The organism is Rhizobium sp. FKL33 (assembly GCF_005222915.1).
Lineage (GTDB): Bacteria > Pseudomonadota > Alphaproteobacteria > Rhizobiales > Rhizobiaceae > Rhizobium_E.
The window spans coordinates 1,075-45,127 of the sequence record NZ_STFX01000054.1; the positions used below are offsets into that span (position 1 = coordinate 1,075).

43 protein-coding genes are annotated in these 44,053 nt (G+C 61.8%); 12 read left to right on the forward strand and 31 right to left on the reverse strand.

Annotated elements, in window-relative coordinates; translation table 11 throughout:
- Nucleotides 1-640: GDP-L-fucose synthase (locus tag E8Q41_RS23410; RefSeq protein WP_246660305.1), on the forward strand; the 640-nt coding region annotated here is incomplete at its 5' end.
- A gap of 16 nt (nt 641-656) precedes the next feature.
- Nucleotides 657-1,814, forward strand: coding sequence for an acyltransferase (locus E8Q41_RS23415; RefSeq protein ID WP_137157983.1), 1,158 nt, complete (start codon nt 657-659; stop codon nt 1,812-1,814).
- A gap of 186 nt (nt 1,815-2,000) precedes the next feature.
- On the opposite strand, the gene E8Q41_RS23420 is transcribed toward E8Q41_RS23415, so the two are convergent.
- From E8Q41_RS23420 to E8Q41_RS23535, 24 genes are all read right to left on the reverse strand, one after another.
- Nucleotides 2,001-3,071 (reverse strand): BMP family ABC transporter substrate-binding protein, encoded by a 1,071-nt coding sequence (locus E8Q41_RS23420; protein ID WP_137157984.1) that lies wholly within the window; start codon nt 3,069-3,071, stop codon nt 2,001-2,003.
- A 32-nt stretch (nt 3,072-3,103) separates the two neighbouring features.
- Nucleotides 3,104-4,024, reverse strand: coding sequence for an ABC transporter permease (locus tag E8Q41_RS23425; protein ID WP_137157985.1), 921 nt, complete (start codon nt 4,022-4,024; stop codon nt 3,104-3,106).
- A 1-nt stretch (nt 4,025) separates the two neighbouring features.
- Nucleotides 4,026-5,117: an ABC transporter permease gene (locus tag E8Q41_RS23430; protein ID WP_137157986.1), complete on the reverse strand. Its 1,092-nt coding sequence runs from the start codon at nt 5,115-5,117 to the stop codon at nt 4,026-4,028.
- A complete protein-coding gene (locus E8Q41_RS23435; protein WP_137157987.1) occupies nt 5,107-6,675 on the reverse strand; it encodes an ABC transporter ATP-binding protein in 1,569 nt (522 codons plus the stop codon). The genes E8Q41_RS23430 and E8Q41_RS23435 overlap by 11 nt, the downstream gene beginning before the upstream one ends.
- Before the next feature lie 41 nt (nt 6,676-6,716).
- Nucleotides 6,717-7,700, reverse strand: coding sequence for a quinone oxidoreductase (locus E8Q41_RS23440; RefSeq protein WP_137157988.1), 984 nt, complete (start codon nt 7,698-7,700; stop codon nt 6,717-6,719).
- A gap of 16 nt (nt 7,701-7,716) precedes the next feature.
- Nucleotides 7,717-8,451: a phosphatidylcholine synthase gene (gene pcsA, locus E8Q41_RS23445; protein WP_137157989.1), complete on the reverse strand. Its 735-nt coding sequence runs from the start codon at nt 8,449-8,451 to the stop codon at nt 7,717-7,719.
- Nucleotides 8,452-8,646: 195 nt separating this feature from the next.
- Entirely contained in the window at nt 8,647-8,988 is a 342-nt protein-coding gene (locus tag E8Q41_RS23450) for a hypothetical protein (RefSeq protein WP_137157990.1), read from the reverse strand.
- A gap of 85 nt (nt 8,989-9,073) precedes the next feature.
- On the reverse strand, nt 9,074-11,521 hold the full coding sequence (clpA, locus tag E8Q41_RS23455) for an ATP-dependent Clp protease ATP-binding subunit ClpA (RefSeq protein WP_137157991.1): 2,448 nt from the start codon (nt 11,519-11,521) through the stop codon (nt 9,074-9,076).
- A 10-nt stretch (nt 11,522-11,531) separates the two neighbouring features.
- A complete protein-coding gene (clpS, locus tag E8Q41_RS23460; protein WP_137158255.1) occupies nt 11,532-11,885 on the reverse strand; it encodes an ATP-dependent Clp protease adapter ClpS in 354 nt (117 codons plus the stop codon).
- Between the two features lie 232 nt (nt 11,886-12,117).
- Complete coding sequence (locus E8Q41_RS23465) at nt 12,118-12,501, reverse strand: phasin family protein (protein ID WP_137157992.1); 384 nt, start codon at nt 12,499-12,501, stop codon at nt 12,118-12,120.
- A 116-nt stretch (nt 12,502-12,617) separates the two neighbouring features.
- Nucleotides 12,618-13,787 (reverse strand): lipid-A-disaccharide synthase, encoded by a 1,170-nt coding sequence (gene lpxB, locus E8Q41_RS23470; RefSeq protein ID WP_137157993.1) that lies wholly within the window; start codon nt 13,785-13,787, stop codon nt 12,618-12,620.
- Nucleotides 13,784-14,656: a UDP-2,3-diacylglucosamine diphosphatase LpxI gene (gene lpxI / locus E8Q41_RS23475; protein ID WP_137158256.1), complete on the reverse strand. Its 873-nt coding sequence runs from the start codon at nt 14,654-14,656 to the stop codon at nt 13,784-13,786. The genes lpxB and lpxI overlap by 4 nt, the downstream gene beginning before the upstream one ends.
- Nucleotides 14,657-14,664: 8 nt before the next feature.
- Entirely contained in the window at nt 14,665-15,480 is an 816-nt protein-coding gene (gene lpxA / locus E8Q41_RS23480) for an acyl-ACP--UDP-N-acetylglucosamine O-acyltransferase (protein WP_137157994.1), read from the reverse strand.
- Nucleotides 15,477-15,944, reverse strand: a complete 468-nt coding sequence (gene fabZ / locus E8Q41_RS23485) for a 3-hydroxyacyl-ACP dehydratase FabZ (protein WP_137157995.1) — start codon at nt 15,942-15,944, stop codon at nt 15,477-15,479. The genes lpxA and fabZ overlap by 4 nt, the downstream gene beginning before the upstream one ends.
- The gene (lpxD, locus tag E8Q41_RS23490) at nt 15,941-16,996 is read right to left on the reverse strand and encodes a UDP-3-O-(3-hydroxymyristoyl)glucosamine N-acyltransferase (RefSeq protein ID WP_137157996.1); all 1,056 of its coding nucleotides are present in this window, start codon (nt 16,994-16,996) and stop codon (nt 15,941-15,943) included. The genes fabZ and lpxD overlap by 4 nt, the downstream gene beginning before the upstream one ends.
- A 57-nt stretch (nt 16,997-17,053) precedes the next feature.
- Nucleotides 17,054-19,390 (reverse strand): outer membrane protein assembly factor BamA, encoded by a 2,337-nt coding sequence (gene bamA / locus E8Q41_RS23495; RefSeq protein ID WP_137157997.1) that lies wholly within the window; start codon nt 19,388-19,390, stop codon nt 17,054-17,056.
- Nucleotides 19,391-19,579: 189 nt separating this feature from the next.
- Complete coding sequence (gene rseP, locus E8Q41_RS23500) at nt 19,580-20,713, reverse strand: RIP metalloprotease RseP (RefSeq protein ID WP_137157998.1); 1,134 nt, start codon at nt 20,711-20,713, stop codon at nt 19,580-19,582.
- 44 nt (nt 20,714-20,757) lie between these two features.
- Nucleotides 20,758-21,588 carry a phosphatidate cytidylyltransferase gene (locus E8Q41_RS23505; protein ID WP_137157999.1) on the reverse strand — a complete coding sequence of 277 codons (831 nt, stop codon included), beginning with the start codon at nt 21,586-21,588 and terminating at the stop codon, nt 20,758-20,760.
- Nucleotides 21,585-22,325, reverse strand: a complete 741-nt coding sequence (locus E8Q41_RS23510) for an isoprenyl transferase (RefSeq protein WP_137158000.1) — start codon at nt 22,323-22,325, stop codon at nt 21,585-21,587. The genes E8Q41_RS23505 and E8Q41_RS23510 overlap by 4 nt, the downstream gene beginning before the upstream one ends.
- Before the next feature lie 44 nt (nt 22,326-22,369).
- Entirely contained in the window at nt 22,370-22,930 is a 561-nt protein-coding gene (gene frr / locus E8Q41_RS23515) for a ribosome recycling factor (protein ID WP_137158001.1), read from the reverse strand.
- Nucleotides 22,931-22,990: 60 nt separating this feature from the next.
- The gene (gene pyrH / locus E8Q41_RS23520; RefSeq protein WP_137158002.1) at nt 22,991-23,713 is read right to left on the reverse strand and encodes a UMP kinase; all 723 of its coding nucleotides are present in this window, start codon (nt 23,711-23,713) and stop codon (nt 22,991-22,993) included.
- Between the two features lie 212 nt (nt 23,714-23,925).
- The gene (gene tsf / locus E8Q41_RS23525; RefSeq protein WP_137158003.1) at nt 23,926-24,852 is read right to left on the reverse strand and encodes a translation elongation factor Ts; all 927 of its coding nucleotides are present in this window, start codon (nt 24,850-24,852) and stop codon (nt 23,926-23,928) included.
- 240 nt (nt 24,853-25,092) lie between these two features.
- The gene (gene rpsB, locus E8Q41_RS23530) at nt 25,093-25,851 is read right to left on the reverse strand and encodes a 30S ribosomal protein S2 (RefSeq protein WP_137158004.1); all 759 of its coding nucleotides are present in this window, start codon (nt 25,849-25,851) and stop codon (nt 25,093-25,095) included.
- A gap of 192 nt (nt 25,852-26,043) precedes the next feature.
- Nucleotides 26,044-26,874 carry a cell envelope integrity EipB family protein gene (locus E8Q41_RS23535; RefSeq protein WP_137158005.1) on the reverse strand — a complete coding sequence of 277 codons (831 nt, stop codon included), beginning with the start codon at nt 26,872-26,874 and terminating at the stop codon, nt 26,044-26,046.
- Nucleotides 26,875-26,991: 117 nt separating this feature from the next.
- Here E8Q41_RS23535 and E8Q41_RS23540 point away from each other — a divergent pair, with 117 nt between their 5' ends.
- The 7 genes from E8Q41_RS23540 (at nt 26,992) to E8Q41_RS23570 (ending at nt 34,096) form a co-directional block, all read left to right on the forward strand.
- Nucleotides 26,992-27,459, forward strand: a complete 468-nt coding sequence (locus tag E8Q41_RS23540) for a RidA family protein (protein ID WP_137158006.1) — start codon at nt 26,992-26,994, stop codon at nt 27,457-27,459.
- The gene (locus E8Q41_RS23545) at nt 27,459-28,181 is read left to right on the forward strand and encodes a glycerophosphodiester phosphodiesterase (RefSeq protein WP_137158007.1); all 723 of its coding nucleotides are present in this window, start codon (nt 27,459-27,461) and stop codon (nt 28,179-28,181) included. The genes E8Q41_RS23540 and E8Q41_RS23545 overlap by 1 nt, the downstream gene beginning before the upstream one ends.
- Nucleotides 28,178-29,344, forward strand: a complete 1,167-nt coding sequence (locus E8Q41_RS23550) for a GNAT family N-acetyltransferase (protein WP_137158008.1) — start codon at nt 28,178-28,180, stop codon at nt 29,342-29,344. The genes E8Q41_RS23545 and E8Q41_RS23550 overlap by 4 nt, the downstream gene beginning before the upstream one ends.
- Nucleotides 29,345-29,417: 73 nt before the next feature.
- Nucleotides 29,418-29,858: an HIT family protein gene (locus E8Q41_RS23555; protein WP_137158009.1), complete on the forward strand. Its 441-nt coding sequence runs from the start codon at nt 29,418-29,420 to the stop codon at nt 29,856-29,858.
- A gap of 51 nt (nt 29,859-29,909) precedes the next feature.
- Nucleotides 29,910-30,326, forward strand: a complete 417-nt coding sequence (locus tag E8Q41_RS23560) for a hypothetical protein (protein ID WP_137158010.1) — start codon at nt 29,910-29,912, stop codon at nt 30,324-30,326.
- Between the two features lie 231 nt (nt 30,327-30,557).
- Nucleotides 30,558-31,181 carry a hypothetical protein gene (locus E8Q41_RS23565; protein ID WP_205910418.1) on the forward strand — a complete coding sequence of 208 codons (624 nt, stop codon included), beginning with the start codon at nt 30,558-30,560 and terminating at the stop codon, nt 31,179-31,181.
- 53 nt (nt 31,182-31,234) lie between these two features.
- Nucleotides 31,235-34,096 (forward strand): hypothetical protein, encoded by a 2,862-nt coding sequence (locus E8Q41_RS23570; RefSeq protein ID WP_137158011.1) that lies wholly within the window; start codon nt 31,235-31,237, stop codon nt 34,094-34,096.
- A gap of 187 nt (nt 34,097-34,283) precedes the next feature.
- Here E8Q41_RS23570 and E8Q41_RS23575 read toward each other — a convergent pair whose 3' ends face one another.
- Nucleotides 34,284-35,405 (reverse strand): DUF2336 domain-containing protein, encoded by a 1,122-nt coding sequence (locus E8Q41_RS23575; protein WP_137158257.1) that lies wholly within the window; start codon nt 35,403-35,405, stop codon nt 34,284-34,286.
- 131 nt (nt 35,406-35,536) lie between these two features.
- On the opposite strand from E8Q41_RS23575, the gene E8Q41_RS23580 reads away from it, so the two are divergent.
- On the forward strand, nt 35,537-36,067 hold the full coding sequence (locus tag E8Q41_RS23580) for an aldolase/citrate lyase family protein (protein WP_137158012.1): 531 nt from the start codon (nt 35,537-35,539) through the stop codon (nt 36,065-36,067).
- Nucleotides 36,068-36,070: 3 nt separating this feature from the next.
- Here the strand turns inward: E8Q41_RS23580 and E8Q41_RS23585 are convergent, their stop codons facing one another.
- A complete protein-coding gene (locus E8Q41_RS23585) occupies nt 36,071-36,676 on the reverse strand; it encodes a flavin reductase family protein (RefSeq protein ID WP_137158013.1) in 606 nt (201 codons plus the stop codon).
- A 4-nt stretch (nt 36,677-36,680) separates the two neighbouring features.
- A complete protein-coding gene (locus tag E8Q41_RS23590) occupies nt 36,681-37,256 on the reverse strand; it encodes a nitroreductase (RefSeq protein ID WP_137158014.1) in 576 nt (191 codons plus the stop codon).
- A gap of 92 nt (nt 37,257-37,348) precedes the next feature.
- Here E8Q41_RS23590 and E8Q41_RS23595 point away from each other — a divergent pair, with 92 nt between their 5' ends.
- Nucleotides 37,349-38,347, forward strand: coding sequence for a hypothetical protein (locus tag E8Q41_RS23595; protein WP_246660306.1), 999 nt, complete (start codon nt 37,349-37,351; stop codon nt 38,345-38,347).
- Between the two features lie 15 nt (nt 38,348-38,362).
- Here E8Q41_RS23595 and E8Q41_RS23600 read toward each other — a convergent pair whose 3' ends face one another.
- The 3 genes from E8Q41_RS23600 to E8Q41_RS23610 form a co-directional block, all read right to left on the reverse strand.
- Nucleotides 38,363-39,190, reverse strand: coding sequence for a lysophospholipid acyltransferase family protein (locus E8Q41_RS23600; RefSeq protein ID WP_137158015.1), 828 nt, complete (start codon nt 39,188-39,190; stop codon nt 38,363-38,365).
- Between the two features lie 119 nt (nt 39,191-39,309).
- On the reverse strand, nt 39,310-41,292 hold the full coding sequence (thrS, locus tag E8Q41_RS23605; RefSeq protein WP_137158016.1) for a threonine--tRNA ligase: 1,983 nt from the start codon (nt 41,290-41,292) through the stop codon (nt 39,310-39,312).
- Between the two features lie 778 nt (nt 41,293-42,070).
- Nucleotides 42,071-42,481, reverse strand: coding sequence for a DUF559 domain-containing protein (locus E8Q41_RS23610; RefSeq protein WP_137158017.1), 411 nt, complete (start codon nt 42,479-42,481; stop codon nt 42,071-42,073).
- Nucleotides 42,482-42,870: 389 nt separating this feature from the next.
- On the opposite strand from E8Q41_RS23610, the gene E8Q41_RS23615 reads away from it, so the two are divergent.
- Complete coding sequence (locus E8Q41_RS23615) at nt 42,871-43,098, forward strand: hypothetical protein (protein WP_137158018.1); 228 nt, start codon at nt 42,871-42,873, stop codon at nt 43,096-43,098.
- 161 nt (nt 43,099-43,259) lie between these two features.
- On the opposite strand, the gene E8Q41_RS23620 is transcribed toward E8Q41_RS23615, so the two are convergent.
- Entirely contained in the window at nt 43,260-43,574 is a 315-nt protein-coding gene (locus E8Q41_RS23620) for a hypothetical protein (RefSeq protein WP_137158019.1), read from the reverse strand.
- Between the last annotated feature and the right edge of the window lie 479 nt (nt 43,575-44,053).

Genomic DNA, 44,053 nt, shown 5'->3' on the forward strand with positions numbered 1-44,053 from the left:
AGTGGGCGTCGAGAAGCTGATGTTCCTCGGCTCGTCCTGCATCTATCCGAAATTCGCCCTGCAGCCGATCACCGAGGATGCGCTGCTGACCGGCGCGCTCGAGCCGACCAATGAATGGTACGCGATCGCCAAGATCGCCGGCATCAAGCTCTGCGACGCCTATCGCAAGCAGCATGGCGCGAACTTCATCTCGGGCATGCCGACCAATCTCTATGGTCCCGGCGACAATTTCGACCTCAATTCCAGCCATGTGATGCCGGCGCTGATCCGCAAGGCGCATGAGGCGAAGCTTTCGGGCGCGCCGTCGATCACCGTCTGGGGCACCGGCACGCCGCGCCGCGAATTCCTGCATGTCGACGACTGCGCCGACGCCTGCGTGCATCTGATGAAGACGCATTCGGAGGCCGGTCACGTCAATATCGGCTCGGGCGAGGACATCACCATCCTCGACCTCACCAAGCTGGTCTGCGATGTCGTCGGCTTCAAGGGCGAGATCGTCCATGACCTTTCCAAGCCCGACGGCACGCCGCGAAAGCTGATGAGCGCCGACAAGCTCCGCGCCACCGGCTGGTCGCCGAAGATCGGCCTCGAAGAGGGTGTCGCCAGCGTCTATCAGTGGTTCCTCGCCAACAAGGCCTGACATCAGGGAGCCGCGCATGGCCGATCCCCGGCAACAACTGGGATTTCTCGATGGGTTGCGCGGCTACGCCTCACTCTGGGTGCTGGTCGGTCACGCCATGTTTCTGACCGGCTACAAGGTCGGCCTGTTCGCCCAGCCGGATCTGGCGGTGGAAGTCTTCATCATCATCTCCGGCTTCCTGATGACCTATCACTATCAGCTGCGCGAAAGCCGCGAGCCCTGGGACAAGGTCTCGACCTGGACGATCTTCTGGATTCGCCGTTTCTTCCGCATCGCGCCGCTCTATTATGTCTGCCTGGCGCTGGCGCTGTGGTTCGGCCCCGAGCTCTGGCAGGACAGGCTCGACGCCGCGTCCGTTTTCCCGGGCGGGGTCGAGGAGCAGATGCGATACGCCGACCGCTATCTCGATCAGTCGCTCACCAATATCCTCCTGCATGTGACATTCGTTTTCGGGGCGACATGGACGCATAATTTCCAGACGCCCCTGCCCGACTGGTCGATCGGGCTGGAAATGCAGTATTACGCTTTTCTACCGCTGATGATGCTGCTGGTGCTGAAAGCAGGGCGGCTTCCGACGATGCTGATGCTCGTCGCAGTGATGTGGGCGTTCGGCGCCTGGCTGCAGGCGAACGGCTTCGTCAAGGGCGCCTATTCGATGCTGCCGATGAAGTTCCATCTCTTCGCCGCCGGCATGCTGATCGCCATGTCGCTGAAGGCGGAGGGCCAGGCGAAATGGCTCTACCTGATCTCCGCCTGCGCCGTCGTGTTCGTGCCGCTCGGCGGCGGTCGCGACAGCCTGCACCGCGCCATCAAGATCGGTCTCGTGCTGGTGTTTTTCGCCTTTCTCTATCGAGACCGGCTGCCGCAGATCGCGCAGATGGCGCTCGGTTGGCTCGACTGGATCTTGTCCAACGCCGTCAGCCGCTTTTTCGGCGACGTCTCCTATGGCGTCTACCTGATCCATCTTCTGGTGATGCTGCCGGTCTGCGGCTGGCTCGCGCGCACCCAGCCGGGTCTCGCACCAGAGCCGCGCTTTGCGGCGGCGCTCGGGCTGACGCTCATCATCACCTACGGACTCGGCTATATCGCCTACCGCATGATCGAAACGCCAGGCATCGCGCTCGGCCGCCGTCTGGCCGGCGGCGTCCCAAAACCCGCCGCGCCCCTGGCCTGATCCGCGGTTCCGACCTCAGACATCACATATCGGCATGCCGCGTCATTGCGGCGGAACGCTGGACTTCCGTCGCCGTCGTCCCGACGCCCGGGCGAGCAATTCGAGCGACCGGGTTTCAAAACAACACATAAAAAAGCCCCGCCATCGGCAGCGATGGCGGGGCTTTCTGATGAGAGCGAGAGACGCTTACTTCGGCAGGTCGCCTTCGACGCCTTCGACGTAGAAGTTCAGGCCGCCGAGCACGTCGTCGCCGGCGCTTTCGCCAGCCTTCAGCCATTCCGTGCCGTCCTGCTTCTTGAGCGGGCCGGTGAAGGGCTTGAGTTCGCCCGACTTGATCTTGGCTTCGGTTTCCTCGGCCATCTTCTTCACGTCGTCAGGCATGTTGGTGTAGGGCGCCATGTAGAGAATGCCGTCCTTGAGGCCGTCCCAGCTCATTTCCGACTTCCAGCTGCCGTCGAGAGCGGCATTGACGCGCTTGACGTAATAAGCGCCCCAATTGTCGACGATCGCGGTCAGCTGCGCATTCGGGCCGGCCTTGATCATGTCGGAGGCCTGGCCGAACGCCTTGATGCCGCGTTCTTCGGCGACCTGCATCGGGGCGGTGGAGTCGGTGTGCTGAGTGATGATGTCGACGCCCTGGTCGATGGCGGCCTTGGCGGCGTCGGCTTCCTTGCCGGCGTCGAACCAGGTGTTGACCCAGATGACCTTGAGCTTGAAGGCCGGGTTGATCGAGCGGGCGCCGATTACGAAGGAGTTGATGCCCTGCACCACTTCCGGGATCGGGAAGGAGGCGATATAGGCGGCTTCGCCCTTCTTCGAGGTCTTCGCGGCGATTTGGCCGAGGATGTAGCGGCCTTCATAGAAGCGCGAATTGTAGGCGGTCAGGTTCGGCGCGGTCTTGTAGCCGGTGGCGTGCTCGAACTTCACCTTCGGGAACTTGGCGGCGACCTTCACGGTCGCGTCCATGAAGCCGAACGAGGTGGTGAAGACGAGGCCGCAGCCCGAACGGGCAAAGCGCTCGATGGCGCGCTCGGCGTCGGGGCCTTCCGGCACGTTTTCGAGATACTGGGTCTCGATCTTGTCACCCAGTTCCTTTTCGAGGAGCTGGCGGCCGATATCATGGGCCTGGGTCCAGCCGCCATCGGTCTTGGAGCCGACATAGAGGAAGCAGACCTTCAGCTTGTCGGCGGCCTGGGCCTGCACCGAAAAGCCGAGAACGGCGGCGGTCGCGGCGAGGGAGAGAAGGAGTTTCTTCATGGGTTTTCCCTGTTGGTTGTTGCTCTTGGAGGTTATCTGTCGGGAACGAACGGTTTCCCGAGGGATGCGGGCGTGTTGATCAGCGTCATCCGCCGGTTCTGCGAAATCACGATCAGCACGATGACGGTGGCGGCGTATGGCAGCGCCGACAGGAATTGCGAGGGCACCTCGATGCCGAAGGCCTGGGCATGCAACTGGCCGATGGAGACGGCCCCGAACAGATAGCCACCCACCAGCAGGCGATAGGGCCGCCAGGAGGCGAAGACGACCAGCGCCAGCGCGATCCAGCCGCGTCCGGCGGTCATGTTCTCCACCCATTGCGGCGTATAGACCAGCGACAGATAGGCGCCGGCGAGACCGGCACAGGCGCCGCCGAACACGACGGTGAGGTAACGGATCGGGATGACCTTGATGCCCAGCGCATGCGCCGAGGCATGGTTGTCGCCGATCGAGCGCAGCACGAGACCGGCGCGGCTCTTGAACAGCATCCAGTTGGCGCCGACGATCAGCGCGATCGACAGGTAGAAGATCAGATCCTGCTTGAACAGCACGGGCCCGAGAAACGGAATGTCGGACAGAAGCGGGATAGCGATGGGCTGCAGCTTGACGCCCTGCATGCCGACATAGGGTTCGCCGATCATGCCCGACAGGCCGAGCCCGAGAATGGTGAGCGCGAGACCCGTAGCCACCTGATTGGCGACCAGCGTCAGAGTCAGAAAGGCAAACAGCAGCGAAATGGCGGCGCCCGCGAGAATGCCGACGACAATGCCGAGATAGGGCGAGCCGGTCATCTGGCTGGCGGCGAAGGAGCAGACCGCGCCCATGACCATCATGCCCTCGACGCCGAGATTGAGGACGCCGGCGCGTTCGGTCACCAGTTCGCCCAGGGAGGCGATGACCAGCGGCGTCGAAGCGGTGATGATGGTGATCAGGATCGATTCCCACACGCCCATGTCAGTCTCCCTTGACCAGTTGGGCGGCCCGCGTTCCCACCAGCCGGATCTTGTAGAGGATCAGCGTGTCGCAGGAGAGCACGAAGAACAACAGCAGCCCCTGAAACAGACGCGTGACCTTGTCGGACACGCCGAGCGACAATTGCGCCGCTTCGCCGCCGAGATAGGTCAGCGCCAGGATGAGACCGGAAATGATGGCCCCGAGCGGATTGAGACGGCCGAGAAAGGCGACGATAATGGCCGTGAAGCCGTAACCGGGCGAAATCGACGGACGCAGCTGGCCGATTGCGCCCGAAACTTCCGAAATGCCCGCCAGCCCCGCCAGCGCGCCCGACAGCAGCATGGAAAACCAGACCATGCCCGAGGAGGAGAAGCCGGCGAAGCGCCCTGCCCGCGCCGATTGCCCCAGCACCTTGACCTGATAGCCGCGCAGCGTGAACTCCATCATGAACCACAGCAGCGCGGCGGCGATGATGGCGAAGGCGAAGCCCCAATGGGCGCGGCCGGACTCCGGCCAGATCGGCCCGAGCACGGCGGCTGCGTCGAACAGACGCGTCTCGGGGAAGTTCTGCCCTTCCGGATTGCGCCAGGGACCGCGCACCAGCCAGTCGAGGAAGAGCTGGGCGATATAGACCAGCATCAGGCTGGTCAGGATCTCGTTGGTGTTGAAGCGGGTCTTGAGAAAAGCCGGAATGGCGGCGTAGGCCGCGCCGCCGACCATGCCCATCAGCAGCATCAGCGGCAAAACCAGCGGCGAGTTCCAGCCGTAGAAGACCACAGGCAGGATGGAGCCGACGATGCCGCCGAAGATGAACTGTCCCTCGGCCCCGATATTCCAGTTGCCGGCGCGATAGCAGATCGACAGGCCGGCGCCGATCATGATCAGCGGTCCCGCCTTGATCGCCAGTTCATGTAGCGACCATTCCTCGCGAAGCGGATCGATGAAGAACAGATAGAGCGCCTGCAGCGGATCCTTACCGAGCGCGGCAAACAGGATCGCGCCGCAGATCAGCGTCAGAACCAGCGCAATGATCGGCGACGCGATCGAATAGAAACGGGATGCGCCGGCGCGCTTTTCGAGCTCAATGCGCATGCGCCGCTTCCTTCGCCTTGTCATGCATGCCGCCCATCAGCAGGCCGATCTTTTCACGGTTGAGGTCGGCGGCCGGATAGGCGGGCGACAGCGCTCCATCCGAAATCACCGCGATATGAGTGGCGATCTCGAAGATCTCGTCGAGATCCTGGCTGATGGCGATGACCGCCGAGCCCGAGCGGGCGAGATCCACCAGCGCCTGGCGGATGCGGCTCGCCGCGCCCGCGTCCACGCCCCAGGTCGGCTGGTTGACCACCAGCAGCGTCGGCTTGCGGTCGAGTTCGCGGCCGACGATGAATTTCTGCAGATTGCCGCCCGACAGCGAGCCGGCGGCAGGGTCCTCGCCGCTCTTGCGCACATCCATGTCGTGACAGATCTTGCGCGACAGCGCCTTCACCGTTCCGCCCTTGATGACCTTCAGGAGACCGCCCGCCAGAAGCGAGGCGCGATCCGAGGCGTTGCGCGACAGAACGAGGTTTTCGGACAGGCTCATGCCTGTCACCGCCCCGTGACCATGGCGTTCCTCGGGCACGAAAGCCCCGCCCATCAGCCGCCGCGCGGAAATGCCGGCGCGGCCGCAGGGCTTGCCGGTCAGTTGGACTGCGTCATTGGTCTGGGCGAGATATTCACCCGAAAGGATATCGAACAATTCGCCCTGGCCATTGCCCGCCACGCCTGCAATCGCCAGCACCTCACCGGAGCGGACGCTGAGCGACACCGACTTCAGGGGAACAGCGAAGGGCGTGCGGGCCGCAGCATTGAGCGCGCGCGTCTCCAGAACCACCGCGCCGGCATCGGCATGGTGCGGCCGCGACACGGCGGCGACATCAGAGCCCACCATCATGCGGGCGAGCGAGGCCGGGGTTTCCTGACGCGGGTCGCAGGCGCCTGTCACCTTGCCGTGACGCAGCACCGTGGCGCGATCGCAGATGCGCTGCACCTCTTCGAGCCGATGGCTAATGTAGAGCACCGAGCGTCCCTCGGCCTTGAGCTTGTCCAGCGTCTCGAACAGCCGGTCGGCCTCCTGCGGCGTCAAGACCGAGGTCGGCTCGTCGAGAATGATCAGCTTGGGGTTCTGCAGCAAAGCGCGGACGATTTCGATGCGCTGGCGCTCGCCGACCGAGAGATCGGCGACATGGGCGTTGGGATCGAGCGGCAGGCCATAGGCTTCAGACAGCCTCCGGGCTTCGTCGGCGATCTTGGAGAGCGGCGCCTTGCCATCGAGCGACAGCGCGATGTTTTCGGCGACCGTCAGCGCTTCGAACAGCGAAAAATGCTGGAACACCATGCCGATGCCGGTCTTGCGCGCCTCGCCGGGGCTGCCGATCGAAATCTGCCGGCCTTCCCAGAGGATCTCGCCCGCGCTCGGCTGCAACACCCCGAACAGCATCTTGACGAGGGTTGATTTGCCGGCGCCGTTTTCGCCGAGAAGGGCGTGAATTTCACCCGGCTCGATTGTAAGGCCTATCGCGCTGCAAGCGGCGAACGAGCCGAACAGCTTGGTTATCCCGCGCACTTCCAACAGAGGACGCGAGCCCCCCGATTGCGTGTTGACCACGAACCACCCCAGTCTTCGCCGCCCGCCCGGGCCTCATGACCTCAGGGAAGCAGCAGTGTCGTTCCGCTCGTTTTTCTATCTTCCAGATCGGCGTGAGCGCGTGCGGCCTCCGCCAATGGATAGGTTTGGTTGATATTGATAACCACTTTGCGGCTGCGAACAACAGAAAAAAGCGCCGCGGCGCAGTCATCCAGTTCTTTCGGCGTCGCAATATAGTTAAACAATGTCGGCCGCGTTGCAAAAAGCGAGCCCTTCTGCGCGAGGATGCCGAGATTGATCGGTTCGATCGGGCCGGAGGACTGTCCGAAGGACGCCCAGAGCCCGCGCGGCTTCAGACAATCGAGCGATTTCGGAAATGTATCCTTGCCGACGGAATCATAGACGACGTCGACGCCCTTGCCTGATGTCAGATCCTTCACGGCCGCGACGAAATCGTCCTTCCGATAGTCGATGACATGGTCATAGCCATGCGCCAGCGCGAGCTTGACCTTGTCGGGACCACCAGCGGTGCCGATGACTGTCGCACCAAGGGCTTTGGCCCATTGGCCGGCGATGAGACCGACGCCGCCAGCTGCGGCGTGGAAGAGAAGCACAGTCTCGGGCCCGACCTTGTAGGTACGGTTGAGTAGATATTCCGCCGTCATGCCCTTCATCATCATGCCGGCGGCGGTTTCCAGGGAAATGTCGTCTGGAACCTTGACCAGCTTTGAGGCGGCGATGTTGCGGATCTCGCAATAGGCGCCGTCGACGGCCGGATAGGCGACGCGGTCACCGACGGACAAAGACGACACGCCCTCGCCCAGCGCGGTCACTTCGCCTGCGCCTTCCTTGCCCATCACATAGGGAAAACCGCCCGGCGCCGGATAAAGTCCAGTGCGGATATAGGTGTCGATGAAATTGACGCCGATGGCATGGTGACGGATCTGCACCTCGCCGGCCGCCGGCGCGGACACGTCGATCTCGACATGCTCCAATGCGTCGCGGCCTCCATGGGCGCGGATGAGGATAGCCTTGCTCTTTGTCATGACGCCTCGCTTGAACTCAACGACCGAGTTTGGGGAAAAGCTGCAGGATGAAGCCGATCACATAGAGATAGAGCCCTGTGGCCATCACGCCCCAGGCCACCCAGTCCGGCGCGCGGAAATGCATCAGGAGCGAAATGCCGCCGAGCAGCGACCAGAGCAGAAAGACCGCCAGATTGAGCTTGCGCAGCCGCTTGACGCGGACCGGATGCAGGAAATGGATCGGGAAGAAGGTCAGGATGACCGAGACGATCACGACGGAAAAGGCCACGGCCTCGCTGGCGTCGATGACGAACAGCGTGAAAATCACCATATTCCACACCACCGGAAAGCCCGAGAAGAAATACTCCTCGGTCTTCATGCCCGTATCGGCGTAATAGATTGCCGAGGACACGACGATCAGCCCCGCCGCCACGAAAGACCAGGGCTCGCCGATCATATGGCTCTGATAGAGCGCAAACGCCGGCAGCAGCACATAGGTCACATAGTCGATGATGTTGTCGAGCGTGTCGCCCGACCAGTTGGGCAGGACTTCCTTGACCCGCACCTTCCGCGCGATCGGGCCATCGATGCCGTCGACGAGGAGCGCCAGCCCGAGCCACCAGAACATGTCGACGAATCGCTTTTCGGACGCCGCCACCACGCCCAGGAAGGCGAGGAAGGAACCCGACGCCGTCAACAGATGGACGCAGAAAGCCCGGATTTCAGCATAGGGCGCGGCCTTGTAATTGAACAGGTAGCTGAAAATCCTCATACCCAGGCCTCTCCCTTGGCAACCGCTGACGTCATCCGCCTGAGGTTTTTGATACATGCTGAAAAACGGATGCGCCAGACAAAATCGGTCCCGGCGACTTCAGCGGGCAGCGGAATGCCCACGCTCTTTTCCCGGCGTGACATGACTGTCACTCGCTCCAAATCCGCAACAACAACAGTAGCGGCGAGGCAGAAGTCAGGCAAAATCGTCAGAGGGACAAAGCACCAAAGCATTCGAGAAAAGATTATTTCCTCTTCTCGTGAAACGGATGATCAAGAACACGCGCGGATCTGATTGGATCGTGGAATGCGATGCATATACATTTGCGGATTGTTTTGAAATTTCCGTTGTCCACTCAACATCCTGGCTCTTATTCAAGATGTCGTGGCTTTCAAAGAACGTCTGCTTCATGACCGTTTCATTTAGAAAGCCACTGCTGAACACCCGGGTAAACGCATCCCAATCGCCGCTTATGCAGTGTTTCATGGCCAAAGTGATGGTCCTGTTGATCTCATCTTCTATGTCCACTTCCGCCACTCTCCACGCGCATCCAATTTAACTTCCGTCATGACGCAACAAAGGGCGAGTCGCCCCGCCCTTTGCTCAACAATGCCGGAAAACCTCAGTCTTCCTTCTTGGTCCGGCGCTTGCGCGGCGGCTCGTCTTCGGTGACGCTGGAGGCCTCGACCGCCACCGTTTCAGCGGGCTTGGAGCGCGGCGATCTGCGCGAGGGGGTGGAGGCGACTTCGGCCTCTTCCTTCGGTTTCACCGGCGCATCCGGCAGGGATTCCAGCACGATGCCGGTCTTGCCGTTGTCCAGCGGCCCGACGCTGACGCGCACCACGCCGCCTTTCTTGAGCTTGCCGAACAGGATCTCTTCGGCGAGCGGCTTCTTGATGTTTTCCTGGATGACGCGGCCCAGCGGACGCGCGCCCATCTTTTCGTCGTAACCCTTTTCCGCCAGCCAGTCTGTGGCTTCCTGGGTGAGTTCGAAGGTCACATTGCGTTCGGCCAGCTGCGTTTCGAGCTGCAGGACGAACTTCTGCACGACCTTGTGGACGACGGTCATCGGCAGCGGCGCGAACGGAATGATCGCGTCGAGACGGTTGCGGAATTCCGGCGTGAACAGCTTGTTGATCGCCTCGATATCGTCGCCTTCGCGGCGCGAGGAGCCGAAGCCGATGGCCGAACGGGCCATGTCGGCGGCGCCCGCATTCGTGGTCATGATGAGGATCACGTTGCGGAAGTCGATCTTCTTGCCGTTATTGTCGGTCAGCGTGCCGTTGTCCATCACCTGCAACAAGATGTTGTAGATGTCCGGATGCGCCTTTTCGATCTCGTCGAGCAGCAGCACGCAATAGGGATGCTGGTCGACCTGGTCGGACAGAAGGCCGCCCTGGTCGAAACCGACATAGCCCGGAGGCGCGCCGATCAGCCGCGAGACCGTGTGACGCTCCATATATTCAGACATGTCGAAGCGGATCAGCTCGACGCCGAGCGACGAGGCCAACTGCTTTGCGGCTTCCGTCTTGCCCACGCCGGTCGGACCGGAGAACAGGTAGGAGCCGATCGGCTTGTTGGGCTCGCGCAGGCCGGCGCGCGCCAGTTTGATCGCCGAGGTCAGCGCCTCGATGGCGATTTCCTGACCATAGACGACGGCGCGCAGTTCCTGCTCAAGATTGGAGAGCAGCTCCTCATCGTCGCGCGACACGGTCTTCGGCGGTATCCGGGCCATTGTGGCGATGGTCGCCTCGATCTCCTTTTCGGTGATCAGCTTGCGACGCTTGTTGACCGGCAGCAGCATCTGCGAGGCGCCGGTCTCGTCGATCACGTCGATCGCCTTGTCCGGCAGTTTGCGGTCGGTGATGTAGCGCGCCGACAGCTCCACCGCCGCCTTGATGGCGTCGTTGGAATAACGCAGGTGATGGAACTCCTCGAAATAGGGCTTCAGGCCCTTGATGATCTCGATGGCATCGTCGATGTTCGGCTCGTTGACGTCGATCTTCTGGAAACGACGCACCAAGGCCCGGTCCTTTTCGAAGAACTGGCGATATTCCTTATAGGTCGTCGAGCCGATGCAGCGGATCGCGCCGGAGGACAGAGCCGGCTTGAGCAGGTTCGAGGCGTCCATGGCCCCGCCCGAGGTCGCGCCCGCGCCGATCACCGTATGGATCTCGTCGATGAACAGCACCGCGCCCGGGAAATCCTCGAGCTCCTTCACCACCTGCTTCAGACGCTCTTCGAAATCGCCGCGATAGCGGGTGCCGGCGAGCAGCGTGCCCATGTCGAGCGAGAAGATCGTCGCGTCGAGCAGCGCCTCGGGCACCTGCTTTTCGACGATGCGCTTCGCCAGACCTTCGGCGATCGCCGTCTTGCCGACGCCGGGATCGCCGACATAGAGCGGATTGTTCTTGGAGCGGCGGCACAGGATCTGGATGGTGCGGTTGACCTCGGAATGACGACCGATCAACGGATCGATGCGGCCGTTCCGGGCCTTCTCGTTGAGATTGACGCAATAGGCCTTCAGCGCGTCCTGCGGCTTCTTCTGGGCGTCTTCGCCTTCCTTGGAAGCCTTGGCTTCCTGGGCCTCTTCTTCCACGCCCTTGGGCGAACGCACTTCGCCGCCGCCCGGACGCTTGGCGATGCCATGCGAGATGTAATTGACCGCATCGTAGCGGGTCATGTCCTGCTCCTGCAGGAAATAAGCGGCATGGCTTTCCCGTTCGGCGAAGATCGCCACCAGCACATTGGCGCCGGTCACCTCTTCACGTCCGGAGGATTGCACATGGATCACGGCGCGCTGGATGACGCGCTGGAAGCCGGAGGTCGGCTTGGAGTCCTCGTCGTAACCGGTGGCGAGGTTGGCGAGATCGTTATCGACATAGTCGGTCACGGTCTTGCGCAATTTGTCGAGATCGACGCTGCAGGCCCGCATCACGGCAGCGGCGTCGCCGTCGTCGATCAGGGAAAGCAGCAGATGTTCGAGGGTTGCATATTCGTGGCGGCGTTCATTGGCGAGGGTTAGCGCCCGGTGAAGGGCCTTTTCAAGGCTTGACGAGAATGTGGGCACGATCAGAACCTCATTTCTTTTCCATGACGCATTGCAGGGGATGCTGATGCTCGCGGGCGAAATCCATGACCTGCATCACCTTCGTTTCCGCGACTTCATAGGTATAGACGCCGCATTCACCCACACCGTGGTTATGAACCTGGAGCATGATGCGCGTGGCGGCTTCCTTGTCTTTCTGAAAAAAACGCTCGAGGACATGGATGACGAAGTCCATCGGCGTGTAATCGTCGTTCAAAAGCAAGACGCGGTAAAGGCTGGGTTTCTTGACCTTTGGCTGCACGCGGGTGATCACGGAAGTGCCCCTGTTGCCAGAGAACCCGTCCCGTTCGCCTTCGCCCTGCATGCGGTATGCGTGGTTATTCATGTGTGCCGTAAAACCTGCCGTAACTGCGACTGCACTCCAACTCTGAATGCAACGCACTATGTGGTGTCCCAAAGCGCCATTTTAAGGCCCTTTCATCAAGCCGCAATAATAATTAACCAGGCTTAACCGGAAATGACGTCGCGGACGCAATCCTCCGGGATTATGGCAAAGCGCAAATGAAAAAGGCCGCCCCGAGAAGGAGCGGCCGTCAATCCGATGAGGTCGGATGAAATCAGGCGGCGGCGGAAGCTGCAGCGCTGGTCATCTTCTCGGCCTTGGTCTTGACGATTTCGGTCGCGGCCGGAACCACGGTTTCAACCGGCTTGTAAGCTTCCTTGGCCAGATCGGTGTACATCTCGCCGAGCTTGGTCATTTCTGAGACATAGCCTTCGAGTGCAGACTTGGTGAAGTTGGTCTGCAGTTCGATGGCCGCTTCGAAGCTCTTGACGCCCATCAGCGCCTGCATATGCGCGACGGCGGATTCGAAGGACTTCTTGGAGTATTCGCTGGTTTCGGTGGCGATCGCCTGGAAGCTCTTGGCGGTGCTGGAGTAGCTCTTCAACATCTTGTCCATGGCGTCCTTGCCGAACATATTGGCGTCGTCGAATTTGAACATGAATGGTCTCCTTCCCATTTCCGTTGCTGCTAATACTTATGTGCAGCGCACAAAAAAGTCAAGGATTCTGCCGCGTCGCAATATCCGTTTTGCGCCATGTCCCTGATTGGAAAGGGTTAAATTTTCACGACGCGCTCAATCTGCGCGAGCACGATTTCGGCGCCAACTTCGGCGGGAAGCCGAGGGGCCGACATGCGATTAAAAACCTCGCGGAAGCCGGTCAGCATGGCCTTGCGGTCCTCGGTCCCGCGCATCAATTGGGCGAGCGAACGCATCAGCATTGCGGGTCGGATAAATTCGTCGAAATATTCCGTAATGATCGGCCTGTCGGCGATCAGGTTCGGCAGCGCGGCGCTCCAGACCTTGATGCGGTTGAGCACCAGCCGGATCAGCACATCGGTCTTGTAGGTGGAAATGGTGGGGATGCCGCACAGCGACAGTTCCAGAAGCACCGTGCCGGACGCGGCGAGCGCGACATCCGCGCTGGAAAAAGCCACCCATTTGCTCTCCTCGCCGACGAAGACTTCCGGCTTCTCCTCCCAGTCGGCGATGACGCCGCGCACCATGGCCTCCTTGTGCGGCACCGTGGCGATCACGAAACGCGTCCCGGGATGGGCGGCGCGCAGCTGCCGCGCCGTCTCGCCGAAGATCGGCAGCAAGCGCTTCACCTCATGACTGCGCGAGCCCGGCAGCAGCAGCACGGTCTTGCGCTCCGGCTCGCCCGCCTCCCAACGGGCTTCGTTGGCGGCCCGGGCCGCGAGCACCTCGCGCAGATAGCGCAAACGATGGCCGATATAGCTGGTCTCCGGTCCGCCCAGACGACGCATCACGTCGGGTTCGAACGGCAAGACCGCCAGAACATGATCGACATAGGCGCGCATGGCGGCGGCGCGATATTCCTTCCAGGCCCAGACGCTCGGGCAGACATAATCGACCACCGGCAGATCGGGCAGCGCCTTGCGCACGCGCTTGGCGACGCGGTGGGTGAAATCCGGGCTGTCGACGATCACCAGCACGTCCGGTTTGGCGGCGATGATAGCGTCGGCGGTCTTGCGGATCAGCGACAAAAGACGCGGCAGCTTCTTGATCACCGCGACGAAGCCCATGATCGAGATTTCGGAAAATTCGAAGACGGAGGTTAGGCCTTCGCGCGTCAAAGCAGGACCGCCGACGCCGACCAACTCGACAGAACGTCCGCTCTGCGCCTTCACCGCCGCGATCAGGTCGGCGCCCAGAAGGTCGCCCGAGGATTCTCCCGCAACGATGCCGATCCGCAGAGGTCTCACGCGCCGCCCTCCCCGATTTCAGGCTCAAGGCCGACGACGAACAACCCGTGCCGGTCGGCAAGCGTCCTGACCTCGTCCGCATCGAGCAGCAGCGACCGTCCGGCCTCCAACGCGATGCCCGACAGGCCGGCCTCGACGGCCGCTGTCACCGTGCGGAGACCAGCCGACGGCAGATCCACCCGCATGTCCTGACCGGGTTTGCAGAGTTTCACCAGCACGCCCTTGCGCTTCGCCGACACCCGCCCCGCCGCCTTGAGATCTCGCACGCGGGCGATCATGGCGTCGGTGCCCTCGGGGCCCTCCAGCGCGACGACACGGCCGCCGACGGCGATGGCGCCCTGGCCGATATCCAGCGTTCCGATCAAACGCGCGGCGCGCACCGCCGCTTCGATGTCCCTCCGCGCCGCATCATCCGGCACGACGGCCCCGAGCGGACCGGTCTGGGCCAGGAGATCGGGCGCGACTTCATGAGCGCCGATGACGCGTCGCCCCGGTCCTTCCAGAAATTCGATGACGGCGGTCAGCACGGTGTTATCGCCGCCGGCCGTCAGTTTGCGGATTACGCCGGGGATCTTGATGAGGCCGGACCAGCCGAGCTTGACTTCGCGGATCGGCGGACGCCGGGAAACGCCGCCGGACATGATGATGCGGTCGATGCCGAGATCATCCGCCATACGTTTGAAGCGGGCGATGTCGCCGAGGCCGATCGAGACATGATCATAGTTCGACCAATCGCCGTCGGCTTCGCCCTGAAGAGCGAAGATGAAGGGTTTTTCGCCGGCTAAGGATGCGGCGTCCGCCACATATTTCGGCAATTTGCCGCTGCCTGCGATGATCGCCAGCCGGCCCTTGTCGCCCGCCCCGACCATCGGGCGCGTCAACCCTTGCTGCGGTTCGGCGACGACAGAGCGCGATCCGAATCGGCGGCGATGAAATCGAGGATTTCGAGAACTTCCGGGCAATCGAGATAATCGTCGCGAATGCGGGCTGCGGCGACGCGAACGGCTTCCTCGCCTTCGAAAATGTCCTTGTAGGCGCGGCGCACGCGATGGATCGTCTCGCGCGCAATGCCGGCCCGTGTCATGCCCACGATATTGAGGCCGCTGAGAACGCCCGGATTGCCGTTGATCATGCCGAAGGGGATGACGTCATAGGCGACGCCCGTCAGCCCGCCGACGAAAGCCTGGCGGCCGATGCGGGTGAACTGGTGCACGGCGCAGCCGCCCGACAGGATCACGCGGTCCTCGACGCGAACATGGCCGGCCAGCATCACATTGTTCGACAGGATGATGTTGTCGCCCAGGCGGCAATCATGCGCGACATGGCTGTTGGCGAGGAACAGGCAGTTGTTTCCGACCGAGGTTATGCCGCCGCCGCCGACCGTGCCGGCGTTCATCGTCACGCCTTCGCGCATGGTGCAGTTGTCGCCGACGGTCAGCACCGAATCCGCGCCGGCTTCGTGCAGGCTCTGCGACACGCCGCCGATAACGGCCATGGGATGGATAACGCACCCCTTGCCGATCGTCGTCTTGCCGGTCACCACAGCATTGGACAGAAGTTGGACCCCCTCGCCCAGCACCGCCTGTGGTCCAACCCGGCAGAAGGGGCCGATGACACAATTGTCGCCGACAACGGCGCCGTCTTCGACGACAGCCATCGGATGAATGCGGGCGGAGGCGGAGATGCGGGTCATGCTTTATCCTTAGCCACCATCATGGCGCCGACATCGGCTTCGGCGACCAGCACCCCGTCCACCTTGGCGTCGCAATGGTATTTCCAGATATTGCCGCGCTGTTTCTGCTTGACCACATGGAACTCGACGCGATCGCCGGGCACCACTGGCTTGCGGAAGCGGGCGTTGTCGATGGTCATGAAATAGACGAGATTGGCCTTGCCGCCGGTCTTGAGCGCGCAGATCGCGCCCGCCGTCTGCGCCATGGCTTCGATCAGCAGAACGCCCGGCATGATCGGCTGTTCCGGAAAGTGTCCCTGGAACTGAGGCTCGTTGAATGTGACATTCTTGACGCCGATCGCCGAGTCGTCGCCATCGATATCGATGATCTTGTCGACGAGCAGAAACGGATAGCGATGCGGCAGAAGTTTCATGATTTCCAAAACGTCGATCGACGTCAGAACCTTCTTGGTCTCCTCGCTCATTTGCCGGAATCCCCCTTCTTGCCTGATCTGGAACGCAACAGAATTTCGCCCATGTCGCGCATGAAATCCTTATAGGGCCGCGCCGGAACGCCGCCATAAATCTGGCCTGCCGGCACATCTGCCGCCACACCGCTCATGGCCGCGATCTTCGCCCCGGAGCCGACCTCGATGTGACCATTGACGCCCGTCTGGCCGCCGATCTGCACGCCGTCGCCAATGCGCGTGCTGCCGGCAATGCCGACCTGCGAGACGATGGCCGTGTGACGGCCGATGCGGACATTGTGGGCGATCTGCACGAGATTGTCTATTTTCGTGCCTTCGCCGATCACGGTGTCATCCATGGCGCCGCGATCGATGCAGGTGTTCGCGCCGATCTCGACGTCGTCCTGGATGATGACGCGACCGATCTGCACGATCTTGACCATGCCTGTCGGCCCCGGCGCATAGCCGAAACCATCCTGGCCGATGCGGGCGCCGTTATGGATGATCACGCGATTGCCGAGATAAGCGCAAAGAACGGTCGCATTGGAGGCGATCGAGCAGTCGCGACCGATCTTGACCTGCGAACCGATGACCGCGCCCGCGCTTATCCGCGTTCCCGAACCGATATGCGCGCCTGCCCCGATTACCGCCATCGGTTCGACGATCACCCCGTCTTCGAGCACCGCTGTCGGATCGACGAAGGCGGCAGGATGGACGCCCTCACTGGCAGTCAGCGGCAAGGGCCGGCTCGCCGCCGGATGAAGGAGATTTCCCGCCCTGGCGAAGGCCGTGTGCGGATGCGCAGTCGTCAGCACTGCTATGTCGGACGGAATCATCGAGGCAAGCGCCGGATCGCAGATAACCGCAGTTGCCTTGCAGGTCTCCAGCTCCGACTTGTTCTTTCGCGAGAGAATGTAGCAAAGATCGCCTTGCTTGGCGCGATTCACAGGCGAGACCCCGTTGACGATCAGATCGCCATGCTCGCTGTTCGCCAAACACAAATTGAGGGCAGCGGCGAGATCATCAAGCCGCACGCCCCCATGTGGCGGAAAAAATTCCGAATGGGTCATCATACACCATGCGGCCCCGCCCGATCCGCAGACCGGGCGCAGCCGACCGTCAAGATATTAGAACGAACTGGAGATACCGAACTTCAGGCGCTGCTGCTCGTCGTAATCTTCCTTCATGAAGGGGATCGCGTAGTCGACGCGCAGAGGACCGAAGGGCGAAGCCCAGATCAAGCTGGCGCCAGCCGACGCGCGCAGAGCGAATGCAGCGCCCTGAGCTTCATTGTTCTTCACCTTCACCTCATTACCCCAGAGCGAACCGGCATCCATGAAGAAGCCGCCGCGGAAACCGGAGTCCTGCGGAATGCCGGGGAGCGGGAACGTCACTTCCGCCGAAGCGGTGAAGTAGGTCGTGCCGCCGAGCGGATCGTCGTTCTTGTAGGCGCGCGGACCGATGCCCTGGCTTGCAAAGCCGCGAATGTCGTTCGAACCCAGCATGAACTGGTCGAAGACATGCAGATTGCCGCCATTGAGCGGGGTGACATGGCCGGCGCTTCCGGCCACGGATCCGATCAGATCCATCTCGTCGGACAGCGTGTAGTAGTTGCGCGCCTTAGCGCTGATCTTGTGGAAATAGGAGTCTCCGCCCAGACCAGCAACTTCGTTGGTGAGAGAGGCGTAGATGCCCTCACGCGGCAGAACCGTCGAGTCCAACGTGTTGAAAGTGATGGTGTTGGCGACGGAAGACGTGACCCACGGGCTGCCATTGACCATGCGCTGATACGGCTTCGACAGATCGGCGACATCGTCGTCGTCGGCGTCATACCGCATTTCGCGATAGGTGTACTTGAACTGGCTGCTGATATCGTTGGTGATCGGAGCCGCAACGCGCAGGGAGAAACCCTGTTCGCCGTAACTGTAGTTGTCGTAATAGGAGTTCTCGGTCTTGAACAGATCGAAACCGGCCGCCAGACGATAACCGAGGAAATAGGGCTCAGTGAAGGACAGCGAGTAATTGCGGGTCGAAGCGCCGCCGCCGGCCGCCACGCGGATATACTGGCCGCGACCGAGGAAGTTCTTTTCTTCCACAGAGGCTTCAACGATGAAACCGCCATCGTAGCCGGTTGCGTAACCACCGCCGATGCCGAAGGAGCCGGTCGACTGATCGACGACATCAACAATGATCACGACGCGGTCGGACGCAGAACCCTGCTTGGTGGAGATGTTGACCGATTGGAAGTAACCGAGACGCTCAAGACGGCGCTTGGCTTCAGCAATTTGCTGCTGGTTGAATGCGTCGCCTTCGGAAAGGTCGAACTCGCGACGAATGACGTAGTCACGGGTATTGGTGTTGCCGCGGATCTCGATACGCTCGACATAGGCGCGCTCGCCCTGATCAACGAGGTAATCGACAGAGATCGTCTTGCTCACCGTGTCGCGATTGCCGCGCGGAGTCACGCGAGCAAAAGGATAACCGGCGGCAGCGACGCGCTCGGAGATCTTGCTGATCGATTCCTGCACATCCTTGGCGCGATAGGTCTTGCCTTCGACGCTTTCCGTCAGACCGCGCAGATCGTCGGCATTGACGCCATCAACGGTGCTTTCAACATTGACCGGACCGAAGGTGTAACGCTCGCCCTCATCCACGTCGAAGCTGATCGTGTATTTGTTGGTCGCGGGATCCAGAACCGCGTTCGAAGAGATCACGCGGAAATCGGCATAACCGTGGTTGTAGTAGAACTGGCGCAGCGCCTCTTCATCGGCGCGCAGCTTGTCTTCGTTGTAGATGTCCTTGCGCGTCAGGAAGGAAAGGATTCCCGATTCCTTGGTCATGATGACCGAGCGCAGGCGACCGGCGCCGTAATGTGTATTGCCGGTGAAATTGATGTCAGCGATCTTCGTGCGATCACCTTCATTGATGACGAAAGCGAGGTTCACGCGCCCCTCGCCAACCGGCGCGGTCTGCGTGGTCACCTCGACATCGGAGCGACCGATATCGGCATATGCCTTCTTGATCGCCTGAATATCGGCTTCGATCGAAGCCTGGCTGTATGGGCCGAGCGCACGTGAGCGCACCATGCCCGCGAGCTTGTCGTCCTTGATCTTGCGGTTGCCGTTGAAGACCACCTGATTGAGCAGCTGGTTCTCGTTGACGGTCACGACAAGCGAACCACCGGAGACGCTGATGCGAACGTCGGAGAAGAAGCCTGTCGCATAGAGCTTCTTGATCGACGCATCGATGTCGGCATTGGTGAAGTTCTTGCCAGGCGCGATCGTCAGAGCCGCGCGAACCGCCTCAGGTCCAGTGCGGTCAGCGCCGTTCACCACGATGTTGCTGATAACTGCGGCTTCGGCGGAAGCAGGCGCGACGAACACCATAGTCCCGGTAGAAGTCAAAACACTGGCCGTTACAGCCAGGACAGAAACCGCGTTCCGAAATCTCGAACTACCATTCATTGTAACGTCTTACCTTTTTCCGCTTCACAGCAGCAGCAACGACGACCTTGGTCCCCGTCTGCCGTTTTAACCGCTTTTCCCCTACAAGCAAGGGAGACAGTTAAATTCTGTTTACTTCATTTCGATGCGTGGCTGTTTCGCCACGCGCAGTCGAAGACATGGTAAACAAATCCCTGCCGAATTCTCCACTCAACCGATCAGAGACGTGATGTCGTTCCAGGTGGCGAAGACCATCAAGGACAAAACCAGCGCCATTCCGATACGGAAGGCCACCCCTTGCGCAGCCTCCCCCAAGGGCTTTCCGCGCAAGGCTTCAATCGCATAGAACAATAAATGGCCGCCATCAAGTACCGGAACCGGCATCAAATTCAGCAATCCAATCGAAACCGACAGCACGGCGGCGAGATGCAACAGGGCCACGACGCCGAGAGTCGCAACCTGTCCCGAGGTCTGCGCCACGCGAATGGGGCCGCCGAGTTGATCGGCGGACATCCGACCGGTGACGAGATTCGATAGATAATCGAAGGTGCCGGTGACGATGCCCCATGTCTCGCGCACGCCTTCCTTGACCGCGCCGAGCGGTGAATAGGTGACGGTGCGCATGTTTCCGGCGTCGCGAGTCGTGAGAACGCCGATGACGCCGATCTCCATCTTGTTGCCGAAGTTGTCGGTAATTTCGGTGAGCTTCGGCGTGATCGTGAGCGGCAGTTCCTGGCCGTTGCGCCTGATCGTCAGCGAGATCGGCAGTCCCGGCCGGACGCTGACATAACGGCGCACGTCGTCGAAGGTTTCCACAGTTTCGCCGTCCATCGTCAGGAGCACGTCGCCCTTGAGGATCCCCGCTTCCGCAGCGGCGCTCGCGGGCTTCACATCGCTGACGACGGGATCAGCGACATATTTGCCATAGGCCATGAAGATTCCGGCCAGAATGACGATCGCCAGGATGAAATTGGCGATCGGACCGGCCGCCACCGTCGCCGCGCGCTTCCAGAGAGCCGCGCCGAGGAAGGTTTTGTTGCGCTCCGATTCGGGCAGAGCGCTCACGCCGTCGAAATCGGGCGAACTCGCCGCGTCGGCGTCGCCGTAGAATCGCACATAGCCGCCGAGCGGGATCGCCGAAATCTTCCAGCGCGTTCCATGCTTGTCGGTGAAGCCGACCAGTTCCGGGCCGAAGCCGAAGGAAAAGGCGAGGATCTTGATGCCGCTCCAGCGTCCGACGAGGTAATGGCCCATTTCATGGACGAAGACGATCAGCGAGATCACGACCAGAAAGGGCAGGACATATCCGAACAACGTCGAGAAGAAATCGGCGATCACGATCATTGGGTTTGCGCCTCCTTAATGCGGGTTGCGCATACTTAGGATGTTCAGGGGCCGGTCACAAGCTTGCCGGCGTCGGCCAGAAGGCCGCCATTGATGATCGACAGCGCCAGACCGCCGAGGAAGGCGACGAAGCAGGCCGCCACCAGTCCGTCGGCGCGATCCATCACGCCGCCATGGCCGGGAATCAGCCGGCTGGAATCCTTGACGCCGGAACGGCGCTTCACCCAGGATTCAAAAAGATCGCCGCATTGCGAAGCGGCCGACAGCGCGAGGATGATCGGAACGAGCCAAAAGCTCGCGGGTTCGCCCAGGCCGAGAATGACGCCAAAACCGGCGATCACGGCGCAGACGGCGCCGCCGATCGCGCCGGACCAGGTCTTGCCGGGCGAAATCGCCGGCGCGAGCTTCGGTCCCCCAAGGGCGCGGCCAATGAAATAGGCGAAGATGTCCGTCGCCCAGACGATGGCGAACAGGAACAGCATGGTGATCAGGCCGTCCCGATCGGCTCCGCGGAGCGCCGCGAGCGACACGGCCGACAAACCGGCATAGAGCACGCCGCCGGGCAGCCACCAGGTCGACCGGCGCAAGGCCGCGAGGATGAACGCGGTCAGGCTGAAGCCGACAAGCAGCACGAGCGCCGTCTCGATGGAGCGGAACGCCGTTTCGAACGACACCAGCGCAGTCGCAGCCCAACCGAACATCAGCCCGAATCGGTTGGCCTTGAGCCCGGTCATCGTCGACCATTCATAGAAGATCAACAGACCGATCAGCGCCGACAGCAGACGGAAATAGAGACCGCCCTGCCAGGTCGCCGCAAGCACCAGCGGCGCGAGGACGAGCGCCGAGATGATGCGCAGCTTGAGTTCACGCGTCATCCGGTCACCGCGGCGGCGGCACCGATGCCGCCATAGCGCCGTTCACGACCGGCATAGACCGCGAGCGCCCGATAGAAGACCTCGCGGGTGAAATCCGGCCAGTATTCCGGCACAAACAGCAATTCGGCATAGGCCGCCTGCCACAGCAGGAAATTCGACAAACGCTCTTCCCCCGATGTGCGGATGACGAGATCCGGATCGGGAATCCCTTGCGTGTCGAGCTGACCGTCGAGCGCCACGGCGTCGATCTGGTCGGGGCGCAGCGCGCCCGCCGCAACCTGTTCGGCGAGCTTGCGGGCCGCGCGAGCGATTTCGTCGCGCGCGCCGTAATTGAAGGCGATCACCAGCGTCAGCCCGGTATTGGCCTTGGTTGTCTCCTCCGCCTCGATCAGCAGCGGCAGGATGTCGCCGCGCAGATTGTCCCGCGCGCCGATGATGCGAATCCGAACGTTTTCACCGTGCAGTTCGGCGAGATCGCGGCGGATGAAGGCCTTCAGGAGGCCCATCAGGTCATTGACCTCCGTTTCGGGCCGCGTCCAGTTTTCCGAGGAAAAGGCGAACAGGGTGAGATAGCCGACGCCCATGTCGCCGGCGACCCGGACGGCTTCGCGGACGGCCTCGACGCCCTTGCGGTGCCCCATGGCGCGCGGCAAGCCGCGGCTCTGGGCCCAGCGGCCGTTGCCATCCATGATGATGGCGACGTGCCTAGGTATCTTCACCGTTTCCAATTTATTCATAAGAATAAGCCCGCCGTTCGCTGCCGCCCGAAATACAGATCAATTTAGACCTGCATGATTTCCTTTTCCTTATCCTGAAGCAAGCGGTCGATCTCCGAAATGGTCTCGTCGGTCATCTTCTGGACCTTGTCGGAATTGGACCGGCTGTCATCCTGGCCCATGTCGCCGTCCTTTTCCGCCTTTTTAAGGGCGTCCATGCCGTCGCGACGGACATGGCGCGCGGCGACCTTGGCCTTTTCGGCATAGTCATGCGCGACCTTGACGAGCGACTTGCGACGCTCTTCGTTGAGCTCCGGCAGCGGGATGCGCATGTTCTGGCCTTCGATGATCGGGTTCAGGCCGAGATTCGATTCGCGGATCGCGACTTCGACCGCCTTGACCATCGACTTGTCCCAGATCGATACCGCAAGCATGCGGGGTTCCGGCACGGTGATGTTGGCGACCTGGTTCAGCGGCATGCGCGAGCCGTAGGCCTCCACCTGCACGGGGTCGAGAATATTGGCCGAGGCGCGGCCGGTGCGCAGCGAGGCGATGTCGCTCTTGAACGCCGCGACAGCGCCTTCCATGCGGCGCTTCAACTCCTTGAGATCGAATTTCAGGCTCATGACAAGCTCCCGTTTTCCTATCCTGCCCGCCGCCCCCGCGGCAGGCGCCATCCAGTTGTTTTAAATGTCCTTGACGATGGTGCGGCGTCCGCCGCCGGTCAAGATCCGCGCAAATTCGCCTTCTTCATGGATGGAGAAGACGATGATCGGAATATGGTTTTCACGCGCCAGGGCGACGGCGGCGACATCCATCACCGCAAGGCCCTTTTCGAGCACTTCGGAATGGGTCAGTTCGTCGAAGCGGGTGGCGTCCGGGACCTTCTTGGGGTCGGCGGAATAGATGCCGTCCACCTGCGTGCCCTTGAAGATCGCCTCGGCGCCGATTTCGGCGGCGCGGAGCGCTGCGGCGGAATCGGTTGTGAAGAAGGGATTGCCGGTGCCGCCGGCGAAGATCACCACGCGGCCGAGCGACAGATGATAGAGCGTGGCGCGCTGGGAGAAACTTTCGCAGATCTCCGGCATGGCGATGGCCGAGAGCACCACGGTGTCGATATCGAGCTTGCGGAGCGAAGTCGCGAGCGCCAGCGCGTTGATCACGGTCGCCAGCATGCCCATGTGGTCGCCGGTGACGCGATCGCCGCCCTTGGAGGCCACGGCGACGCCGCGGAAGATATTGCCGCCGCCGACGACGACGCCGACCTCGACGCCGAGCTTGCGCGCTTCGGCGATATCACTGGCGATGCGATCGGCCACCGCGACATCGATGCCGAAGCCCTGGCTTCCCATGAGCGCTTCGCCGGAGGCTTTCAAAAGCACCCGTTTGTAAAGTGGAGTGGATGTCATGTCATCTCCCGAACATCTGGTTTGTAACGCGACGGTCAGACGTCGCTTTGGAAAAGCGGAGACCGCAACGGGCGGGACCTAGGCGCGACCATGCGAGGACGACTCCGAGCGGAATCATCCTTTGGTGTTGCCGGATACACGAAGGGCATCGCGTTGTCACGCAATGCCCTTCGGTTTCGTTTCGACCTTTTGAATAAAAGGTTTTCTTAGTCTTACTTCTTGACGGCGGCGGCGACTTCGGCGGCGAAGTCGGTCTCTTCCTTCTCGACGCCTTCGCCGAGCAGGAGGCGGACCATGCCGGTCACTTCGATGGCGGCGCCAGCGGTCTTTTCAGCATCCTTGACGGCCTGGCCGACAGTGATGTCCGGGTTGATCACGAAGGCCTGCGAGAGCAGCGCGACTTCTTCGAAGAACTTGCGCATGCGGCCTTCGACCATCTTTTCGATGATCGCTTCCGGCTTGCCGGATTCGCGGGCCTGTTCGATGAAGACGTTGCGTTCGCGCTCGGCGACGGCGGCGTCGACTTCTTCGGCGCGGATCGCGAGCGGGTTGGTCGCAGCGATGTGCATGGCGACCTGACGGCCGATCGAGGTCAGGACTTCCTTGTCGCCCACCGACTTCAGCGCCACGAGCACGCCGAGCTTGCCGATGCCGTCGCCGGCAGCGTTGTGGATGTAGGTAGCGACCACGCCATGCTCGACTTCGAGCAGAGCCGAACGGCGCAGGTTCATGTTTTCGCCGATGGTGGCGATGGCGTCCTTGATGGTGTCTTCAACCGACTTGCCGGTGGCCGGATAGGTGGCCTTGGACACGGCTTCGACGGTGCCGTCGGTGCCGATCGCCACATTGGCGACGCCGCGGACGAGATCCTGGAAGGCGTCGTTGCGGGCGACGAAGTCGGTTTCGGAGTTGATTTCAACGGCGACGGCCTTGTGGCCGGCCGAAACGATGCCGATCAGGCCTTCAGCGGCGGTGCGGCCGGACTTCTTGTCGGCCTTGGCGATGCCCTTGGCGCGCAGCCAGTCGATGGCGGCTTCCATGTCGCCAGCGGTTTCGGCGAGCGCCTTTTTGCAGTCCATCATGCCCGCGCCGCTCTTTTCGCGCAGGGTCTTGACCATTTCAGCCGTGATAGCAGTCATTTCAAACCTCTTTCATGTCGGCGTGCCGCGCCGTGCTTCCAGATGAATTCAGCGGGCCGCGCTTTGCGGACGGAGTTTAACCAGACGCGTGACAGGCATGTGACAGGCCCTTGAGGGCGCCGCGCGCCTCGATCGTCGAACGCAGTCCTGGATATCAGAAAGGCAAAGGCCTCGGGCGGTGACCGCCGGGACCTTTGCCCTGAAGTCTCTGGGCAGGCGTTAAGCCTGCCCATGTCTGTCTTAGGCGTCTGCCAGAGCCGGCTCGACGATCGGCTCGGCGACAGCGCCGAGGTCATGACCGGAAGCGGCGTGCTGACGGGACAGACCGTCGAGAGCAGCGCGGGCGAACAGGTCGCAGTAGAGAGCGATGGCGCGCGAGGCGTCGTCGTTGCCCGGGATCGGATAGTCGATCAGGTCCGGATCGCAGTTCGAGTCGATGATGGCGACGACCGGGATGCCCAGGCGCTTGGCTTCATCGATGGCGATCTTTTCCTTGTTGGTGTCGATGACGACCATCAGGTCCGGCGTGCCGCCCATGTTGCGAATGCCGCCGAGGGCCTTTTCGAGCTTTTCGCGCTCGCGCTCGAGGTTCAGGCGTTCCTTCTTGGAGTAGCCCGAGCCGTTCGAAGCGAGGATTTCGTCGACCTTGCGCAGGCGCTGGATCGAGTTCGAAATGGTCTTCCAGTTGGTCATCATGCCGCCGAGCCAGCGGGAGTTGACATAGTACTGTGCCGAACGCTTGGCGGCGTCGGCGATCAGATCAGAAGCCTGACGCTTGGTGCCGACGAACAGGACGCGGCCGCCATTAGCGGCGGTGTCGCTGATGACCTTCAGCGCCTGGCTGAGCATCGGCACGGACTGTGCGAGGTCGATGATGTGGATGCCGCCGCGATCACCGAAGATGAACTTCTTCATCTTGGGATTCCAGCGATGGGTCTGGTGACCAAAGTGAACGCCTGCTTCGAGCAGCTGGCGCATGGAAAAATCGGGCAATGCCATGCCTTGTTACTCCTTTTCCGGTTGAACCTCCGTGAAGCTTGAAGCAGGTTGCCCCGCCACCGGGTGGACCAGACCGGATTTCTCCCGGAAAGGCCCGACTTCACGTGTGGAATGGGCGCGCCTTAAACCGAAACGCCCGGGATTGCAAGCGACGGCGGGGACATTTTAACGCCCCGCGCCCAAATCCGCCCTTTATTTGGTCTTGCAGCTCTCTTCCGGCAGCATGTCGAGCTTCACGAGGCTGCCCTTCAGCACGAAGTCGCCATAGTCCATGGTCAGGTCGCGGGAGACGCCGTTCGGATAGAGCTTGAAGGACATGCGGTAGTTCGGCAGCGCGTCCGACATCTTGCCGTCATCGAAATAGGCGATGGTGACGGGCCAGGCCTTCTCGTCCTTCAGCGCGCCGATGGCCTTGAGGTCCTTGGCGTCCGCTTCGGTGGCGACGGGCGCGCCCACCACTGTGGAGGTCACCAGCGTCTTGTCGCCGTCGTCGGAGCCGTCGAAGATTCGCGCCTCGTAGAAGTGCTGGCCCTTCGCGGCGATATTGAGCACGTCGAGCGTATGCTGGGTTGGGAAACGGGCATTGGCGAGATCGACCTGCTTTTCCTCAGGCGAGGTGATGTCCACCGCGATGCCGTCAGGCTTGCGCTCGGCGAAACCGTTCACTTCCTTCTCCAGGCGATCCTCGTTGTAGGTCCGCGATTCGAATTCGAAGCGGCCGGATTTGGGATCCTCGAAGGTCGAGCTCTGCTGGTCGGTGGTCTTCTTCTCGCCGCCCGAATCGAGCTGGGTCACGAAACGGAAGTTGACCCGCCAGCCTTCGCAGGCCGAGCCGGTGAATTCATAGACCATGCGGCCGAACATGTTGGAAATGCCGGATCTTTCAGAGGCTTCGGCGAGTTCGAGATTGTAGACGGCGCGATGCGGCACGAGGCCGGCCGCAGGCTGCGCCAGGGCTGGCGTCAGGCAGGAGGCCGACAAAACCGAGAGGATCGCCGCTGAAAAACCACGCCGCGAAATCATGCAATTCTCCTGTTGCGCCGCATCCGATTGCGATTAAGTAAGAGCCATCAGCTTCACTTGAAGTAAACGATCATACCGGATCGGCAAACAAAAATCATTGGAAAGGCGAGGACGACCATGGCGAACGCGATCGACGCGAAACTCGAAGAACTCGGCGTGACCCTGCCGCAGGCGGCGGCGCCGGCGGCCAATTACGTGCCCTTCGTCCAGAGCGGCGCCCAGCTGTTCATTTCGGGCCAGCTGCCGCTCGTCGACGGCAAGCTCTCCCATACCGGCCAGCTCGGCGCGGGCGTCATGGTCTCGGAAGCCCAGGAGGCGGCGAAGAACTGCGCGATCAATATTCTCGCCCAGGCGAAGGCGGCGCTCGGCGGCGATCTGAGCCGGATCACCCGCGTCGTGCGTATAACCTGCATGGTCTCATCCGCGCCTGATTTCTACGAGCATCACCTGGTCGCCAACGGCGCCTCGAATTTCCTGGCCGAGGTGCTGGGCGAGGCCGGCAAACACGCCCGCGCCGCCTATGGCGTTTCCGCGCTGCCGCTCAACGCCGCTGTCGAAATCGACGCCATCCTGGAAGTCAAATAATGGCCGACGCATCTTTCATCACCCGCCGTCCCGTCGCCCATCGCGGCCTTCATGACGGCAACAAGGCCGTCTGGGAAAACACGCTGTCGGCGTTCGAGGCGGCGATTGCGGGCGGCTACGCCATCGAATGCGATCTTCAATACGCCTCCGACGCCGAGCCCGTGGTGTTCCATGACGACGACATGGAGAGTCTGTGCAACATCAAGGGCGACGTGCGCGAAAAGACCTCCGGCGAACTCGGCCTGATCTCGATCGGCGGCACGAAGGACAAGGTGCCGTCGCTGAAGGCGCTGTTGAAGCTGGTCAAGGGCCGCGTGCCCCTGGTGCTGGAGCTGAAGGGCCGCGAAGGCGATGACGAAGGCTTCGCTTCCGCGGTGCTGGAAACTCTCGACGGCTATGAGGGTGAAGTTGCGCTGATGAGCTTCGACGTCTGGCTGCTCGAAGAGCTGAAGGCGCTCGAAAGCCCCTACCCGGTCGGCCTCACCGCTGAGGGGGTGAAAGAGAGCGATTTCGACATCCATCGCAAGGCGATGGCGCATGGGCTCGACTTCATCTCCTACAATGTCATGCATCTGCCCAACGCTTTCGTCAGCGAACAGAAGGCGCGCGGCATTCCGGTGATTTCCTGGACGGTGCGGACGCCTGAGCTCAAGGCGCATTCCGACGCCCATGTCGACCAGATCACCTTCGAAGGCTTTACGCCGGAAGCGTCCGCCGCATGAAGACGAGGCTGGTTCAGAGTTTCCGGGACATCGAGCCCGAAGCCTGGGGCCAGCTGACCGGCGCCCGCCGCGGCGGGCCCGGCTACAATCCATTTTCATCCTACGCTTTTCTCTCATCCGTCGAAGAATCCGGCTCCGCCGTCGCGAAAACCGGCTGGATGGGCCGGCATCTGCTTCTCGAAGACGAGGGGCGTCTGATCGGCGCCGTGGCCGGCTATCTCAAGAGCCACAGCCAGGGCGAATATGTGTTCGACCATGGCTGGGCGCAGGCCTTCGAGCGCGCCGGCGGCCGCTACTATCCGAAACTGCAGATGTCGGCGCCGTTCACACCGGCGACCGGCCCTCGCCTGTTGGTCGCCGACGGCGAAGACCGGCCGGCGGTGATGCGCCGCCTCGCCGCCGCCGTCAAAGCGGAGACGGATGAACTCGGCCTTTCCTCGGCGCATGCGACTTTTCTGCCGGAGGAGGAATGGCGGCTTCTCGAGGCGCAGGGCTTCCTGCACCGCACCGACCAGCAGTTCCACTTCCACAATGCCGGCTACGCCAATCACGACGCGTTCCTCGAAACGCTGGCGTCGCGCAAGCGCAAGGCGCTGAAGAAAGAGCGGCGCGCGGCGCTGGAAAACGGCATTTCCATCGACTGGCTCACCGGCAAGGATCTCACCGAGGATGTCTGGGACCAGTTCTACGCCTTCTATATGGACACCGGCAGCCGCAAATGGGGTCGCCCCTATCTGACCCGCAGCTTCTATTCGCTGATCGGCGAGCGCATGGCGGACGACATCCTGCTCGTGATGGCCAAGCGCGAGGGCCGCTATGTGGCCGGCGCCATCAATTTCATCGGGGCCGAGACGCTCTATGGCCGCCATTGGGGCTGCATCGAGGATCATCCCTTCCTGCATTTCGAGGTCTGCTATCACCAGGCCATCGATTTCGCTCTCGCCTGCGGGCTCAAGACGGTGGAAGCCGGCGCGCAGGGCGAGCACAAGCTGGCGCGCGGCTATCTGCCGGTCACGACGCATTCGGCGCATTACATTTCCCATCCCGGCCTCCGCAGGGCGGTCGACGATTACCTCAAGCAGGAGCGCGCCGAGGTCGAGGCGATCGGCTCCTACTTGACAGAACACAGCCCGTTTCGGAAAAGCGGAGCCGAAGAAGAGTGAATTGCCGCCGTAGCGGCTTGAAAACAAATCGTTTCGGGCGCAAATTTCTCCGATCAGACTGAGGAGAACGCGCATGCCCGGAACCATTCCCTACGATCCCGAAAACATTTTCTCGAAGATCCTCAAGGGTCAGATTCCGTGCCACGCCATCTATGAGGACGAGCACACGCTGGCCTTCATGGACATCATGCCCCAGGCCGAGGGGCATGCGTTGGTGATTCCCAAGACGCCGTCGCGCAACCTGCTGGACGCCGACCCCACCACCTTCATGTGGCTGATGCCGACCGTGCAGAAGATCGCCCGCGCCGCCAAGAGGGCGTTCCATGCCGACGGCGTCAGGATCGTGCAGTTCAACGAGGAAGCCGCCGGCCAGACCGTATTCCACCTGCATTTCCATATCATCCCCATCAAGGACGGCGTGCCGCTCAAGCCGCATACCGGCAAGATGGAGGACGGCGGCAAGCTTGCCCACAACGCCGAAATGATCCGCGAAGCGTTGAAATTCGTTTCTTGAAAAGACCATGATTGAATGCGAGCCGGATGACGGGGGCGGAAAGGAACTGCCATGAAAACCGTATTCATCGTCATGAGCATTCTCGGCTGCGACGATTCCGGAGTGCATTGCACGCCCGTCGCATCGGTGTCGCAGGAATGGCGGACAATCGCCGCCTGCGACGCAGCCTCGGAAAGCGTTCTCAAGCGCTATCAGAACGTCAACAAACCTGTCGTGGCGGCGATTTGCCAGACGGCCGATGTTGGAGACGACATCGAACCGCCGTCCGAAATCGCTGAGGCGACCGCCTCTCAGCCGCCGGTCCCTCCGCCTGTCCACAAGAACGATCATCAGGGCCTGATGACCCGGGCAAAGGCGCTGTTCAGTCACGCCCTGCCCAGCCGCCTCGCCCTGCAGAAATCGATCGAAAAGCCGGTGCATTTCGTCACCGACACCTATTCCTGGGTGGCGAAGAAGGTTCGCCCCTGAGCGGACATGTCTCCGACGTAAGGCTCGTGGCGGAGCCTTTGTGTAAAAGTGAGTAAAGATCGGTAAATTTTTTCCTTGATTAATTTACTCATGTTTTGTAGGCCGCCGTTCTGTCGAAAACAGACATGAAACAGCAAGTACCCGGAAACTTTCCGGCTGATAGCCCCTTCATGCGCAACTGAAGAACGTTTTGCCGTGATGCAAATTGCATTTTCCGGAGCGGGATCCCTTGTGCTAACGGACCCGTTCGCCCTTTCCATTCTCCGCACCATGCTGCGCCTCGGCCACTTTGCAGGCCTGGTGTTTGGCCTTGGCTTTGCGCTGTTCATAGACTTCTTCGTTCAGCGGAAAGCGCCGGACGGCCTGACCAGACAGGATCTCGATCTTGTCGTCTGGGCGTCGCGCTTCGTCAGCCTCGGCCTCTTGCTGCTGTGGATTTCCGGCCTTGGATTTCTGGCGCTTTATGCAGTGTCGGACCCGGCAAAGCTCGCCAATCCGAAAATCTTCGCCAAGATCGTCATCGTCGCCATTCTTACCGCCAATGGAGCGCTGATCCATGCGCGCGTCCTGCCTGCGCTGCGTCGGCTTCAGGGTGCGCCGCTGTTTGCGGCGGCCCGCCCCCGGACGCTCCGGCTTTTCGCGCTATGCGCGGCGGTATCGACCATATCCTGGATCACGCCGGTCATCCTCGGCGCGGCGCCACAGCTCAATTTCGTCGTTCCCATGGCCGTGATCCTGCTGGCTTACGCCGGCGCCGTGTTCGCGGCCTTCGTTGTGGGACTGATCCTTCTGTCATCGGCCTCGCGCAGCGATGCCGATGACGAGCGCGAACCGCTCGGCGCGGCAAGCAACTGACGCTCGGCAAGACGCCGCGCAAACAAAAGACATAACAAAAACAGGAGAGAACCATGACCGTACAGGCTCAGGGCGGCAACCACTATTCGATATTTCTGAAGGACGGCGTCGTCTATACGGTCGGCGAAAACAATGAAAGCCAGCTTGGCCGCGGCGAAGTCACCGACACCGGCGTCGCCTGGGGCGATATCGGCGCGATCAACCTGCCGGACGGCTTCACCGGTGAAATCGTCGCGATTTCGGCGGGCATGCTGCACGGCGCCTTCCTCACCGCGGATGGCGAAGTCTATGTCTGGGGCGACAACAATCAAGGCAAACTCGGTCAGGGCGACACCAGCAATTACGAAGTGCTGACCCCGGTCAAGGTGACCGGCCTCGACGGCGTCAAGATCGAGCAGATCTACATGGCAAACGGCGCGAGCTACGCAATTTCCGACGAAGGCGTCCTCTATGCCTGGGGCCAGAACACCAATGGCCAGCTCGGCATCGGCAACCTCACCAATCAGGGGACGCCGGTCGCCGTTGCCGCCTCCTCCTTCGGCGGCGAAAAAGTCGCTTCGATCGACTGGGGCACGTCCTATGCGCTCGTGCTCACGGAAAGCGGCGAAGTCTATGCGATGGGCTCCAATGTGCAGGGCCAGCTAGGCCCCGAGGGCGTGGAAGATGACGGCAGCTTTGTCCGCCGGTCCTCGACCCCTCTGCATGTCGATATCCCCGGCACGGTGACCAAGGTGATCGCCGGCACCAATACGTCCTTCGCCATCACCGAAGACGGAACGGTCTATGGCTGGGGCCAATCGGATTACGGCCAGCTGGTGAAGGGCGACATCGTCGATGGCCTGCTCACCAATGCCGACACCGAAAATTCCGCCGTTCCGACCGTCATCGAAGGCCTGCCGGACAATGTCGTCGACATCCATATCGGCTCGCGCTGGGTGGTGGCGCTCACGGCGGATGGCGAAGTCTGGTCCTGGGGTCGCAATGACGAAGGTTGGCTCGGTCTGGAACGGACGACCGGCGACGATGACACTCTTGTCGCCCCGACCCAGATCGAAGGCCTCGACGGCGTCAAGATCGTCTCGATCTCCGGTGGCGCCAATCACGCCTTCGCCGTGGACGAGGATGGCAATGTCTATGGCTGGGGCAACATGAACCACGGTCGTCTCGCCACCGAGCAGACGGAGGGCACCTGGGCCACCGGCCCGATCCTCGTCCCGCTCGAGGATGACGGGCGCGAAGTGATCATCGGGTCGAGCGATGCGGGCGAATCGTTGTCGGCAGGCGCGCTTTCCGACGATGTCCTGGGCTATGCGATTTACGGTTTCGGCGGCGCGGACACGATCACCGGCGGCGACGGAACGGATTACCTCGATGGCGGCGTTCTCGATGATTCCCTCGTCGGCGGCGCGGGAGACGACGTGCTGATCGGCGCATCCGGCGCGGACAGGCTGGATGGCGGCGCCGGCGTCGACGAGATGCGCGGCGGCAAGGGAGACGACGCCTATGTCGTCGATGCGGAGGGCGACGTCGTCACCGAGAGCGCCGACGCCGGCAGCGATACGGTTGTCTCGACGGCAAGCTACGTCCTCTCGTCCAACATCGAAACGCTCGAACTGAGCGGCGCCGGCGACATCGACGCCACCGGCAACGACCTCGCCAACAACCTCAAGGGCAATGACGGCGCAAATGTGCTGGACGGCGCGGCGGGCGCGGATACGCTGGCCGGAGGATCGGGCGACGACACCTATGTGATCGACGACGCAGGCGACGTCGTCTCTGAAGAGGCGGACGCCGGCAACGACCATGTCCGGTCCAGCATCAGCTATACGCTCGGGGCGGCGCTCGAAAACCTGTCCCTGACCGGCGACCTTGATATCGACGCCACAGGCTCGGAACTCGACAACACCCTCACCGGCAATGACGGCGCCAACACGCTCGACGGTCTCGCGGGCTCGGACACGCTGGCCGGCGGCAAAGGCGACGACATCTATCTCGTCGAAAACGCCGGGGATTCGGTCGTCGAAGCCGCAGACGAAGGCAGCGATCTGGTTCGCGCCCAGATCTCCTATACGCTCGGCGACAATCTCGAATCCCTGGAGCTAGAAGGCTCCGAGGCGATCGACGCCACCGGCAACAGCCTCTCCAACACGCTCGTCGGCAATGCCGGCGCCAATATCCTCGACGGTCGCGCAGGCGCCGACCAAATGACCGGTGGGGCAGGAGATGACATCTATGTGGTCGACGATGCTGCGGACAAGGTCACCGAAAGCGCCGGCGCAGGATCCGATCTGGTACGCAGCTCGGCAGACAGCTTCCGGCTGACGGGCAATGTCGAAAATCTCGTCCTTCGCGGGGCCGCGCAGGAAGGACAAGGCAATGCGCTCGCCAACACGATCTCCGGCACGGCAAAAAGCAACGCGCTTTACGGCAATCAGGGTAACGACACGCTGTCGGGCAATGGCGGCGCCGACACCCTGTTCGGCGGCGCGGGCGAGGATCGTCTCGAAGGCGGCGCGGGCGCGGACAGCCTGGTGGGCGCCCAGGGCAATGACGTGCTGCTCGGCGGCGCGAGCATCGATACGCTGAAGGGCGGCGCAGGCGCGGATACATTCGTCTTCGCCGACGGCGATTCCGGCAAGCGCATCGCAAAAGCCGATACGATTTCCGACTTCTCCGTTGTCGGCGGCGATGTGATTGATCTGAGCGCGATCGACGCGAAAAGCGGGATCGCGGGCAACCAGTCGTTCTCCCTGATCGGCGAGACGGAATTCTCGGGACGCGCAGGCCAATTGCGGACCTATGTTGAAAACAAGGAGACCTATATCGAAGCCGATATCGACGGCGACGCCAAGGCCGACTTTATGCTGCATCTCGACGGCAGCAAGCGTCTGACCTCGGACGACTTCATCCTGTGATCCGACGTCTCCCGCCGACGCGACTCCGCGTCGGCGGGAGACCGACAATGTCAGGGACGAAAAGCAAAGCTAGACCATGGACTGGGCGCGTTCGAGCGCCCATTTCTCTATCAATGCAGAGCTGCGTGGATTGCGGCTCCGGAAGAGCCGGATATCGCCAGGCATGGTGGGATCGGGAATTGGCTAGCTAGGCCGCCTCGACCGTGAGGAAGGATGCGTAAGCGCGCGCCGACTGACGTTGTTCGACGAAATGCAGGCGCTCGACCATGTCGATCAGCTGGCTGGACAATTCGCCGATCGTCTTGCGGCTGCGGAAGCGATCAACCAGACGCGTGGCGATGGCGCTGAAGCCCGTGCTGTGCGGATCGACGGACTGACGACGCCATTCCAGCGTCGCCTCGACAAAGACTTCCGACATTTCCCGCGCCAGCCCCGCCGCCTCGTAAAGCGCGCGAATGGCGTGCCAGCGGCCGTCGGCGAGGATGGAGCGGACCCGCTTTTCCTGCAGACTGGAGAGATGCGAGACGGCGGCGGCGAAGAAGTCGATCTTGCCGAGGCACAGCGCCTGCATGAGAAAAGCGGGAGTGAGGAATTCCTGCTCCGCGAGGTGGTCGATTAGGTTGTCCATGTCGCTCGCGTCGGCAATGCCGGCCAGCGCGACGGTCGCCTCTTCGCAGGCTTCGCGGAGCAAGCGTTCCGACCGGCGGGCGCCGAGGATGTTTCGCACCAGATCGCTGTCGCCGAGCGCTTCCGACAGGCTCAACGCCAGCCGGTGACGGGCGTCGAGCGGCAGTTCCTCGCGCTCCAGCAGCATGTCGCGCAGAATGGCGGAGCCGGCATGACGCTCGGCGATGCGCCTGAGGCTATGGCGGGTGACGATGGCGCCGGGATTGGCGAGCATGATCTCGATTTCCGCCTCGTCGCCGATCTCGGCGATCGCCGCGCAGACCGGCTGGGTCAGCACATAGCGGGAGGCAATCAGGGCGCGGGTGACGCCATCGCCGCGAGCGGCGAGGTCGACGAGATCGATGTCGGACAGGATCGGCGAACGGCCGATGACCTCGGCGGCGATTTCCGGTTGATCGAGGCAAAGCGACAGGATCAGCGCCCGCGGCGCCTGTTCTGTGCCCCCGAGCGCCTGGGCGAGCGCCAGCCGCACTTTCGGCGAGGGATCGTCGAGCAGCCAGGTCATGGCAAGCAAAGCCGCCTGACGCTCATGCGCGTCCATCGTCGAGTGTAGATAGGCGCGGCCGAGCGCATTGGCCGCCTTGGCGCGTTCAGACGCTTTCGCCTTTTCCGCCCAACGCATAAAGGTTTCTATGATCACGCCCGACTCCCAGACTCGCGCCCTGTACTGAGTTCGAGCTTAGCCGGCAAAAGTTTAAGATTGGTTCACCATGTTTGGAGAGAAGCGGTTAACTCTATGACACGAGAGGCAAAATGAACCAAGGCTCCATTCCGAGACCCACTCTGGCGAGGCTTCGCTGGTTTGAGGAAGGTCGGCCACCCCTCACGCTGGCCGTCGTGGACGGCGAGTCGGATCATCTCGCGGCAGAGCTTCAGTCGGCCTTGTCCACACAAACCGATGGCCTGTTGGTTCGCAACTGCGCGGGCCTTGCGGGTTTGGAGCGTGTGGAAACCGCCCTGCGGGTCGCGGAAGCGCGACTTGGGCTCGCCGAGGGCGCGACCCGGCTGATCGCCAGCATGGCGGACACCGCCCGCGCCGTGCTCGCCTTGCAGAAACCCGTCATCGCGTCGCCGCGGCTGATCGGCCTGACCTGGGATCGGTCGAGCCTTCGGGCCAGCCTCGGCTGCAGCGACCCCTCGCCTCTTCTCGATCAGGCGCGGCTGCAGCTCTTGTTCGCAGCGGCGGCGGCGGGCGTCCCGGCGTTCGAGTGGAGTGTGAGCGACGATCCGAAAAGCGACGAGGACACGCGCGCGCTCGGCTTCGCGGGCGTCTCAATCGGGTAAGCGTCAGCCGACCTTCGGGCGCGCAAGCTCAAAGAGCGGACCGGCTTCGGCGTAATCCATGTAACCCAGCCGCGTCACGGGACGGGCGAGCGTCACGTCGAAACGACCGTTGCGGATGACCTCGTCGTCGATGCGGATGCCGACCACCTGGCCGAACACCATATGCGCATCCGTTTCCTTGCCATCGAGATCGACGGGGCGGATGATCTGGGTCACCTTGCATTCGAGCACCGCCTTGGCCTCGGCCACATAGGGCGCATCGACCATCTCGCCCTGGGCGACGGTCAGGCCTGCGAGCTCGAACTCGTCGACGCCATAAGGCACGGCGGCCGACGAGGCGTTCATCGCCGTCATCAGGTCGGCGCTGACATAGTTGACGGTGAAGACGCCGGTGTCCGTGGCGTTGCGGGCCGAATGCTTGTAGCCCGACGACGAAAACATCACGATCTTCGGCGCATCGCTGACGATGTTGAAGAAGGAGTAAGGGCCGAGATTGCGCCCGCCATCGGCGCCGCGCGTGCCGATCCAGCCGATCGGGCGCGGCGCAACGATCGCCTTGAACGGATCATGCGGCAGACCGTGATCGCGGGTGTCGGCCCTGTAGAACACCGGATTACTCCGCCCAGTTCACGATGTCGGCGAGCTCAGGACGCGGCCGGTCTACGACCGGGAAATCGGTGGAGCCGATATGGATGAAGCCCGCGAGTTTCTCGCCCGGCCGAACGCCGAGGATCGGGAAAGCGCGCTCGTCGAAGGCCATCCATTCAGACAGCCAGTTCGACACATAGCCATGCGCATTGGCCGCCATCAGCAGATTGAGGCAGACGGCGCCGGCCGACATCACCTGTTCCCATTCCGGGACTTTCGCATGCGGGGCGGCGCGCGACACGACTGCGATCACCACAGGAGCGCGGGTGAAGCGGGTTTCCTCGACCTTGACCATTTCTTCCGAGAGATCCGGCTGGTCGCCCTTGCGGATGGCGGCGAGCTCCAACGAGATCCGCTCGCGGACCGGACCGGCATAGACGATGAAGCGCCAGGGGGCGAGCTTGCCATGGTCGGGCACGCGGCTCGCCAGCGTCAGCATGGCGTCGACCTCCTCCTTCGATGGCCCCGGCTCGCGCATCTGGAAAGCGGGAATGGAGCGGCGGGTGCGGAGATAGTCGATCAGCGTGATATCGGTCTTCATATTGCCTCTATTCCGACGAAGAAGTCGGACTTGAAATCCTGTCCAGCTTGCGGGAGAAGTGATCCGCCGCGAACGGAGAGTCAAGCTCGGAAATGAAGACCGCCATCATCGCCTCATTCGCGCCAGCGGCCCTCGCCGTCATGATTGCCGGCCCCGCGCCCGCTCATGCGCAGGACACCGATCCCTTCACCGTCATCGAACCCAGCCGCAGGCCCGATGAAGTCAAGCCCGGCGCGGGCACGGCCACGCGGCCGGCGGAGACGCCTCCGGTCAACGCCTTTTCGCCCTTGTCTCCGAGCGGTGACGCGCTTTTGTCGACCGGCAGGCCGGTGCATTTCGAGGCGCGGCTGACCGAAGGCGGCGCGCCGATGAAATATGGTCTCTCCTGGCGGGTGTTCCGCCCCATCGCCGGCCCCGACGGCAAGCTGCCGCTGCTCGCCAGCGCCGAGGGCGGCTCCGCCGATCTCGAACTCGAGCCGGGCGAATATTTCGTGCATGTGGCCTTCGGCCGCGCCGGTGCCACGAAGAAGCTGGTCGTGCCGGCCAAAGGCGACGTCGCCGCCCAGACCCTGGTGCTGGACGCCGGCGGCGTGGTGCTGAACGCGGTGTCGGGCTCCGACAACCGCATTCCCCTCAGCGAATTGAAATTCAACATCTATTCGACCGAAGTGCGCGAGGATGGCGAGCGCGGCCTGATCATGGGCGACGTCAAGCCGGGCGAGATCGTGCGGCTGAACGCCGGCACCTATCACATCGTCTCCAATTACGGCGACATCAACGCCACGATCCGCGCCGACATCCAGATCCGCGCCGGGCAATTGACCAAGGCGACGCTGCAGCACAAGGCGGCCAAGATCGCGCTGAAGCTGGTGTCGCAGGAGGGCGGCGAAGCCATCGCCGACACCGCCTGGTCGATCCTGTCGGGCTCGGGCGACTCGGTCAGCGAAAGCGTCGGCGCGTTTCCGGTGGTGATCCTCGCCGAAGGCAAATACACCGCCGTTGCGCGGCACAAGGACAAGATCTACCAGCGCGATTTCACCGTCACGCCCGGCAAGAACCAGGACGTGGAAGTGCTGCTGGATGACGGTTGATCCGTCACTCCGGCCTTACGCGGTCTTTTCCGTCCGACCGCCCAGCGCGAAGACGCAGTCATAGATATATTGCAGAATGGCCTTGCGGTCCGGAATGTTCGACAGTTCGTCCCAAGGCACGATCTGGCCGATATTCGAATAGATCGTTTCGCCCGAAAGCTGGCAGAATTCGCGGATCAGGAGCGACAGGCGCAGCGTCAGCGAAAAGCGGCTGACGAGATGGAACAGCCAGCCGTTCTGGCCTTCGAAATAGATCGGCAGCACGCTCGCCTTGGCCGACTGGATCAGCTTGGCCGGGAACATTTTCCACGGCAGGTCCTCTGCCTGGCCGAAACCCTTGGGCGCGGTCGCGACGCCGCCGGCCGGGAAGATGACGATGGTGACGCCTTCCTTGAGCAGCCTGAGCGCCTCGTTGCGCGTCGCCATATTGATGGCCAGCGCTTCCTTGGTCTCGTCGAAGGAGACCGGCAGCGAATAGGGCTTCATTTCCGGGATTTTCAGGAGCTGGTCGTTGATCAGCACCTTGAAGGGACGGCCCAGCTGTTCGGCGAGCGCCAGCACGGCGATGCCGTCGGCGATGCCATAGGGATGGTTGGCGATCATCACCACCGGACCATCCGGAAGATCCTTGGGCGGCCAGTTGCCCTTGACCGAGAGATCGATCTTGATGAGTTCGAGCATTTTGGAAAACACCCGGTCCGACTTGCCCACCACATCCGAGCGCCAGATCTTGTACATCTCGACATATTTGTCGCGGCCGGACAGGTTCTCGACGGTGCGGATCACCATGCGCTTGAGAAGCGGGTCGCTCTCATTGGCGTAGGACAGTTCTTTGAATTTCACGGGGGCGTTTCCAGAATCATCGTCTACAGTTCTTACACTGATAAGAACCTAGGGTGACATAATGACGACAGGCGTGGATTTTGTCCACGCCTGCCGGAACTTTTGTCTGGAGCGCGCGTTTACAGCGCCGCCCTGCGCTTGAGGTCGGGCGGGGTCGCTTCGTCCACCAGCGCGGCGATGGCTTCCTCCAGCGCCATCGGCGTCTGATTCTGCGAACCGAGACGGCGCATGTTGACCGTCTGCTCCTCGGCCTCGCGCTTGCCGCAGACCAGGATCACCGGAACCTTGGTCACCGAATGTTCGCGGACCTTGTAGTTGATCTTCTCGTTGCGCAGATCCGCCTCGACCGACAGGCCGGCGTGACGCAGACGCTCCACCACTTTCATGGCGTAATCGTCGGCTTCCGAGGTGATGGTGGCGACCACCACCTGCTGCGGCGCAAACCACAGCGGCATATGGCCGGCATAGTTTTCGATGAGAATGCCGAGGAAGCGCTCCATCGAGCCGCAGATGGCGCGATGGATCATTACCGGCTGGGTCTTTTCCGAATTGCTGTCGATATAGAAGGCGCCGAAGCGTTCGGGCAGGTTGAAGTCGACCTGGGTCGTGCCGCACTGCCATTCGCGGCCGATGGCGTCCTTCAGCGTATATTCGAATTTCGGGCCATAGAAGGCGCCCTCGCCCGGCAGGATGCCAGTCTTGATGCGGCCGCCGGACTGTTCCTCGATGGTTTTCAACACCTCCATCATCACGCTTTCGGCGCGATCCCAGAGCGCATCGTCGCCGACGCGCTTGTCCGGACGGGTGGAGAGCTTCACCACGATCTCGTCGAAGCCGAAATCCTGATAGACCGAGAGGATCAGGTCGTTGATGCGCAGGCATTCCGCCGCCATCTGCTCGTCGGTGCAGAACACATGCGCGTCGTCCTGGGTGAAGCCGCGCACGCGCATCAGCCCGTGCAACGCCCCCGAGGCTTCATAGCGATGCACGAGGCCGAATTCGGCCAGACGCACCGGCATGTCGCGATAGGACTTCAGGCCATGCTTGAAGATCTGGATATGGCCGGGGCAGTTCATCGGCTTGAGCGCGAAAACCTTCTGGTCAGCTTCCTCGTCATCGGGATGGGTGAAGGCATGGGCGGATTTCACCGCGAACATGTTCTCCTGATACCAGCCCCAGTGGCCCGAGGTTTCCCACAGCGACTTGTCGAGCACCTGCGGCGCGTTGACCTCCTGATAGGTTCCGGCCAGACGCCGGCGCATATAGGCGGTCAGGGTCTGGAACATGCGCCAGCCCTTGCCATGCCAGAACACCACGCCCGGGCCTTCTTCCTGGAAGTGATAGAGATCCATTTCGCGGCCGAGCTTGCGGTGATCGCGCTTTTCGGCTTCGGCAAGCTTGTGTAGATAAGCGTCGAGCTCGGCCTGTTCGGCCCAGGCGGTGCCGTAGATGCGGGTCAGCATGGGATTGTTGCTGTCGCCGCGCCAATAGGCGCCGGCCACCTTCATCAACTTGAAGGCCGTACCGATCTGACCCGTGGAAGCCATATGCGGACCGCGGCAGAGATCGAACCAGTCGCCCTGATGGTAGATCTTGAGATCCTGCCCCTCGGGGATGGCGTCGACCAGTTCGACCTTGAACTTTTCGCCCTTGTCGGCAAACACCTGTTTGGCCTTGTCGCGCGACCAGACCTGCTTGGTGAAGGCTTTGTTGCGGCCGATGATCTCCTTCATCTTCTTCTCGATGACCGGCAGGTCGTCGGGCGTGAAGGGCGTGTCGCGATAGAAATCGTAATAGAAGCCGTTTTCGATCACCGGGCCGATGGTGACCTGGGTGCCGGGCCAGAGTTCCTGCACGGCTTCGGCCATCACATGGGCCGCGTCATGGCGGATGAGCTCGAGAGCGGCGGGATCGGCGCGGGTGACGATCTCGATCCGGCCGTCGATGACGGGGTCGGAGAGATCGCGCAGCGCGCCGTCGATCTTGATGGCGACGGCCTTCTTGGCGAGCGATTTCGAAATGCTCTCGGCGACGTCGCGTCCGGTTGCGGAGGCGTCATAAGAGCGGATGGAGCCATCGGGGAAAGTCAGGGAAACGGACATATGCTTTTCCTTTATCCAGTCCCGCCAACGAATGCGGGTGGTGAGGCCGGAAGAATCCGGCAGTTGACGCGCGCGGTATAGAGCGATTTGGGCCGTTTTGGAAGGGTGGACGGCGGGGCTCCCGGACGTCGCGCGGGAGCGGACGCGCCAAACCGCTCCGCAGCCTTTGATCGCCCGGAGTTGTCCGTCATTGTCTCGCTTCGCCCATAAGGGCTCGGCCGGGGCGCGAAGAACGCCTCGTTAAGTAAGTTTAGTATGACGCTCGTCGCGCCCCGCATTCGGCGGTTTGTGCTTCGAACTTGACGCTCGTCGCCGCAGGTGGAGCCTGCGGGTAATCCGCCTCTAAAGCGGGCCTTACTGTAACGTCCCTTTCGAGACGCCACCCTGGGGGACGCTTTCACGCCCAGGTCCCCAGTGTTCGGGGGTCGTCGTTTCTCGAAGCCCCGGAGAAAGGGATGCACGTCGTCCCCCTTCCCCCAGCGCCGGCCCCATCTCGCCGCGACGCCTCGCGGTGTAGCCGATGATGGGACGAGGGATAGGATAAGGGGCGTGGGATGGTGGGGGATGAAATGAGTGAAAATTTTTGCGGGTTGTATGGGGGGGTGCAGGGCGTGCATCGCCCCTCATCCGGCTGCCGCCACCTTCTCCCCGCGCATGCGGGGAGAAGGGCGATGGAGCGCCGACATTGCCACATCCACCTTCTCCCCGCAGGCGCGGGGAGAAGGTGGCGGCAGCCGGATGAGGGGCTGTGCACGCCTGCAATTCAGTTACGCGCCCGTCATAGATCGTGAAAACAAAAGGCCGGAAAATACTTGACGTCCGACGCCTCCACAATGCGCATCGATGGACGATCGAGGAAACTGAGCAGGGTCTCAAGCACCGCATCGCGCTCCGTCAGAACATCGACACTCCAGAAGCGCAGAACATTCCAGCCCAGCTCGGTCATCACCCGGTCGCGCCTGACATCGTGAGCGGAATTGACATGCTGGCTTTCGTCCAACTCCACCACCAGCTTCTTTTCACGGCATGCAAAATCCGCGAAATACCGATCAATCGGTTCCTGACGCACGAATTTGTATCCGCTCAGCCTCCTGCCGCGAACCTCGCTCCAGAAGGCGCGCTCAGCATCATTGTCGACCTGGCGCAATTCTCTGGCGCGTCTCGTCCTGAATATGTCTGCCTCGCGCATGATGACGCCGCTTTTTTGGTGACAAGCAATGCTACTTTATGGCGAACACGTTGTCGACGCGCGAGTGGCCCATATCGTTGAGCGTCCTGCTCCGCCCCTCATTCGGCTGCCGCCACCTTCTCCCCGCACCTGCGGGGCGAAGGGCGATGGAGCGCCGGCATTGCCACAATCCGGCTTCTCCCCGCAGGTGCGGGGAGAAGGTCCCGGCAGGGGGATGAGGGGCCGGGGAGCACACAAAATAAAGCCCTATTTCTCCGGCATGCTTTCCGACATCAAATACAGCCCCGTCTCCGCTACCCCTCGACCACGCCGAAAGACATGCGGCGGCGATTGCGGGAACAGGAGCCGACGCTGTAGAGTTGAGCAACTATCGTTATCAGGAGATCCCCATGCGCGCCGCCTTACTCATGCTGGCCATCATCACGCTCTCGCCCGTAAGCGCCTTCAGCGAAACGCGCGTCATCCGAAACAAACCAAGCAGCAGCGACATCAACGGCGATCTCGATGGCGATCTTTCCGGCGCCAACAACCAGAGCCAACAGTATTATTACAAGCAAAATCAGGCGCAGCGACCAGGGTGCTACAAGAACCGACAGGGGAATGTGATTTGCAAGTGAGGTTATTGAAGCACATTCTGAGAAGCGTACTTAATCTCGACCGATGAGATTCGGATCCACCTTCAATATTTTGGTGCGCGGTAGAATTTAAGCATTTTCAGAATTCATGATTGGATAAACTCAGCTTAACGGAGTGGCGCGGGGTCATCAAATACTTTACGCTAAAGCCAGCCGCCCATAGTTTTAAAGGTGGCCCTGTACCTCGCACAAGCACCCTCTCTGCCGAAGCGTTGGGCGAGTTCTTTCAGGCCTTTTTCTGCCATAGCTTTTGCCCGCGCATGAACGGCGGGATCAACGCCCATCCCAAATCCGTAGAGCCAAGCCCTTCTGTCGTGGTTGAATTCGATGTCGCAGAGTTTTGCAACATGAGCAATTGCCAAAGTGTCCAACCGCTCTTCGTCCGTTAGCCGAGCAGCTTTGACGGGATGCGCTAGAAAAAAAGCTATCAATGCCGTGGTGAGATATTTGGCGTTCATGTGTGCTTAGCTGTTCGAGTTTGAATTTATATTTGCCATAGAGGGATTAGTTAATTCGAACGCCGAGACGACCACGCTTGACCGCATGAAGAATACCGTCGAGGCTGGGAATTGCAAGGCCATCCATCACCGCATCTATCAATAGGTTCTCAGTCGAGCCGATGGCGCCGCCAAGAGCCGTATATGTCGACCCACAAGACCGAATGGCTCCCTCAACAGCGAGGGCATTGGGTCCGCTGGCTTCGTCAAGATCAGCGTTGTTTTAGAGGTAGACATTTGCCCACAGAAACTGCAGGTCGCTTTCCTCGACCGGAGCAGTCATTGCCAATGTCAGCCGTCGTTGCGAGTGCCTGTCGCTCTGCTAAGGCCCGGTGAAGACGGACCAACGCTTTGCCAACCCGTGGCGATGATCTGAGTGGCTTCCCTCCACCCGACCAAAGGGGACAGGATATAGAAAGCGTTACACTTCCCCCCCCCCC

Coding starts and splice junctions, on each gene's coding strand:
- rseP (WP_137157998.1), bottom strand. CDS start 20,713: ATGATCGTGATCGCCGATTTCTTCTCGACGTTGTTCGGATATGTCCTG.
- thrS (WP_137158016.1), bottom strand. CDS start 41,292: ATGTCCGTTTCCCTGACTTTCCCCGATGGCTCCATCCGCTCTTATGAC.
- E8Q41_RS23545 (WP_137158007.1), top strand. CDS start 27,459: ATGGCCGACGCATCTTTCATCACCCGCCGTCCCGTCGCCCATCGCGGC.
- E8Q41_RS23570 (WP_137158011.1), top strand. CDS start 31,235: ATGACCGTACAGGCTCAGGGCGGCAACCACTATTCGATATTTCTGAAG.
- E8Q41_RS23415 (WP_137157983.1), top strand. CDS start 657: ATGGCCGATCCCCGGCAACAACTGGGATTTCTCGATGGGTTGCGCGGC.
- E8Q41_RS23615 (WP_137158018.1), top strand. CDS start 42,871: ATGCGCGCCGCCTTACTCATGCTGGCCATCATCACGCTCTCGCCCGTA.
- E8Q41_RS23620 (WP_137158019.1), bottom strand. CDS start 43,574: ATGAACGCCAAATATCTCACCACGGCATTGATAGCTTTTTTTCTAGCG.
- frr (WP_137158001.1), bottom strand. CDS start 22,930: ATGAGCCTGAAATTCGATCTCAAGGAGTTGAAGCGCCGCATGGAAGGC.
- lpxI (WP_137158256.1), bottom strand. CDS start 14,656: ATGGTCGGGGCGGGCGACAAGGGCCGGCTGGCGATCATCGCAGGCAGC.
- bamA (WP_137157997.1), bottom strand. CDS start 19,390: ATGAATGGTAGTTCGAGATTTCGGAACGCGGTTTCTGTCCTGGCTGTA.
- pyrH (WP_137158002.1), bottom strand. CDS start 23,713: ATGACATCCACTCCACTTTACAAACGGGTGCTTTTGAAAGCCTCCGGC.
- E8Q41_RS23550 (WP_137158008.1), top strand. CDS start 28,178: ATGAAGACGAGGCTGGTTCAGAGTTTCCGGGACATCGAGCCCGAAGCC.
- lpxD (WP_137157996.1), bottom strand. CDS start 16,996: ATGACCCATTCGGAATTTTTTCCGCCACATGGGGGCGTGCGGCTTGAT.
- E8Q41_RS23465 (WP_137157992.1), bottom strand. CDS start 12,501: ATGTTCAAATTCGACGACGCCAATATGTTCGGCAAGGACGCCATGGAC.
- clpS (WP_137158255.1), bottom strand. CDS start 11,885: ATGAATAACCACGCATACCGCATGCAGGGCGAAGGCGAACGGGACGGG.
- E8Q41_RS23595 (WP_246660306.1), top strand. CDS start 37,349: ATGAAGACCGCCATCATCGCCTCATTCGCGCCAGCGGCCCTCGCCGTC.
- E8Q41_RS23535 (WP_137158005.1), bottom strand. CDS start 26,874: ATGATTTCGCGGCGTGGTTTTTCAGCGGCGATCCTCTCGGTTTTGTCG.
- E8Q41_RS23430 (WP_137157986.1), bottom strand. CDS start 5,117: ATGCGCATTGAGCTCGAAAAGCGCGCCGGCGCATCCCGTTTCTATTCG.
- E8Q41_RS23540 (WP_137158006.1), top strand. CDS start 26,992: ATGGCGAACGCGATCGACGCGAAACTCGAAGAACTCGGCGTGACCCTG.
- rpsB (WP_137158004.1), bottom strand. CDS start 25,851: ATGGCATTGCCCGATTTTTCCATGCGCCAGCTGCTCGAAGCAGGCGTT.
- fabZ (WP_137157995.1), bottom strand. CDS start 15,944: ATGAGCGAGGAGACCAAGAAGGTTCTGACGTCGATCGACGTTTTGGAA.
- E8Q41_RS23510 (WP_137158000.1), bottom strand. CDS start 22,325: ATGAATAAATTGGAAACGGTGAAGATACCTAGGCACGTCGCCATCATC.
- E8Q41_RS23580 (WP_137158012.1), top strand. CDS start 35,537: ATGAACCAAGGCTCCATTCCGAGACCCACTCTGGCGAGGCTTCGCTGG.
- E8Q41_RS23590 (WP_137158014.1), bottom strand. CDS start 37,256: ATGAAGACCGATATCACGCTGATCGACTATCTCCGCACCCGCCGCTCC.
- E8Q41_RS23420 (WP_137157984.1), bottom strand. CDS start 3,071: ATGAAGAAACTCCTTCTCTCCCTCGCCGCGACCGCCGCCGTTCTCGGC.
- tsf (WP_137158003.1), bottom strand. CDS start 24,852: ATGACTGCTATCACGGCTGAAATGGTCAAGACCCTGCGCGAAAAGAGC.
- E8Q41_RS23505 (WP_137157999.1), bottom strand. CDS start 21,588: ATGACGCGTGAACTCAAGCTGCGCATCATCTCGGCGCTCGTCCTCGCG.
- E8Q41_RS23440 (WP_137157988.1), bottom strand. CDS start 7,700: ATGACAAAGAGCAAGGCTATCCTCATCCGCGCCCATGGAGGCCGCGAC.
- E8Q41_RS23575 (WP_137158257.1), bottom strand. CDS start 35,405: ATGCGTTGGGCGGAAAAGGCGAAAGCGTCTGAACGCGCCAAGGCGGCC.
- lpxA (WP_137157994.1), bottom strand. CDS start 15,480: ATGACCCGCATCTCCGCCTCCGCCCGCATTCATCCGATGGCTGTCGTC.
- E8Q41_RS23560 (WP_137158010.1), top strand. CDS start 29,910: ATGAAAACCGTATTCATCGTCATGAGCATTCTCGGCTGCGACGATTCC.
- E8Q41_RS23610 (WP_137158017.1), bottom strand. CDS start 42,481: ATGCGCGAGGCAGACATATTCAGGACGAGACGCGCCAGAGAATTGCGC.
- E8Q41_RS23425 (WP_137157985.1), bottom strand. CDS start 4,024: ATGGGCGTGTGGGAATCGATCCTGATCACCATCATCACCGCTTCGACG.
- pcsA (WP_137157989.1), bottom strand. CDS start 8,451: ATGAGGATTTTCAGCTACCTGTTCAATTACAAGGCCGCGCCCTATGCT.
- E8Q41_RS23555 (WP_137158009.1), top strand. CDS start 29,418: ATGCCCGGAACCATTCCCTACGATCCCGAAAACATTTTCTCGAAGATC.